This window comes from Amycolatopsis eburnea (assembly GCF_003937945.1).
GTDB classification, from domain to species: Bacteria; Actinomycetota; Actinomycetes; order Mycobacteriales; family Pseudonocardiaceae; genus Amycolatopsis; species Amycolatopsis eburnea.
The window spans coordinates 1-56471 of record NZ_RSEC01000048.1 but is presented as its reverse complement, the minus strand read 5'-3'; the positions used below and the strand labels follow the sequence as shown (position 1 = coordinate 56471).

53 protein-coding genes and 1 tRNA gene (1 of these 54 running past the window's edge) are annotated in these 56471 nt (G+C 71.3%); 33 read left to right on the top strand and 21 right to left on the bottom strand.

Features of this window, described 5'->3' with window-relative positions; translation table 11 throughout:
- From EIY87_RS21760 to EIY87_RS21750, 3 genes are all read right to left on the bottom strand, one after another.
- Positions 1-767: the 5' portion of a tyrosine-type recombinase/integrase gene (locus EIY87_RS21760; protein WP_125311116.1), read on the bottom strand. 430 nt of this gene lie to the left of the window's left edge; 767 of the gene's 1197 nt are visible here — the first part of the coding sequence; it begins with the start codon at positions 765-767; its stop codon lies off the left edge, out of view.
- A gap of 119 nt (positions 768-886) precedes the next feature.
- Positions 887-1207, bottom strand: a complete 321-nt coding sequence (locus tag EIY87_RS21755) for a helix-turn-helix domain-containing protein (RefSeq protein ID WP_125311114.1) — start codon at positions 1205-1207, stop codon at positions 887-889.
- Positions 1208-1566: 359 nt separating this feature from the next.
- Positions 1567-1639 (bottom strand) — tRNA-Ala (locus EIY87_RS21750).
- Positions 1640-1914: 275 nt separating this feature from the next.
- Here EIY87_RS21750 and EIY87_RS21745 point away from each other — a divergent pair.
- The 4 genes from EIY87_RS21745 to EIY87_RS21730 all read left to right on the top strand — a co-directional run bounded on the left by EIY87_RS21745 (position 1915) and on the right by EIY87_RS21730 (position 7386).
- Positions 1915-4092, top strand: a complete 2178-nt coding sequence (locus EIY87_RS21745) for an RICIN domain-containing protein (protein ID WP_225439971.1) — start codon at positions 1915-1917, stop codon at positions 4090-4092.
- A gap of 135 nt (positions 4093-4227) precedes the next feature.
- Positions 4228-4782, top strand: coding sequence for an HdeD family acid-resistance protein (locus tag EIY87_RS21740; protein WP_125311112.1), 555 nt, complete (start codon positions 4228-4230; stop codon positions 4780-4782).
- 14 nt (positions 4783-4796) lie between these two features.
- A complete protein-coding gene (locus tag EIY87_RS21735; protein ID WP_125311110.1) occupies positions 4797-5723 on the top strand; it encodes a ribonuclease Z in 927 nt (308 codons plus the stop codon).
- Between the two features lie 10 nt (positions 5724-5733).
- Positions 5734-7386, top strand: coding sequence for a response regulator (locus tag EIY87_RS21730; RefSeq protein WP_125311108.1), 1653 nt, complete (start codon positions 5734-5736; stop codon positions 7384-7386).
- Positions 7387-7400: 14 nt separating this feature from the next.
- Here the strand turns inward: EIY87_RS21730 and EIY87_RS21725 are convergent, their stop codons facing one another.
- Entirely contained in the window at positions 7401-8609 is a 1209-nt protein-coding gene (locus EIY87_RS21725) for an RNA-guided endonuclease InsQ/TnpB family protein (protein ID WP_125311106.1), read from the bottom strand.
- Positions 8610-8653: 44 nt separating this feature from the next.
- Here EIY87_RS21725 and EIY87_RS21720 point away from each other — a divergent pair, with 44 nt between their 5' ends.
- From EIY87_RS21720 to EIY87_RS21695, 6 genes are all read left to right on the top strand, one after another.
- The gene (locus EIY87_RS21720) at positions 8654-10072 is read left to right on the top strand and encodes an ATP-binding protein (RefSeq protein WP_125311104.1); all 1419 of its coding nucleotides are present in this window, start codon (positions 8654-8656) and stop codon (positions 10070-10072) included.
- Positions 10072-11565: a carboxylesterase/lipase family protein gene (locus EIY87_RS21715; RefSeq protein ID WP_125311102.1), complete on the top strand. Its 1494-nt coding sequence runs from the start codon at positions 10072-10074 to the stop codon at positions 11563-11565. The genes EIY87_RS21720 and EIY87_RS21715 overlap by 1 nt, the downstream gene beginning before the upstream one ends.
- Positions 11566-11647: 82 nt before the next feature.
- Positions 11648-12721 carry a hypothetical protein gene (locus EIY87_RS21710; protein WP_125311100.1) on the top strand — a complete coding sequence of 358 codons (1074 nt, stop codon included), beginning with the start codon at positions 11648-11650 and terminating at the stop codon, positions 12719-12721.
- Between the two features lies 1 nt (position 12722).
- Positions 12723-13850: a toxic anion resistance protein gene (locus tag EIY87_RS21705; RefSeq protein ID WP_125311098.1), complete on the top strand. Its 1128-nt coding sequence runs from the start codon at positions 12723-12725 to the stop codon at positions 13848-13850.
- Positions 13847-15448 carry a substrate-binding domain-containing protein gene (locus EIY87_RS21700; protein ID WP_125311096.1) on the top strand — a complete coding sequence of 534 codons (1602 nt, stop codon included), beginning with the start codon at positions 13847-13849 and terminating at the stop codon, positions 15446-15448. Before EIY87_RS21705 ends, EIY87_RS21700 begins: the two co-directional genes overlap by 4 nt.
- Complete coding sequence (locus tag EIY87_RS21695; RefSeq protein ID WP_125311094.1) at positions 15445-16011, top strand: hypothetical protein; 567 nt, start codon at positions 15445-15447, stop codon at positions 16009-16011. Before EIY87_RS21700 ends, EIY87_RS21695 begins: the two co-directional genes overlap by 4 nt.
- Before the next feature lie 136 nt (positions 16012-16147).
- Here the strand turns inward: EIY87_RS21695 and EIY87_RS21690 are convergent, their stop codons facing one another.
- From EIY87_RS21690 to EIY87_RS21680, 3 genes are all read right to left on the bottom strand, one after another.
- Positions 16148-16960, bottom strand: coding sequence for an LmeA family phospholipid-binding protein (locus EIY87_RS21690; RefSeq protein WP_125311092.1), 813 nt, complete (start codon positions 16958-16960; stop codon positions 16148-16150).
- Positions 16961-17041: 81 nt separating this feature from the next.
- Entirely contained in the window at positions 17042-17296 is a 255-nt protein-coding gene (locus EIY87_RS21685) for a hypothetical protein (protein WP_086865576.1), read from the bottom strand.
- Between the two features lie 246 nt (positions 17297-17542).
- Positions 17543-18448 carry an ornithine cyclodeaminase family protein gene (locus tag EIY87_RS21680; RefSeq protein ID WP_125311090.1) on the bottom strand — a complete coding sequence of 302 codons (906 nt, stop codon included), beginning with the start codon at positions 18446-18448 and terminating at the stop codon, positions 17543-17545.
- A 17-nt stretch (positions 18449-18465) separates the two neighbouring features.
- Here EIY87_RS21680 and EIY87_RS21675 point away from each other — a divergent pair, with 17 nt between their 5' ends.
- The 3 genes from EIY87_RS21675 to EIY87_RS21665 are packed head-to-tail and all read left to right on the top strand — an operon-like array spanning position 18466 to position 20416.
- Positions 18466-19074 (top strand): pentapeptide repeat-containing protein, encoded by a 609-nt coding sequence (locus EIY87_RS21675; RefSeq protein WP_125311088.1) that lies wholly within the window; start codon positions 18466-18468, stop codon positions 19072-19074.
- Between the two features lie 29 nt (positions 19075-19103).
- Entirely contained in the window at positions 19104-19703 is a 600-nt protein-coding gene (locus EIY87_RS21670; RefSeq protein WP_125311086.1) for a sulfite oxidase-like oxidoreductase, read from the top strand.
- Positions 19673-20416, top strand: coding sequence for a ferredoxin reductase (locus tag EIY87_RS21665; protein ID WP_125311084.1), 744 nt, complete (start codon positions 19673-19675; stop codon positions 20414-20416). The genes EIY87_RS21670 and EIY87_RS21665 overlap by 31 nt, the downstream gene beginning before the upstream one ends.
- Before the next feature lie 86 nt (positions 20417-20502).
- On the opposite strand, the gene EIY87_RS21660 is transcribed toward EIY87_RS21665, so the two are convergent.
- Together EIY87_RS21660 and EIY87_RS21655 are read right to left on the bottom strand one after the other, a co-directional pair.
- On the bottom strand, positions 20503-22908 hold the full coding sequence (locus EIY87_RS21660; RefSeq protein ID WP_125311082.1) for a helix-turn-helix transcriptional regulator: 2406 nt from the start codon (positions 22906-22908) through the stop codon (positions 20503-20505).
- Entirely contained in the window at positions 22905-24047 is a 1143-nt protein-coding gene (locus tag EIY87_RS21655) for an Hsp70 family protein (RefSeq protein WP_125311080.1), read from the bottom strand. The genes EIY87_RS21660 and EIY87_RS21655 overlap by 4 nt, the downstream gene beginning before the upstream one ends.
- 303 nt (positions 24048-24350) lie before the next feature.
- Here EIY87_RS21655 and EIY87_RS21650 point away from each other — a divergent pair, with 303 nt between their 5' ends.
- The 3 genes from EIY87_RS21650 (at position 24351) to EIY87_RS21640 (ending at position 28440) form a co-directional block, all read left to right on the top strand.
- Positions 24351-25361 (top strand): IniB N-terminal domain-containing protein, encoded by a 1011-nt coding sequence (locus EIY87_RS21650; RefSeq protein ID WP_125311078.1) that lies wholly within the window; start codon positions 24351-24353, stop codon positions 25359-25361.
- Positions 25362-25462: 101 nt separating this feature from the next.
- On the top strand, positions 25463-27241 hold the full coding sequence (locus EIY87_RS21645) for a dynamin family protein (protein ID WP_191984211.1): 1779 nt from the start codon (positions 25463-25465) through the stop codon (positions 27239-27241).
- Positions 27238-28440 (top strand): GTPase, encoded by a 1203-nt coding sequence (locus EIY87_RS21640; RefSeq protein ID WP_125311074.1) that lies wholly within the window; start codon positions 27238-27240, stop codon positions 28438-28440. The genes EIY87_RS21645 and EIY87_RS21640 overlap by 4 nt, the downstream gene beginning before the upstream one ends.
- A 206-nt stretch (positions 28441-28646) precedes the next feature.
- Here the strand turns inward: EIY87_RS21640 and EIY87_RS21635 are convergent, their stop codons facing one another.
- Positions 28647-29612 carry a helix-turn-helix transcriptional regulator gene (locus EIY87_RS21635; protein WP_125311072.1) on the bottom strand — a complete coding sequence of 322 codons (966 nt, stop codon included), beginning with the start codon at positions 29610-29612 and terminating at the stop codon, positions 28647-28649.
- Between the two features lie 92 nt (positions 29613-29704).
- On the opposite strand from EIY87_RS21635, the gene EIY87_RS21630 reads away from it, so the two are divergent.
- From EIY87_RS21630 to EIY87_RS21620, 3 genes are all read left to right on the top strand, one after another.
- Complete coding sequence (locus tag EIY87_RS21630; RefSeq protein ID WP_125311733.1) at positions 29705-30100, top strand: RidA family protein; 396 nt, start codon at positions 29705-29707, stop codon at positions 30098-30100.
- Between the two features lie 81 nt (positions 30101-30181).
- Positions 30182-31726, top strand: coding sequence for an acyl-CoA synthetase (locus EIY87_RS21625; protein WP_125311070.1), 1545 nt, complete (start codon positions 30182-30184; stop codon positions 31724-31726).
- Entirely contained in the window at positions 31726-32268 is a 543-nt protein-coding gene (locus tag EIY87_RS21620) for a TetR/AcrR family transcriptional regulator (protein ID WP_125311068.1), read from the top strand. Before EIY87_RS21625 ends, EIY87_RS21620 begins: the two co-directional genes overlap by 1 nt.
- Here EIY87_RS21620 and EIY87_RS21615 read toward each other — a convergent pair.
- Complete coding sequence (locus EIY87_RS21615; protein ID WP_191984210.1) at positions 32265-32660, bottom strand: TIGR03618 family F420-dependent PPOX class oxidoreductase; 396 nt, start codon at positions 32658-32660, stop codon at positions 32265-32267. The genes EIY87_RS21620 and EIY87_RS21615 overlap by 4 nt on opposite strands.
- Before the next feature lie 156 nt (positions 32661-32816).
- On the opposite strand from EIY87_RS21615, the gene EIY87_RS21610 reads away from it, so the two are divergent.
- Positions 32817-34022 carry a glycosyl hydrolase family 8 gene (locus tag EIY87_RS21610; RefSeq protein ID WP_125311064.1) on the top strand — a complete coding sequence of 402 codons (1206 nt, stop codon included), beginning with the start codon at positions 32817-32819 and terminating at the stop codon, positions 34020-34022.
- A 64-nt stretch (positions 34023-34086) separates the two neighbouring features.
- Positions 34087-34668 carry an NADAR family protein gene (locus EIY87_RS21605; RefSeq protein ID WP_125311062.1) on the top strand — a complete coding sequence of 194 codons (582 nt, stop codon included), beginning with the start codon at positions 34087-34089 and terminating at the stop codon, positions 34666-34668.
- On the opposite strand, the gene EIY87_RS21600 is transcribed toward EIY87_RS21605, so the two are convergent.
- Positions 34629-35612, bottom strand: coding sequence for a Gfo/Idh/MocA family protein (locus EIY87_RS21600; protein WP_125311060.1), 984 nt, complete (start codon positions 35610-35612; stop codon positions 34629-34631). The genes EIY87_RS21605 and EIY87_RS21600 overlap by 40 nt on opposite strands.
- Positions 35613-35708: 96 nt before the next feature.
- Between EIY87_RS21600 and EIY87_RS21595 the strand changes: the two genes are divergently transcribed.
- Genes EIY87_RS21595 through EIY87_RS21575 form a run of 5 tightly spaced genes read left to right on the top strand, consistent with a single transcriptional unit; the run spans position 35709 to position 40418 of the window.
- Positions 35709-36656, top strand: a complete 948-nt coding sequence (locus EIY87_RS21595; protein ID WP_125311058.1) for an ABC transporter substrate-binding protein — start codon at positions 35709-35711, stop codon at positions 36654-36656.
- Complete coding sequence (locus tag EIY87_RS21590) at positions 36643-37521, top strand: amino acid ABC transporter permease (RefSeq protein WP_125311056.1); 879 nt, start codon at positions 36643-36645, stop codon at positions 37519-37521. Before EIY87_RS21595 ends, EIY87_RS21590 begins: the two co-directional genes overlap by 14 nt.
- On the top strand, positions 37514-38281 hold the full coding sequence (locus EIY87_RS21585) for an amino acid ABC transporter ATP-binding protein (RefSeq protein ID WP_125311054.1): 768 nt from the start codon (positions 37514-37516) through the stop codon (positions 38279-38281). The genes EIY87_RS21590 and EIY87_RS21585 overlap by 8 nt, the downstream gene beginning before the upstream one ends.
- Entirely contained in the window at positions 38278-39996 is a 1719-nt protein-coding gene (locus tag EIY87_RS21580; RefSeq protein ID WP_125311052.1) for an aminotransferase class V-fold PLP-dependent enzyme, read from the top strand. Before EIY87_RS21585 ends, EIY87_RS21580 begins: the two co-directional genes overlap by 4 nt.
- Positions 39997-40040: 44 nt before the next feature.
- On the top strand, positions 40041-40418 hold the full coding sequence (locus EIY87_RS21575) for an effector-associated constant component EACC1 (RefSeq protein ID WP_125311050.1): 378 nt from the start codon (positions 40041-40043) through the stop codon (positions 40416-40418).
- Here the strand turns inward: EIY87_RS21575 and EIY87_RS21570 are convergent.
- Together EIY87_RS21570 and EIY87_RS21565 are read right to left on the bottom strand one after the other, a co-directional pair.
- On the bottom strand, positions 40415-40900 hold the full coding sequence (locus EIY87_RS21570; protein WP_125311048.1) for a hypothetical protein: 486 nt from the start codon (positions 40898-40900) through the stop codon (positions 40415-40417). The genes EIY87_RS21575 and EIY87_RS21570 overlap by 4 nt on opposite strands.
- 35 nt (positions 40901-40935) lie before the next feature.
- Positions 40936-41535: a hypothetical protein gene (locus EIY87_RS21565; protein ID WP_125311046.1), complete on the bottom strand. Its 600-nt coding sequence runs from the start codon at positions 41533-41535 to the stop codon at positions 40936-40938.
- Positions 41536-41875: 340 nt separating this feature from the next.
- Between EIY87_RS21565 and EIY87_RS21560 the strand changes: the two genes are divergently transcribed.
- The 6 genes from EIY87_RS21560 (at position 41876) to EIY87_RS21535 (ending at position 47617) form a co-directional block, all read left to right on the top strand.
- Positions 41876-43447, top strand: coding sequence for an alpha/beta hydrolase (locus tag EIY87_RS21560; RefSeq protein ID WP_125311044.1), 1572 nt, complete (start codon positions 41876-41878; stop codon positions 43445-43447).
- Positions 43448-43601: 154 nt separating this feature from the next.
- A complete protein-coding gene (locus EIY87_RS21555; RefSeq protein ID WP_125311042.1) occupies positions 43602-44501 on the top strand; it encodes an ABC transporter ATP-binding protein in 900 nt (299 codons plus the stop codon).
- Complete coding sequence (locus tag EIY87_RS21550) at positions 44498-45229, top strand: ABC transporter permease (RefSeq protein ID WP_125311040.1); 732 nt, start codon at positions 44498-44500, stop codon at positions 45227-45229. The genes EIY87_RS21555 and EIY87_RS21550 overlap by 4 nt, the downstream gene beginning before the upstream one ends.
- A gap of 147 nt (positions 45230-45376) precedes the next feature.
- Positions 45377-45997, top strand: coding sequence for a hypothetical protein (locus EIY87_RS21545; protein ID WP_125311038.1), 621 nt, complete (start codon positions 45377-45379; stop codon positions 45995-45997).
- A complete protein-coding gene (locus tag EIY87_RS21540) occupies positions 45994-46305 on the top strand; it encodes a transcriptional regulator (RefSeq protein ID WP_125311036.1) in 312 nt (103 codons plus the stop codon). Before EIY87_RS21545 ends, EIY87_RS21540 begins: the two co-directional genes overlap by 4 nt.
- A 1-nt stretch (position 46306) precedes the next feature.
- Positions 46307-47617 carry a DNA polymerase IV gene (locus tag EIY87_RS21535; RefSeq protein WP_125311034.1) on the top strand — a complete coding sequence of 437 codons (1311 nt, stop codon included), beginning with the start codon at positions 46307-46309 and terminating at the stop codon, positions 47615-47617.
- Between the two features lie 3 nt (positions 47618-47620).
- Here the strand turns inward: EIY87_RS21535 and EIY87_RS21530 are convergent, their stop codons facing one another.
- The 5 genes from EIY87_RS21530 to EIY87_RS21510 form a co-directional block, all read right to left on the bottom strand.
- Positions 47621-48700, bottom strand: coding sequence for a glycoside hydrolase family 88 protein (locus EIY87_RS21530; RefSeq protein ID WP_125311032.1), 1080 nt, complete (start codon positions 48698-48700; stop codon positions 47621-47623).
- Between the two features lie 71 nt (positions 48701-48771).
- Positions 48772-49428 (bottom strand): FadR/GntR family transcriptional regulator, encoded by a 657-nt coding sequence (locus EIY87_RS21525; protein WP_125311030.1) that lies wholly within the window; start codon positions 49426-49428, stop codon positions 48772-48774.
- A complete protein-coding gene (locus EIY87_RS21520; RefSeq protein WP_125311028.1) occupies positions 49425-50450 on the bottom strand; it encodes an ABC transporter permease in 1026 nt (341 codons plus the stop codon). Before EIY87_RS21520 ends, EIY87_RS21525 begins: the two co-directional genes overlap by 4 nt.
- Positions 50447-51985: a sugar ABC transporter ATP-binding protein gene (locus EIY87_RS21515; protein WP_125311026.1), complete on the bottom strand. Its 1539-nt coding sequence runs from the start codon at positions 51983-51985 to the stop codon at positions 50447-50449. Before EIY87_RS21515 ends, EIY87_RS21520 begins: the two co-directional genes overlap by 4 nt.
- Before the next feature lie 69 nt (positions 51986-52054).
- A complete protein-coding gene (locus EIY87_RS21510; RefSeq protein WP_125311024.1) occupies positions 52055-53029 on the bottom strand; it encodes a substrate-binding domain-containing protein in 975 nt (324 codons plus the stop codon).
- A 367-nt stretch (positions 53030-53396) separates the two neighbouring features.
- On the opposite strand from EIY87_RS21510, the gene EIY87_RS21505 reads away from it, so the two are divergent.
- Complete coding sequence (locus EIY87_RS21505; RefSeq protein WP_125311022.1) at positions 53397-54521, top strand: CapA family protein; 1125 nt, start codon at positions 53397-53399, stop codon at positions 54519-54521.
- A 50-nt stretch (positions 54522-54571) separates the two neighbouring features.
- Here the strand turns inward: EIY87_RS21505 and EIY87_RS21500 are convergent, their stop codons facing one another.
- Together EIY87_RS21500 and EIY87_RS21495 are read right to left on the bottom strand one after the other, a co-directional pair.
- Complete coding sequence (locus tag EIY87_RS21500) at positions 54572-55582, bottom strand: family 2 encapsulin nanocompartment cargo protein polyprenyl transferase (protein ID WP_125311020.1); 1011 nt, start codon at positions 55580-55582, stop codon at positions 54572-54574.
- Positions 55579-56471 (bottom strand): family 2B encapsulin nanocompartment shell protein (locus EIY87_RS21495; protein WP_263855619.1); only part of this gene is annotated, 893 nt, incomplete at its 5' end. The genes EIY87_RS21495 and EIY87_RS21500, both read right to left, overlap by 4 nt.

Below are 56471 nucleotides of genomic sequence, written 5' to 3'. Positions count from 1 at the left end.
CTGATGGTGCGTTCGGACTCGTCGGTTTTGAGGTGGCCAAGGTAGAGCGGCCCGCTGCAAGGTTCGTGGAGGGCGCCAATGTCAGGATCGAGGTAGATGGAGCCCGTGTCGTCGTCGTAAAGGTGGACGTTGCTGCGGTCCAGCCCGGTGAGCTCGCCCCAGCGGGCTCCGGTCCACCCGCCGGTGATGACGAGGACCGCTCCGCACGCCCCGTATTTGAGGGCGACCTGGTCGGCGACGTGGAGTACCTCGGCTGGCTCGCCCCAGATCTTGCGCGGGGTGCGCTGAGTGCGACGACGACGTCCGCGGCGGCGAGCGACGAGGGGGTTGGCGGCGACCAGCTTCTCCGGTACGGCGTCGGAGAGCAGGAGCGAGAAGCACTTGATGATGCTGTCGACCGTCGTCTTGGCCAGCCCGGAAGCGCGGAGCTTCTTCTCCCAGGTGCGGATGCCGAGGTTGGTGAGTTCGCCGAAGCCGGCGGTGCCCCAGCGGGGAAGAATATGGACTTTGAGGAAGCTGCGGTAGTTCTCTTCAGTGCGTTGGTCGATGTCGAGGGAGTCGAGCCAGGCAGGAGCGAATTCGGCCACAGTTGTACGGCCGTCTTCCGGGTCGATCCAGGTTCCGGCGCGTTGCTCGTGGAGCATCGTGCTGATGTGGTCCTCGGCGGCGGTGGCGTCGGCGAAGCCGGAGATGGCGCCTTTGGTGCCGTCGGCGCGGCGGTAGCGGACTCGCCAGGTGTCGTCGCCGGCGGGTTCGGTCCAGGGCACGGTGATCTCCTGCGCTGTGGTGAGGGGGTCGCGTGGTGGTGCGTGTCCAGGACCGCTCCATAGGCGACAGAGAGGAAGCGTGTTCGGCGAAGAACCTCGTCGTGGTACCGGAACGGGTGTCAGCGACGGGTGCGACGTCGGCGTCCGGGGCGGCTGGTCTGGTCGCGGTTGCGCGGTCCGCGGTGGCCGGCGGCGACTATGGTGCGGAGGTCGTCTTCGGTGAATCGCAGGTGCTTGCCGACATAGGTGCAGGGAATGAGGCGCTGGCCGGCTTTGCGGCGGAGCCAGGACTCGCCGACAGTCAGCCGCTCGGCCGCGGCTGCCGGCGTGTAGAGAAGTCGGCTCGCTTCGTCGGTGGAGGAGTTGGCGGGCGGGGAGTGGCTCGGTAGCTCGAGCGCTACGGGGTCGGATTGCCGCAGGGCTTCATCGTCGGTCTGCATGGCTGCCTCGCAGTGAGCGACGGGTCGTGGTCGCTGCTAACTCCGTCCAGCCGCATCGGAGGAGACAGGACTGCGGTGATGGGCGGCGAACCGCTTCGTGACGAGACTCGGCGACAGAGCTGAGCTTGCCGCCGGTGGCACGTCGGTGCGCGCAAAGTACCTTTGGCGTCCACCTGTCCGGGGGACGCTGCTGGGGCACTTTTCGTGACCCCATTTCGCCGCCTTCGGGCCGGTGCCCCAGTTTTGCCCCAGCTACTAGCCGGTAGCTGAACTTCTTCTTGACGAAACTCAAGATCCGGTACAACGAAAAAACCGCCCGACCTGGATCTTCTGATCCGGTGGGCGGTGTTTCGTCACTGTGGAGCTAAGGGGACTCGAACCCCTGACCCCCTCACTGCCAGTGAGGTGCGCTACCAGCTGCGCCATAGCCCCGAGGCGAAGGTGAACTCCGCATCTCGTATGTGAGTACCGTACACGACCCCCGACAGGACCCGACCACGGGGGTCCCCACATCCACCCCAGCCCGCTGACCTGCAGTTTCACACCTTATTTTTAGTCGTGTATTGACTCCCGGTGTGGCCGCCGTTACATTTTGCGCGGTTGTGACGCCGAGGTCCCCGCCCGTTACGCCGCGTCTACCCAGACCGGGCACGCCTCTGTCGTTTCCTGCTCGATGGACGCCGCGGACGCGGTGGAGGAGGTTTCGCATGAAGAGGGTGACGACGCTGCTCGGTGCGGCGTTGGTCCTGGTCGGGAGCGCGGTGGTCGCCAGACCGGCCGATGCTGCCATCACCCCCGACGGCTGGTACACCGTGACCGCCGCCAACAGCGGGAAGTGCGTGGACGCGCGGGCCGCCGGTACCGGCAATGGGACCGTCGTCCAGCAGTACTCCTGCAACCAGACCACCTCGCAGCAGTGGCAGTTCCAGTCGACCGGGGACGGCTACTTCCGGGTCAACGCCCGCACCAACCCGGCCGCCGCCTGGGATGTCACGGATGTCTCCACCGCCGATGGGGGGCTCGTCCAGCTGTGGTCCTATTCGAACGGGGCCAACCAGCAGTGGCAGGCCGTCGACGAAGGCAACGGCCGGTACCACTTCGTCAGCCGCAACAGCGGCAAGTGCCTCGACGTCCCCGGTGCTTCGACCGCCGACTCCGTCCAGCTCCAGCAGTACGCCTGCAACGGCACCGCCGCGCAGTCCTTCATGCTGGCCCCCGTGAACACCAGCCAGCCGGGCCAGCCGGACTTCGGGCCGAACGTCGTGATCTTCGACCCGTCGATGCCGGCCTCGACCATCCAGAGCCGGCTGAACAGCATCTTCAGCCAGCAGGAACGCAATCAGTTCGGCAGCCAGCGCTACGCCGTGATGTTCAAGCCGGGCACCTACGCCAACGACGTCAACGTCGGCTTCTACACGCAGGTCCTCGGTCTCGGGCTGAGCCCGGACGCGGTCACCGTCAACGGCGCCGTGCACGTCGAGGCCGACTGGTTCCCGCCGCAGAACGCCACCCAGAACTTCTGGCGGGGCGCGGAAAACCTGTCCGTGACGCCGTCCGGCGGCGCCGACCGGTGGGCGGTCAGCCAGGCCGCGCCGTACCGCCGCATGCACGTCCGCGGTGACCTGCAGCTCGACGACGGCGGCTGGGCCAGCGGCGGCTGGATCTCCGACACCAAGATCGACGGCCAGGTCCGCTCCGGTTCGCAGCAGCAGTGGATCTCCCGCAACTCGCAGTTCGGCAGCTGGAACGGCTCGAACTGGAACATGGTCTTCGCGGGCGTCCAGGGCGCTCCGGCCAACACCTTCCCGACTCCGCCGTACACGACGGTCGCCCAGACGCCCGTCACGCGCGAGAAGCCGTTCCTCTACATCGACGGCGCGGGCAGGTACCAGGTGTTCGTGCCGAGCGTGAAGACGAACGCGTCCGGCACGAGCTGGGCGAACGGCGCCGCGCCGGGCACGTCGATCTCGATCGACCAGTTCTACATCGCCAAGCCCGGCGCCACCGCGGCCGACATGAACGCCGCGCTCGCCGCCGGCAAGAACCTGCTGGTCACGCCCGGGGTCTACCACCTGAACCAGACACTGCGCGTCACCCGGCCGGACACCGTCGTGCTCGGGCTCGGCATCGCCACGCTGGTCCCGGACAACGGCATCACCGCGATGACCGTGGACGACGTCGACGGCGTGAAGCTCGCCGGCCTGCTGATCGACGCCGGGACGACGAACTCGGCCACGCTCATGCAGGTCGGCCCGGCCGGCTCGAGCGCGAACCACGCGGCCGACCCGACGTCGCTGCACGACGTGTTCTTCCGGATCGGCGGCGCCGCCGTCGGCAAGGCGACGAACAGCCTGGTCGTCAACAGCAGCAACGTGATCGGCGACCACATGTGGATCTGGCGCGCCGACCACGCCGACCGCAACGAGTACGTCGGCTGGACCACCAACACCGCCGACACCGGGCTCATCGTCAACGGCGACGACGTGACGATGTACGGCCTGTTCGTCGAGCACTACCAGAAGACGCAGGTCGTCTGGAACGGCAACGGCGGCCGGACGTACTTCTTCCAGAACGAGATGCCCTACGACGTGCCGGACCAGGCGAGCTGGATGAACGGGTCCACGCCGGGCTTCTCCGCCTACAAGGTGAGCCCGGGCGTCACCAGTCACGAAGCGTGGGGCCTGGGCAGCTACTGCTACTTCAGCACCAACCCGTCCGTGGCCAGCGCGCACGCGTACGAGGCGCCGAACACGGCGGGGGTCCGGTTCTTCGACATGGTGACCGTGTCGCTCAACTACCAGGGCACGATCACGCACGTGATCAACAACACCGGTCCGGCGACGCCGTCCGGCACCAAGGCCGTCAACCTGGTGAGTTACCCCTGAGCAACCGGCGTGCGCCGTGGTGGCGGCCGCGGCGCACGCCGGTCCTGGGTGGATCGCCCGAACGGGGTGTTCGAAGAGCCGGACGGGGGTAATCGTCGCGATACTGAGGGTCCCCAACCGATCCGGGAGCGGCAGATGACCTCGTTCGCAGCGTTCTCCGTCGTCGAACCGCGCAAAGCCTGGCCGCTGGTGGCCGTCCGCGGTGCGTTCGCCGTGCTCTTCGGGCTCTTCGCGCTGATCTGGCCGGGCGCCACCGTGCTCGTCCTGGCGATCCTCTACGGCGTGTACGCGATCATCGACGGCGTCGGCGGCCTCATGCAGGCCTTCCGCCCGGGCGACACCGGGCACCGGGTGGCTTACGGCGTCCTCGGCGTGCTCGGCGTCGTCGCCGGGATCCTCGTCCTGGTCTGGCCCGGCATCACCGTTCTCCTGCTCGCCCTGCTGGTCGGGTTCTGGGCGATCATCACCGGCGTCGCCGAGATCGCCGCGGCGATCCGCCTGCGCAAGCAGATCCGGGGCGAGGCCTTCCTCATCCTGGCCGGCGCGATCTCCGTGCTCGCCGGGATCCTCATCGTGATCAACCCGATCGCCGGCGCGTACGGCATCGCGCTCCTCGTCGGCATCTACGCGCTGATCTACGGGATCGTGCTCCTGGTTCTGGCGTTCCGGCTCCGGAAACTCGCCGGCTGAGTAGCGTCGCGGGGGTGTCGACCCGCGAACTGGTGGTGCTGGGCACCGCGAGCCAGGTGCCCACGCGCCTGCGCAACCAGAACGGCTACCTCCTGCGCTGGGACGGCGAGGGCATCCTCTTCGACCCCGGCGAAGGCACCCAGCGCCAGATGCTCCGGGCGGGCGTGGCCGCCACCGACATCACGCGGATCTGCGTCACGCACTTCCACGGCGACCACAGCCTCGGCCTGCCCGGGGTGATCCAGCGGCTGTCCCTCGACAAGGTCCGGCACCCCGTCCACGCCCACTTCCCGGCGTCCGGCGCGCACTACTTCGAACGCCTGCGCCACGCGACGTCGTTCTACGAGCAGGCCGACCTGCGCGAACTCCCGATCGCCGCGGACGGCCCGATCGCCACCGGGAAGTTCACCCTGGAGGCGCGTCGCCTGAGCCACCCCGTCGAAGCGTTCGGCTACCGCCTGACCGAGCCCGACGGCCGCACCATGCTGCCCGGGAAGCTGGCGGAACACGGCATCGCGGGCCCCGACATCGCCCGGCTCCAGCGCGAAGGCCACCTGAACGGCGTGGCGCTGACCGACGTCAGCACGCCCCGGCCCGGCCAGCGGTTCGCGTTCGTGATGGACACCCGGCTCTGCGACGGCGTCTACGCGCTCGCCGAGAACGCCGACACGCTCGTGATCGAGTCGACCTTCCTCGCCGAGGACACCCACCTCGCCCGTGACTTCGGGCACCTGACCGCGCAGCAGGCCGCGCGCGTCGCCGCCGAGTCCGGGGTCCGGCAACTCGTGCTGACCCACTTCTCGCAGCGCTACCCCGAGCCGGAGCGGTTCCTGGCCGAAGCGGAAGCCGAGTTCGACGGCGAGATCGTCGTGGCCGCGGACCTGGAGCGGGTCCAGGTGCCGAAACGGCGGTCCTCCCCAGCCGACCGCGGGGCGCCGTAGGCTGCAAGGCGTGAGCCAGCCGATCCTGATGACCGTCGACGACGATCCCGCCGTGTCCCGCTCGGTCGCCCGTGACCTGCGGCGCCGCTACGGCAAGGACTACCGCGTCATCCGCGCCGACTCCGGCCCGGACGCCCTCGACGCGCTGCGCGAGATCAAGCTGCGCGGCGACGCCGTCGCGGCCATCCTCGCCGACTACCGGATGCCGCAGATGGACGGGATCGCCTTCCTCGAGAAGGCGATGGACCTGTTCCCGCACGCCCGCCGCGCCCTGCTGACCGCCTACGCCGACACCGACGCCGCGATCCAGGCGATCAACGTCGTCGACGTCGACCACTACCTGCTCAAGCCGTGGGACCCGCCGGAGGAGAAGCTCTACCCGGTGATCGACGCGCTGGTCGAGACGTGGCGCGCGGTCGGCGACAAGCCGGTCGAAGAGGTCAAGCTGATCGGCCACCGGTACAGCTCGCCGTCGTTCCACCTGCGGGACTTCCTCGCGCGCAACGCCGTCCCGTACCGCTGGTACTCGGTCGAGGACGACGAAGGCGGCCGGATCCTGCAGGCCGCCGACGCCAGCCGGGACGACATCCCGGTGGTCGTCACGCCGGACGGCACCGTCCTCAAGAACCCGACCGGCGGCGAGATCGCCGACGCGGTCGGCTTGTCGACCCGCCCGGCCCAGGAGTTCTACGACCTCGTCGTGATCGGCGGCGGACCCGCGGGGCTCGGCGCCGCCGTCTACGGGGCGTCCGAGGGCCTGCGGACCGTGCTCGTCGAGAAGAAAGCGACCGGCGGCCAGGCCGGCACCAGCTCGCGCATCGAGAACTACCTCGGCTTCCCCGACGGCGTCTCCGGCGCGCAGCTGACCGACCGGGCGCGGCGCCAGGCGCAGAAGTTCGGCGCCGAGGTGCTGACCGCCCGCGACGTCGTGGGCCTGGAAGCGCGCGGTTCGCAGCGGGTGATCACGTTCGGCGACGGCAGCGAGATCGCCGCGCATTCGGTGATCCTCGCCAGCGGCGTCACCTACCGGGCACTGGAGGCCGACGGCATCGAGGAGCTCACCGGCCGCGGCGTCTACTACGGCTCGGCCGCGACCGAGGCACCCGAGTGCAAGGGCGAGCACGTCTACATCGTCGGCGGCGCCAACTCGGCGGGCCAGGCCGCGGTGTTCTTCTCCCGGCACGCCAGCGACGTCACGATCCTGGTGCGCGGCGCCTCGCTGGAGGCGTCGATGTCGCACTACCTGATCGAGCAGATCGCCGGCATCGAGAACATCCACGTCCGCACGCACACCACGGTCAAGCAGGCCCACGGCGACGGCCACCTGGAGCGACTGACGCTGTGCGAGAACGGCGTCACCGAGGTCGTCGACTCCGGCCACCTGTTCATCTTCATCGGCGCGGCGCCCCGCACCGACTGGCTCGGCGAAGCGATCCACCGCGACGACCACGGCTTCGTCCGCACCGGCCCGGACCTGCTGACCGCCGGCCAGCGCCCACCCGGCTGGCCCCTCGACCGTGATCCGCACTACCTCGAGTCGTCCATCCCCGGCGTGTTCGTGGCCGGCGACGTGCGATCCCAGTCGGTCAAGCGGGTGGCCTCCGCGGTCGGCGAAGGCGCGATGGCCGTGACGCTGGTACACCGGTACCTGGAGGAACATTGACGTCCTCCCCGCAGTCAGCCGACCGGGGGATTCCGGCTGCCGGCCGCGGGGACCGGTCGCCGAGGTTCGCGGTTCACCGGCCGGACCGCTGTCCCGCCTCCCCGCGCAGCCACCGCCCGTCCGGCGGCGATGTTCCGGGCCGCGTTCACGTCGGCGTTGTCGTGGTGCCCGCACGCGACGCACCGGAACACCGCTTGGCTCTCGCGGGATTCCGGCGCCACGTGCCCGCAGGCCGAACAGCGCTGCGACGTGAACGCGGCGGGGACCTTCTCGACCCGGCCAGGCGCCTTGTCCGCCAGGCGCGAGACGAGCAAACCCCATCCTTGGGCCAGGATCGCCCGGTTCAGACCGGATTTCTGGCGCACCCGCCGTCCCGGCGAGCCGACATTGCCCCTCGCCGACCTGGTCATGTCGGTGATGCGCAGGTCTTCGACCCGGATCAGGTCGAATTCGCGGGCGAGCCGCGTCGTCACCTTCTCCACCCAGTCCTTCCGGCGGGCGGACTCACGAGCCGTGAGCCGAGCGACCGCACGCACCAGCCGGGCGCGCCGGTGCGATCCACGGGCGGCCCGGGCGAGCCGCCGCCGCAACCGGCGAGCGCGTGCCCGCTCCACGCGGGACAGGCCGGGGCAGCGCAGGAGCTCGCCGGTCGACAACGCGGCGGACACCGCCACACCGCGGTCGATGCCGATCACCCCGCCATCGCCGGGCGCCGGAATCGCCGCGGGAACGGCGGCGAACGCGATGTGCCATCGGCCGGTGCCGTCGCGGGTGACCCGGTAGGACTTGGCCGCCGCGGGCGGGCGCCGCGACCAGTGGAAGCGGACCCAGCCCACCTTGGGAATCCACGCCGCACCCCGGCGCCGGTTGAGCTTGCGCACGTGTTCGGGCCGGACGGCAACCTGCCGGAAACCCTGGTGGACCGCCGCGCGGCGCCATGTCGGCTTGCCGTGCGTGCCGCCGAAGAAGTTCCGCACGGCTTGGGCGAAGTCGCGCAGCGCTTGCTGCTGCACGGTGACCGAGCCCTCGCGCAACCAAGGGTGTTCGGCGCGGATCTCGGTCAGCTGCCGTGCCTGGTCGACGTAACCTGGAGGGAGCGGCCGTCCGGGCCGCCAGTGGGAGTGCTGCTCCACGGCGAGGTTCCAGACGAACCGAGCGTGGGCGCAGTGGACGAGCAGCCGGGCCTCCTGTTCGGCTGTGGGTGTCAGGCGAAAGCGGGACATGCGGCGAACGTAGCCCCGACCACCGACAAAACAGGGGTGCAGGAATGAGCGCACTGCCGCGGGAAGAGCTTCGCGGGCTCTTCCTGTTCGAACACCTTTCCGAAGAACAGCTCGACTGGGTGGCCGCCAACGCCGTGCTCGAGGAGTACGACGGCGACTCCACCGTCATCAGCGAAGGCGGCGAAGCGACCTGCTTCTACGTCCTCCTGAACGGCGCCATCCGGATGACCCGCCTGGTCAGCGGCACCGAGGTCGAGACCAACCGGTCCGACCAGCGCGGTGCCTACTTCGGCGCGACGCAGTTCTTCGTCCACCAGGAGGCCGAGCACACGTACGGCGCCACCGTGCGCGCGCTGTCCGACGTCACGCTGCTCGCGCTGCCGTCGAAGGAGTTCTCCGTCGAGTTCCGCAAGTGGTTCCCGATGGCGACGCACCTCCTCGAAGGCATGTACCTCGGCTGGCGCAACAGCGACACCGTGATCGGCTCGCGCCGCCGCCTGCTCGCCCTCGGCGAGCTGTCCGCGGGGCTGACGCACGAGCTGAACAACCCCGCGGCCGCGGCCGTCCGAGCCACCGCGTCCCTGCGCGAGCGCGTCGCCGGCATGCGGCACAAGCTGGCCTTCCTGGCGAAGAAGGACATCGACCCGGAGCTGCTCTACCAGCTCATCGACGTCCAGGAACGCCTGGTCAAGCAGGTCGCGCAGGCGCCGAAGCTGACCGCGATGCAGCAGGCCGACCGCGAGGACGAGATCACCGGCTGGTTCGACGACCGCGGCATCGACGGCGGCTGGGACCTCGCCGACATCTACGTCCGCGCCGGGCTTACCACGTCCGACCTGGACCACGTGCTGGAGCAGGTCGGCGACACCTTCATCGACGGCGCCGTCCGCTGGCTCGCCTACGCCCTCGAGACCGAGATGCTGATGGGCGAGATCGAGGACTCGACCACGCGCATCTCGGCGCTGGTCGGCAAGGCCAAGCAGTACTCCCAGATGGACCGGGCGCCGCACCAGTGGGTCGACGTCCACGACGGCCTCGACTCCACGCTGGTCATGCTGTCGGGCAAGATCGGCGGCCTCCGCGTCGTCAAGGAGTACGACCGCAGCCTGCCGAAGATCCCCGCGTACCCGGGCGAGCTGAACCAGGTCTGGACGAACATCATCGACAACGCCATCGGCGCGATGAAGGGCGAGGGCACGCTCATCCTGCGCACCTGGGGCCAGAACGAGCAGATCCGCGTCGAGATCGGCGACACCGGCCCGGGCATCCCCGCCGACATCAAGCCGCGGATCTTCGAGCCGTTCTTCACCACGAAGCCGGTCGGCGAAGGCACCGGGCTCGGCCTGGACATCTCGTGGAAGATCGTCGTCGAACGGCACCAGGGCGACCTGCGCGTCGAGTCGGAGCCCGGGAACACGCGGTTCGAGGTCTGCCTGCCGACGGTCGAGCAGGCTTCGCTCTGATGGCGTCCGTCCCGACGGTCACGACCGAGCTCGGGGCGCTGGTGGGGCTGGCGGGTGACGGCGTCCGCGTCTGGCGCGGGATCCCGTACGCCCGCCCGCCGGTCGGCGAGCTGCGGTGGCGGGCGCCGCGGCCGCCCGCGCTGTCCGGCGGCGTGCACGTCGCGACGGAGTACGGGCCGCACGCGATGCAGGCGCCGGACCCGCTGAACCCGTCGTCGGTGTGCGACGAGGACTGCCTGTACCTCAACGTCTGCACGCCGGAAGGGCCCGCGCCCGACGGCGGCTGGCCCGTTTTGTTCTGGCTGCACGGCGGTGGTTATCGCGTCGGCCACGGCGAGCAGCTGGGCGACGGCGAGGAGTTCGCGCGCGCCGGGATCGTCGTGGTCACGATCAACTACCGGCTCGGCTCGCTCGGCTTCCTGCACCTCGCCGGGATCTTCGGCGAGTCCGAAGCGGACGCCGGCGTGTGCGGCCTGCTCGATCAGATCGAAGCGCTCAAGTGGGTGCGCCGCAACGTTTCCGCGTTCGGCGGCGATCCGGCGCGGATCACCGTCTACGGCGTTTCGGCGGGCGCGAAGAGCCTCGGGAACCTGATGGGCAGCCCGCTGAGCGCGGGGTTGTTCGCCCAGGGCATCAGCAGCAGCGGCGGCGCGGATCACGTGGCGACGCCGGAAGCCGGCACCGCGCTGGCCCGGCGGCTCCTCGACGAGGTCGGCTGCCACGACGTGGACGCGTTGCGCGCGTTGCCCGCCAAGGAGTTCGTCGAGGCGCAGGAACGGATCCTGACCGGGCTGCAGGCCCTCTGGCTCTGGCGCCCGACCCTGCACCCCCGGGTGCTGCCCGAGGTGCCGATCGAGCCGATCCGGCGGGGGAGCGCGGCCGGCGTCCGGCTGCTGATCGGCTGCAACAGCAACGAAGGCAGCACGTACGCCATGATGCTCGGCGACGACGTCGCGACGGCGCCGGCTTCCGGTGTGCTCGAAGGGATCCTTGGCCGGGAAGGCGCTTCGCACCTGCTCGAGACGTACCTCCGCCGCGTCCCCGACCTGAAGGCGGCCAAGATCGCCGCGATGGGCGACGAGCGCTACGGCATCCCTACGCAGCGCCTCGCCGACGCGCAGTCCGTGCACGCGCCCGTTTTCCGCTACCGCATCGACATCGCCGCGCCCGGCGTGCCCGAACAGCTCGACGGCGGCCACGGCACCGAAACGACCATGGCGTGGAAGGTGCCGATGCCGCTGTTCGACCAGGCCATCGCGGTCAACCCGAAGCGCGAGCGCGCCGCGCTGCTCATCCACCGCGCCTGGGTGCGCTTCATCCGGGACGGCGTCGCCGACGCGGACGGCCCCGAATGGCCGTCCTACGGACCCGAGCTGCGCCCGGTGCTCGTTTTCCGGGAAGACACCGATCTGGTGCTCGACCCACGGCCCGACGAGCGAACGGCCTGGGGCGACGCGGAATGGGCGTCCGGGACCTGGTTCCCGGTGACCTGAGACCGTTCCTTCACGCGCTGTTCACTTCGAACCGGCCCGCTCCCGCGTCCAATGAGCGAAGGCCCATCGAGGGGAGTGGCTCGTGAAACGCCGGGTGTCGATCGGACTGGCCGTGGTGCTCGTGCTGGCCGTCGTCGGGGTGATCGTCTGGGGGCGCGACGACGGCACGGCGTCCGGTGCCGTGACCGTGCGCGGGGTGATCGGTTCGGAGAAGCAGGCCTTCTTCGGTGACCAGCGCGTCGTCGACGCCTTCGCGCGGCACGGGCTGAAGGTCGAAGTGGACACCGCGGGTTCGCGGCAGCTCGCGACGACCGTGGACCTCGGGAAGTACGCCTTCGCGTTCCCGTCGTCGTCGCCCGCGGCGCAGAAGATCCAGCGCGACCGCAAGGTGACGACGGTGTACACGCCGTTCCAGTCGCCGATGGCGGTCGCCAGCTTCGAGCCGGTCGTGGCGCTGCTGCGCGCGAACGGCGTGGTGCACAAGGGCGCGGGCGACTACGACGTCCTCGACATCGCGAAGTACCTGGACCTGGCGAAGGCCGGGACGCGCTGGGACCAGCTGCCCGGCAACACCGCCTACCCGGCCCGCAAGAACGTCCTCGTCACGACGACCGACCCGCGCGAGTCGAACTCCGCGGCGATGTACCTGGCGATCGTTTCCTTCGTGGCCAACGGGAACGCCGTCGTCAGCACGCCCGCGCAGGAGGCGGCGGTGCTGCCGTCGGTGGCGAAGCTGTTCCTGGACCAGGGGTACACGCAGAACAGCACCGAAGGGCCGTTCGAGGACTACCTGTCGGCGGGCATGGGGAAGACGCCGCTGGCGCTGATCTACGAGTCGCAGTTCGTCGACCGCGTGCTGCGCGGCGACGGCTCGATCCGGCCGGACATGCGGCTGCTCTACACCGCACCGACCGTGTACTCGAAGCACACGCTGGTGCCGCTGACCCCGGACGGCGACAAGGTCGGGCAGCTCCTGGCCACCGACCCCGAGCTGGGCAGGCTCGCCGCGACCTTCGGCTTCCGCACGACCGACCCGAAGCTGTTCGCCGAGGTCGCCGCGCCGGCGCACGCGCCCGCCGACCTCGTGGACGCCGTCGAACCGCCGTCGTTCGAAACGCTCGAGCGGCTGCTCGACGCCGTCGGCAAGCAGTACTGACATGGACTTCGCGCTCACCCCGCCCGAACCGGTCGCCGCGATCCCCGCCGAGCGCGCCGCCGGGCTCATCACGCTCAGCGAAGACACCCGCGCCGACGTCGCCGCGCGCGCCGACGGGTTCGCGACGCGGCTGGCAGCTCTGGACGTCCGGTCGCCGGAGTTCACCGACCTGCTGGACGAGCTGCTGGCCGTCGGCGAGGCCGACATGCGGGCCGCGGCGGGCGTCGCCGGGACGATGCTGGACCGGTCCCTGCGCAGTGTCGCGTCCCCGCAGGACGGGGTCACGACGAGCCTGACGAGCTTGCGCCGCACGGTCGCCGAGCTGGACCCCGCGAAACTGCCGCTGACCGGCCGGAAGCTGCTGGGGATGTTCCCGGTCGCCGCCGGCGCGAAGCGCGCTCTCGACCGCTATCGCGCGGCGAACGAGCCGGTCAACGCGCTCGTCGTCGACCTGCGCGGCCGCCAGGACGTCCTGCGCCGCGACAACGCCGCGATCAAGGGCGAGCGCGAACGGCTGTGGCAGGTCATGGGGAAGCTCGCCGAGGCGGCCGCCTTCGCCGAAGCCGTCGACGGTGCCGTCGAGCGGCAGGCTTCCGTCTTCGACCTGACGGACCCGCTGCGCGCGCAGGCGTTGCGCGGGGACGTGCTGTACCCGATCCGGCAGCGGCACCAGGACCTGCTCACCCAGCTCGCGGTCGGCGCGCAGGGCTACCTCGCGCTGGACCTGGTGCGCAAGAACAACGACGAGCTGATCCGCGGCGTCGAGCGGGCGGTGTCGACGACCGTGTCGGCGCTGCGGGTCGCGTTGCTGGTCAGCGGCGCGCTGGCGAGCCAGCGGGACGTCCTCGACGAGGTCGCCGCGCTGCGGGCCACCACCGACGGGCTGATCCGCGCCAACACCGAGCTGCTGGACCTGCAGTCCGCGGAGATCCGGAAGGCGGGCAGCGACCCGGCCGTCGCGACCGAGACGATCCGGCAGTCGTTCGACCGGATCTACGCCTCGATCGACGCGATCGACGGGTTCCGCGCCGACGCCGTCCGGTCGATGGCGGCGACCGTCGAGTCGTTGTCCGGGGAGATCCGCCGGGCCGAAGACCACCTGCGCCGTTCGCACGAGGGGGAAGCATGAGGAAGGTACTGGCGCTCGCGGTGAGCGCCTTGGTGCTGGCCGGGTGTTCCGATTCCTCGTCGGCGCCGCTGGGGGAGCCCGAGCCGGGAACCTTGCGGATCCTCGCGGGCAGCGAACTGGCGGACATGCAGCCGGTGCTCGACGAAGCCGCGCAGGCCACCGGGGTGAAGGTCAAGTTCACGTTCACCGGCACTCTCGAAGGAGCCGAGGCGCTGGCGAACGGCGGCGTCGACGGCAAGTACGACGCCGTGTGGTTCTCCTCGAACCGTTACCTGGCAGGCATTCCCGAAGCGGCGAAGCGGCTCGGCAACCAGGTCAAGATCATGAGCTCCCCGGTGGTGCTGGGGCTGGCCGCGCCGGTCGCGCAGCGGCTCGGCTGGACGGGAAAGCCGGTCAGCTGGGGCGAGATCGCCGCGCAGGCCGGGAAGAAGGCGTTCAGCTACGGCATGACGGACCCGTCGGCGTCGAACTCCGGGTTCTCGGCGCTGGTCGGCGTCGCCTCGGCGCTGGCAGGAGCGGGCAACGCGATCGACGCTCGGCAGATCGCCTCGGTGACCCCGCAGCTGACGCAGTTCTTCAGCGCCCAGGCGCTTTCGGCGGGTTCGTCGGGGTGGCTGTCGGACGCCTACATCCGGCGCGCGACCGGCCCGGACCCGGTCGACGGGCTGATCAACTACGAGTCGGTGCTGCTGTCGGCGAACGCGTCCGGGAAGCTGCCCGCGCCGCTGACGCTGGTCTACCCGAGCGACGGCGTCGTCACGGCGGACTACCCGCTTTCCCTGCTGGCTTCCGCCGGTGACGACGCGCGGTCGGCGCACCAGCGGCTGTCGGACTACTTGCGGACGCCCGAGGTCCAGAAGCGGATCATGGAGACCACCCAGCGGCGGCCGGTCGTGCCGGGTGTCGCGCTGGGGTCGCAGTTCGCGGCGCACGATCTCGTCGAGCTGCCGTTCCCGGTGACCCAGCAGGCCGTGGACGCGCTGCTCCAGGCGTACTTCGACAAGATCCGCCGCCCGTCGCGGACGCTGTACGTGCTCGACACCTCGGGGTCGATGAAGGGGGAGCGGATCGAGTCGCTGCGGTCCGCGCTGGCCGGGCTGACCGGGGCGGACAACTCGCTGACCGGGCGCTACCGGCGCTTCCGGAGCCGCGAGGAGGTGGTGATGCTGCCGTTCAACACGCGGCCGTCGGGGGCCACGACGTTCACCGTGCCGGAGCAGGACCCGGCGGCCGAACTGGCGCGCATCAAGACGTTCGCCGACGGCCTGTCGGCGGGTGGCGGGACGGCGATCTACGACAGCCTGTCGGCGGCCTACCGGGAGCTGGAACCGGTGCAGGCGCGCGATCCCGACCGGTTCACCTCCATCGTCCTGATGACCGACGGCGAGAACGCGAACGGCTCGTCACTGGCGGACTTCAAGCTCGCGTTCGGGACGATCCCGCCGCCGGTCAAGCAGGTCCCGGTGTTCACGGTGCTGTTCGGCGAGGGCAGCGGCGACGAGCTGGCCGACGTCGCGGCGATGACCGGCGGGAAGGTGTTCGACGCGCGCGAGACCCAGCTGTCCGACGTGTTCAAGGAGATCCGCGGGTACCAATGATGCTGCGCTACCTGGGCTCGACCAAAAACCTCGCCGGCTGCGTCGGCGGCTTGACCGGCGTCGTGCTGTACCTGACCGGGGTGGTCGGGTGGGTGTGGCCGTTGGTCGTGGTGGCGTTGTACCTGGCGGGGGCGTTGCTCGCGCCGGGGGAGAAGGTGCGGCTGGTCCCGGACACTTCCGCGTCGCTGCGGGCTTCCCTGGAGACGATGGTCGCTTCGGTGACCGCGCAGTCTTCGCGGCTGCCGTCGTCCTCTGTGGACACCGTGCGGCGGATCGCGGAGGTGCTTTCCGACCTGCTGTCCCGTCCGGACCGGCTCGCGGCCGACCCCGATCTGCGGCACGCGGTGGAGCGGCTGGCGGGGACGGACCTGCCGGTGTCGGTGCAGACGTACTTGAACCTCCCGTGGTGGTTCGCGGCCCGGCGGGCGAGCGCGGGGGAGGAACTGGTCGCACAGCTGGGTTTGCTGGAGGCCGAGGCGCACCGGGTGGCCGAGCGGTTCTACGCGGCGGAGATCGACCGGCAGGCGGACCACACCCGGTACCTCCGCGACCGGGACGCCTGATCGGGGTCTCCCGACCGGATTTCCGTTGCCGCGCAACGCATTCCCAGCTCTACCCGTGTGAGTGATGTGTTCGAACGGGCGTTCGAGTACGTTGGCTGCTGTGAGCCACTACCGGCTTACCGCACGCGAGGGAGAGTCATGAACGAGCGCCGAGTTTGGGCAGCGTCAACGTCACGGCGGCCGTGGTCAGCCAGCTCAGCAGGTCGGGCAGCGGGATGCGCGAAAGGCGTTCCGGCCATTCCTCCGCCACGGTGTGCAGCACCAGTTCGTCGTGCCGAGGCTCCACCTTCGTCAGCCTTATGCCCGGCGGGAGTTCCGGCAGGGGAAGCACGATGGGGCGAAAGCGGCGTGGCGGCCGTAGTCGCCGTTGTCCGATGTGGAGGGTCTGCGGCACGAGCACGACGGCGTCGTCGCCCACCTCGGGGCGCAGGGTCAAGTGGCCCCAGAGCGGGCGCTTCGCCCAGTGGATCCGCAGCAGCCCGTTCGCGGCCGGCGCCGCGACGATCCCGGGGCGGGCTTTCGCCACCCGTTCCCGCAGCACGTCGGCGGAAACTGCGATCCGCAGCTCGACGCGGGCGGGCTTGGCGGCGGGCGTGGGCAGTGAACGGAGGCGGACGTCTTCGGCGAGCACGGTGACCCGGCGCAGCGGGATGCTGCCGCCTTCGGGTTCGGGCCAGTCGACGTCTTCGGCGACGATCCGGACGTCGCCGACCCGTCCGGTGGCCAGCCGGAGGCTGCCGGCCGGGTAGTCGAGTTCGGTGAGCGTCAGGCCGACCTCGCGGTCATCGACCTTCGCGGTCAGCCGCCGTCCGACGAGCTGCTCGGTGACGGTCCGCACCAGCGCGGCCGGGGTGACCGGGACGTTCGGCAGCAGCGAACGCCCGGCCGCGGCCAGCCCGGCCAGCTCGGGCCAGGGCGACCAGCCGTCGAACCACCTGCCGTCGCTCATCTCCCCAGTGTCGCCGAAGGACGCTGCGGATGCCGAGGGCGGGTGGCCCGACGGTGGCGCGAAGCGGCGGTCCGCCGCCGGTCACCGGCCGGCGAAGCGGGCGATGATGCCGGTCACGACCAGCCAGAACACCGCGGCCAGGCCGAAGTCGAGGATGACGGCCAGGCTGGGGTTGCTCACCGGGAACAGCCCCGGGAAGAACAAGGCGAGAGGAACCGCCAGTGACTTGATGAAGACGAAGAACGCGTTGCCGGCGTTGGCGCCGGCCAGCACCATGATCATGTAGAGAACTTCGATCCCCGCGAAGATCGCGCCGATCGCCGTGATGACCCGCACGGCCGTGTTCCGTCTGGTGGTGGTTCGCCAAGGAGACATGCCCCGAAAATTCCCGGATCGGGTGACTGATCAAACGCTGCACGGCGCAGATTGCGCCGTTTGGCCGCTCCCGGTTGCTCTCCGCCTCACCCCGGATACGGGTGGTGAGCTAGACGAGCAATGCGGAAGTCGGGTGGCCTGCTGATCATCGTCGGCCCCATCGAGGGCGTCGACGTCCGCGTCGCCCAACGCCTCCTGGCAACACAGCTAGGTCCGGCCGAGCGCGTCGCCGAGAAGCCGGGCCACGGCCCAGTCCTGCACGGCGAGACCAACGGACTTGAACACCGTCCGCCCGCGCACCACCGGGGGCTCGCGCAGCGCGTGCCCCAGTTCGAGCAGCTCCTCACGGTGAAGCAGCCCGGCATCCACCGCGTGGATCACCTCACCGGCTTCTTCGAGAGCGGCCTCGACCTGATCCACCACCACGCACCCCGCCGTGGCGAGCAATTCCGCGGGAAGTTCCCGCATGGACGGAAGATACGACCCGATCGCGTTGACGTGAACCCGTTCGGGCAAGGCGTCGGCAGCGAAGAGAGGAGTACTCGACGAAGTAGCACAGCAAACGATCTCCGCATCGGAAACCGCGTCTTCCGCGCTCGCGGCGACCCGCGTGGTCACCTCCGGGAGCTCGGCGCCCAGCCGTGCTGCGAAGGCCGACGCGCGCGAGCGGTCGCGGCCGTACACGGCCAAGTGCCGCACCGGGCGCACCGCCGCCACCGCACGCACCTGGTCGGCGGCCTGCGCGCCGGTGCCCAGCAGGGCGAGCTTGCTCGCGCCGGCCGGGGCCAGCAGGTCCGTGGCGACACCGGAAACGGCGCCGGTGCGCAGCGCGGTGATCTCGACCGCGTCCGCGACCACCTGGCCTTCGGCGGTGTTCCAGACCAGCGTGCCGAGGAGCATCGGGGTGCGCCCGGCGGCCAGGTTGAGCGTCTTGACGACCGTGGTCGACGACGGGGTGTGGCAGGCGCTCATGACGAGCGTCGTGCCGCCGCCGAACGACAACCGTTGCGGCACCGCGAAACGGCCGGCGGCGAGGTCGAGGAACGCCTCCCGCACCGCGTCGACGGCGGCCGGCATCGGCACGGCGTTCCGGACCTCGTCGGCGTCGAGCATGCCGCTAGCCTGGCGGGGTGCCCGAGGCCACGCAAGATCCCGTCGAAGAGCAGCGGTTCTCCCGCGACGACTGGTACGGAGAGGAGATCACCGGACGCCACTACGCGCGGTGCGAGTTCCTGGAGGTCGACTTCTCGGAGGCCGTCGTCCAGAACTCGGTCTTCACCGACTGCGTGTTCGGCAACGTGCGCTTCAACGCGTCGCGGCACGTGGACTCGTCGTTCGCCGGCTGCGCCTTCAAGCGGTGCAACTTCTTCGACGCCGAGTTCACCGGCTGCAAGCTCGTCGGCGCCACGTTCACCGAATGCGAGCTGCGGCCGCTGCGGGTCGTCGGCGGCGACTGGTCGTTCGCCGGGCTGGCGGGTGCCGACCTGCGGTCGGTCAGCTTCCAGGGCGTCCGCATGCGGGAGGCCGACCTCACCGGGGCCAACTGCGGTGGTGCCGTGTTCGCCGACGTCGACCTGTCCGCGGCGATGCTGCACGCGGTCAAGCTGCCGCGCGCCGAGCTGCGGGGCAGCGACCTGTCGGCGCTCGACCCGCTGAACGCCGACCTCGCGGGCGCGATCGTGTCACCCGAACAGGCTGCGGTGCTCGTCACGTCGCTCGGGCTGCGGGTCCGGGCGTAGGCTCGGCGGGACCGCGAAGGGAGTGCCGCATGGGTGTCGTGACGCCGGGTTTCCAGGGCCGGGCCCGCAGCGGCAACCCGCGGCTGCCACCCGGTCAGTACCTGGCCGAGGACTTCCCGGTGCTGTCCGCGGGGCCGACGCCGCGCGTGCGCACCGAGACGTGGGAGTTCACGGTCACCACCGAAAAGGGTGACAAGCACACGTGGAGCTGGGCCGAGCTGATGGCCCTGCCGAGCGAGAAGCCCACGGTGGACATCCACTGCGTCACCCAGTGGTCCAAACTGGACACGCGGTGGCGCGGCGTCGCGGTCGACACGCTGGTCGGCGGGCTCGACACCGAGGCCGACTACGTCATGGTCCACTCCTACGGCGGGTACACGACGAACCTGCCGCTGGCCGACCTGCTCGACGGCCAGGCCTGGATCGCCTACGAGTACGGCGGCCGGCCGCTCACGCCCGAGCACGGCGGCCCGGCGCGGCTGCTGGTGCCGCACCTGTACTTCTGGAAGTCCGCGAAGTGGGTGCGCGGGCTGGAGCTGAAGACCCGGGACGAGCCGGGCTTCTGGGAGCACGCCGGCTACCACGACTACGGGGATCCATGGCGCGAACAGCGGTATCAGGGCGACTAGCCTGGCGGGTCGCCCGCCTGGCCGGCTTCCGCGACGAGACCCCGACGGCCCGCACGCTCGTCTTCGACCTGCCCGGCTGGCCGGGACACCTGGCGGGCCAGCACGTCGACGTCCGCCTGACGGCCGCGGACGGCTACCGCGCCCAGCGCAGCTACTCCCTGGCCGCCCCCGCGGACGGCGACCGGGTGGAGCTGACGGTCCAGCGCGTCGCCGACGGCGAGGTCTCCGAGCACCTGACGGGCCCGTACGCGGTCGGTGACCCGGTCGAAATCCGCGGCCCGATCGGCGGCTGGTTCGCCTGGCGCCCCACGAACCCGGAGCCGGTCCTCCTCATCGCGGGCGGCTCGGGCATCGTCCCCCTGATGGCCATGATCCGCGCCCGCCGTGCGGCGGGTGTCCGCACCCCGTTCAAGCTGATCTACTCGCTGCGCAGCCCGGCCGAGCAGTACTACGCCGACGAGCTCCGCACCCCGGTGGCGGGCCTGGACATCACGTACGTCTACACCCGCGAACTCCCCGAAGGCCGCCCCGGCATCCCCAAGCGCATCGACGTCGCCACCCTCAACACCGCGGCCTGGCCCGCCGAGTTCGGCGCGACCTCGTTCATCTGCGGCCCGACAGCCTTCGTCGAAACAGCGGCGGACATCCTGCTGGCCCTGGGCCATGACCCGCACCGCATCCGCACCGAACGGTTCGGCCCCAGCCGCGACTGACCCCACCGCCCGCCCACCATCCCCCGGCGCCGCCGGGTGGCCTCGTGTCAGCTCCCCTCCAACAGCCCGGAGAAGCCCCACGTACGTCAGGGGGCGTCCGGCCGCGAAAGCAGTTCCCGCAGCGTGGCCAGCAGCTCCCGCCGGTCCGCCGCCCCGAGCTTTCCCCGGATCCGGGCCATGTGGTGCTCCACCGTCTTCCCGGAAATGAACAACTTCGACCCGGCCTGCTTGTACGTCAGCCCCTCCACCACCAACCGGGCCACCTCCAGCTCGCGCTCGCTCAACGCCGCCAGACCCGTTCCCGCCGCCGGTTCCGCCGTTCCCTGGTCGCGGCGGGCCGCCGTGCCCTGGAACTGGCGGGCCGCTTCCAGCAGCTGGACCATCGCCTTGCGGTCGGACGTGCGGATCGCCGCCTGGCCGGCCAGGCGGGCCGCGTCCCAGCGGAGGTCGAGGTCGTGGAGTTCGGCCGCGGCCGCCGCGATCGGATCCGGGGCGAAGGTTCCGCTGAGGACCGCCAGCCAGCACTGGGCGGCCGTCGCCAGGGCGCGGGGGTGGCGGCCGCAGTGGGCGTGCGTGGTCAACGTGGCCAGGTGTGCCTTCGCGGCCTCCGCGTCCTCCAGCGTGATCGCCGCGTGCAGCTCGTGCCAGACCAGCGATACCGTCCACAGTGGAGGCTCGCCGAGGCGGGACAGGAGGCCGTGAGCACGTTCCAGCTGGGGAGCCAGCTTCGCGAACGCGCCCGTGCGGGCCGCCGCGATCGCCAGTTCGCCCAGGGGCAGCAGGGAGAACAGGTCCGTCTGGTACCGCATCGACGCCTGGTACGCGCGGTTCCACGACCGCTGCAGCCCGACCAGGTCGCTCGCCCGGCGGGCCAGGCCGAGGTCCAGGGTCGCGAAGAACAGCTCGTCGCGCGCCTCCAACGGCCGCCCCGCGACGGCGTCGCGGTGTTCGGCCGCGGTGGCCAGGTCGCCGGCCGTCATGGCCACCCAGCCCAGCAGCAGGCGGTGGCGCGTCGCCAGGAGGTCGCCGCCGGTCCGGCCTTCCAGCGCCCTGGTCAGCACCGACTCCGCCAGCGCCAGCTCGCCGGTGTGCAACGCGGCCAGCGCGGCGAGCGCGGCCGGGCTGTCCGGCAGCAGCGTGCCGCCCAGTGCCGGCTCCAGCATCGCCGCCGCGCCCAGCAGCGTGGACAACGTCTCCGTCGCGCAGCCGGACACCGAATCCGCGATGCCGCCTGCCATCCGGGTGGCCGCGCCCGCGAACAACGTCGGGGCGACGCCGGGCGAGGGGGTCTCGAGCAACTGGCGGGCGCCGGGGAGGTCGCCGGTGCCGACCAGCGCGATGGCCGCGAACGCGTCGGCGCCCGCCCAGCTCGTCGCCGGGAGGTCGGCCGTGCGGGACGCCCAGTGGTACAGCTCCGCGCTGCGGGCCAGCTCGCCGCGGTGGGCCAGCACCGTCGCGGCGATCGCGGCGCCCGCCGCCCTGGTCTCCGCGTCCTCTGCGCCGAGCATGCTGTCGCCGAGCCGCAGGGCCGTGTCGAGGTCGCCGGACAGCGCCGCCGCGCGTGCCCAGCCCGCCGTCGCCGATGGCGAGCGGTCGCCCGCTTCGGCGGCGGCTTCGAACAGGCGGGCCGCCAGGCGCGCGTCGGACGACAGCGCCTCGCCGGCCGCCGCCGCGAAGGCCGCCGCCGCGGACGCGCCGGAGCTGCCCGTGCCGAGCAGGGACCGCGCCAGGTCGAGCACCGGCAGGCCGTTCGCCAGCTGCAGCTCGACCAGCCGCTGCACCGTCGTCAGCCGGCGGGCGGGCGGGCCGAAGTCGCGGACGGCGGCCGCGGCCAGGGGCAGCAGCGTGTCGTCCGGGGCGAGCAGGCCGGTCGCGCGGGCGCCGTCGACGACGGCGGGCAGCTGGTCGGGGCCGCGGTCGAGCAACGCGGACAACAGGTCGAGGTTGCGGCCCGCGCCGGCTTCGGCCGCGATCAGGTAGCGCAGCACGGCGTCGTCGAGCTCGTCGAGCTCCGGCCGGAACTCCTCGAGCCGCCCGCGCAGCGCGCGCTCGGCCAGCCTCGGCACGCCGCCGCTGCGCGCGTGCAGGTCGGCCGCGGCCTCCGCGTCGGCGGGCGAGCCCGTCACCGCCGCCATCAGCCGGGCGATGTCCTCGACGCCGAGCGGGCCGAGCTGCAGCAGCGTCCAGCCGGGCGCCACCGGGGCCGGCCGGTGCGCGACGACGATCGGGCCCTCCGCGCCGGCGAGCAGCTCCTCGAGCTGGTCGGGGCCGAGCCGGTCGGCGTCGTCGACGAGCACGGCGTCGACGCCCGCTTCCCGGTAGCAGCGGTCGAGCGCGGCGAGCAGCACGCTCTTGCCGTACCCGCCGGGGGCGACGACGGCGAGCCGCAGCGGTTCGGCGGGTGCGGCCGCGACCCGGTCGAGGAGCTGCCGGGCCGCGGGATGGACGGGGACGTCGTGAAGCGGGGGAACCTGCGTGAGCAGAGTGTTCAACAGTGACCTTCACCGGAGGGGGCGCCGGGGCGGGCGCAGTGGCTCGGGGCGGGGGAGGGAGCGGGGGTGGTGCCGGGGCCCGCGTTGGCTTCGCGGGCGGTGAGGGTGATCGCCCCGGCGGAGACGGCCGCGGCGAGCACCAGGATCGCGGCGGCGAGGGGGCGCCGCCGCCGGAACAGGTTCATCGGGGTGACGCGCTCGGGCAGTTCGAACGGCGTGATCTCGACGGGCGGGCGGGGTGGCCGCTCCCCGAGTTCACCGAGCGTGTCCACCTGGGGGAGCAGGGTGGTCTCGACGGCCGGGGGTTCCTGGAGGCCGCCCCGGCCCTCGGCGCGCAGGGCCCCGAGCGCGGCGGCGCCGAGCGCGGCGGTCGCCGGCGGAACCGGTCCCGCGAACATCGGGCACGGCGGCCGGGCGGGCAGCGCGTGCGGGGGCACGTCGCCGCAGAACACCACGCCGGCGAGATTCGCGGGCGACGTCGTCGCCGCGCCGGCCAGCGCGAACAGCGTGCTCAGCGCGGCCGCCGGGGCGACGCCCTCGGCGCTCGTGCCGAGCTGCCAGCCGCTGGCGGCGGTCGCCGTCGCAAGCGTGACGCTCACGCCGTCGGCGCCGAACTCGCACACCCCGGCCGCGGTCGCGCCGGGGCCGGGCCCGGCCAGGTGCGCGCCGAGCGCCGCGATCGCGCCGGGGACCAGCGTGACGGCGGGGAACCCGGCGTCGGCCAGCGCGCGCCGCAGTACGTCGCGGCGGTAGCCGCCCCAGTCGCCGGGGTGGGTCACGACCAGGTGCTCCGGGGGCCCGCCGAGGACGTTCGCGGCGTGCTCGGCGATGCCCTCGACGAGCACGGTGGTCAGCGTCTCGGGCGGGAACGCCTCGCCTTCGACGAGCATCGGGACGTCGTCGCCGATCCGCCGGTGGAAGCCGGTGAGCAGCCGGGACGGGACCCGGGCGCCCGCCTGCGCGGCCGCGTCGCCGGTGAGCAGGTAACCCTCGTCGTCGAGGAACAGCGCGGACGCGGCGGCCGGGGACCGTTCGCCCAGCCAGAGGGGTTCGGGCTCGCCCCAGCCGGCGCCGTGCCGCCGGCAGGTCGCGGCGTGGGTCCGCCCGGGTGCCACATCGATCCCGAGGACGTAGGGCAACGGCGGTTCCTCCTCACCTCGCAGGGCCGAACAGGGGTACGGAATCCCCCTAGGGCTCGGGGCATCCTCACCCAAACGGGTTAGTCAATCAAGGGGCTGGAGGGATTTAACCCAACTGAGCGCGTCTCGGATGAGCCCCTAACTCCCTAACGATGACATATCGATCCCCTATCGGCTGACTGGAGTGCGACTCGGAGTGATCCCCGATGTGCGCTGGGGGGTCGTCTCCCTAACTTGATCACGGAGCACCGGTCCCTGCGGCCGATGCTGTCCCCCAGAACCACCGGACCAGGAGAAACCCCCATGGACTCCGTGCAGACCTTGCACGACTTCGCCCTGAACCTGCTCAACGACCCGACCGCGCTCGCGGCCTTCGGGACGGACCCGCAGGGCGCCCTCGCCGCCGCCGGTCTCGGTGACGTCAGCGCTGCCGACGTGCACGAGGTCATCCCGCTGGTGCTCGACTTCGTGCCGGTCGACAGCCTCCCCGCCGTGGACAGCCTCCCGGCCGTCGGCGGCCTGTCCTCGGTCGGCACCGACGCCCCGGGCATCCAGGGCGCGATCGACCAGCTCACCGCCCTCACCGCGGGCCTCGGCCTGCCGGCCACCTCGGCGCTGCCGGGTGTCGGCGACCTCGGCTCCGAGCTGCCCGCCGTCGGCGACCTGGGCCTGCCCGCCGTCCCGGGCGTCGGCGCCCTCCCCGGCGTGAACGACCTCACCACCACGGCCGCCGGCGTCACCGCGCTGGCCGGCGACCCGACCGGCGCCTTCGGCACCGCGGGCGACCTCGGCTCCAGCCTCGACGCGGTCCAGGTCGCGGGCAACCTCGTGTACTCGGTCACCGACGTCGACCACAGCTCGGTCGTCGGCGCCACCAGCGAGGTCTCGCACCTCGGCGGCGACGTCGTGGGCAACGTCTCCAACAACGTGACCGCCCCGGTCTACGAAGGCGCGTCGCAGGTCGGCGACGTCAGCGGCGACCTGACCCACACGGTCAACGGCCTCGTCGGCCAGGTCGGCGACTTCACCGGTGTCCTCCAGGGCGCCGGCGACCTCGCCTCGGCCCGCTCCGAGGGTGGCGAGCACCACGGCGGCGGCCACGGCCCGCTGGGCGAGGTCACCTCCGTCGTGACGAACGCCACCGGCATCAGCGCCGACCACAACGCGCTCGGCCAGGTCGGCGAGCTGGCCAGCGGCAACGGCTCGGCCGTCCACGACGTCGTCTCCGACGTCGCCGACGTCAGCCACAACGCGCTGGGCAACCTGCACATCGGCGACATCGCGTCGAACAACGACATCCACATCGGGCACTGAGCCCCGAACCGGTCACCGGTGCCCGTCCCGCGGTCTGGGTGCGACCGCGGGACGGGCACCCGGTGTGCGCACGGGGAGTAAACCGGGGACACTCCTTCGCTGTGACCGCCCCCGCTTGGCTCGAAGTGCTCAACGAGACGATGGACGCGTGCCGCACGCACGGCCGCGCCGATCTCGCCGAGCGCCTGCGCAGACGCCGTGATGCCCCGCCGGGGCAGATCCGGCTCGGCGTGCTCGGCTTTCCCAAACAGGGCAAGGGATACCTGCTCAACGCGGTGCTGAACGCGCCGGTCTGCGCGGTCGGCGACGCCCCGACCCCCGCCGTTCCCACCGAAATCGCCTACTCCGCCGAACCCGCCGCGACCCTGGTCGGCCGGTCCCGCGAACGGATCCCCGTCGCGGTCGAACGGCTCACCGGCGAACTCGGCGCCCGCCCCGCCGGCACGCTCAGCCGCGTGGAAGTCGGTGTGCCGCGCGAACTCCTGTCGGCCGGCCTCGTCCTCGTCGACACCCCGCCGGTCGGTGACCCGCGGTCACCGCGGACGGCGGCCGCCCTCGACCTGCTCGCCGAAGCGGACGCGGTGATCCTCGTCTCCGACGCGACCGCGCCGCTGAGCCCCGCCGAGCTCGCGCTCGCCCGGCACGTGCGCACCTGGTGCCCGCACGTCCTGGTCGCGCTGACCAAGATCGACGCCTCCCCGGGCTGGCGCGCGGTGGCCGAGCGCAACCGCGCGCTGCTCGCCGAAGCGGGGATCGACGCGCCCGTCCAGCCGGTTTCCGCCGTGGTGCGCCAAGCCGCCGCGAAGGCCGGTGACGCGGATCTCAACGCCCGCTCCGGTTTTCCCGAGCTGCTGAGCTGGATCGCCGAGCAGGCCGCGCGCCCGCCCGAGCAGTCCCGCGCGCTGCTCGCCGCGGTGGGCGTGCGCGCTGCCGCGGCCGAACTCGTGGAGTCGTTGCGCGACCGCGCCGAGGCGGCCGGGCAGGACGCGGGGCTCGGGCAGGCCGCGCTGCTGCAGCGCGCGCAGCGCCGCGCCGACGACCTGCGGCGGCAGAACACCAAGTGGCAGAACCTGCTTTCGGACGAGATCACCGATCTGCTGTCCGACGCCGAGTACGACCTGCGCGAGCGGACCCGCAAGATCGTCAACACGATCGACCGCACCTTCGACGAGGGCGACCCGGCCAAGGTGTGGGACGAATTCGCGCCGTGGCTGGACAACGCGCTGGCCGAAGCCGTCGACGTCAACTACACCTGGCTCGCCGACCGCGCGGAGTGGATCGCGCAGGCCGTCGCCCAGTGCTTCGGCGCCCAGTACGACCGCGCGCTGCCGGACCTGCGGCTCGACGGCTCCGGCGTGGAGGGGCTCGACGACGTCCGGCGCCCGAAGATCGAGAAGTTCAAGGTGGGGCAGCAGGCTTTCACAGGTCTGCGCGGGTCGTACGGCGGCGTGCTGATGTTCGGCCTGGTCACCAGCCTCGCCGGGCTGCCGCTGATCAACCCGGTCTCGATCGGCGCCGGTGCGGCGTTCGCCGCGAAGACGATCAAGGACGAAGGCGGGATGCGGCTGCAGCGCCGCCAGGCCGTCGCCAAGCAGGCGGCGCAGCGGCACGTCGACGACGTGTTCCTGCGTTTCAGCAAGGAATGCCGCGACTCGATCCGCGTCGTCCAGCGCCGGCTGCGCGACCACTTCACCGGGCTGGCCGAGGAACTCGCCGACGAGCTCACGCGCGAACGCGAGACGATCATGGCGGGCACCGCCGAGCGCGAGCGCCGGACCGTCCACATCAGACGCGAGATCGACCGGCTGGCCGGGCTGCACCAGCGCGCGGGCGAGCTGGGCACGATCGCCGGGCGGCAGCGGCGGGAGCTTTCGGCGTGACCAGGGACGTGCGCGACCTCCTGGCCGCCGCGGCCGGGCTCTACCGGGACGACCCGCGGGCTTCGGCGCTCCTGCACGACTGCCTGGACCGGCTGGACCAGCCGCTGCGCGTCGCGTTCACCGGCGCGCCCTCGTCGGGCAAGTCGACGCTCGCCGCGGCGCTCGGCGAATGGCCGACGCGCGCGCTGCGCGACCTCGTGCTCCTCGACGACCCCGGCCCGGCCGACGAAGTCCCGGACGCGACGGTCCGGCTGGTCCGCCACCTGGAGCCGGACGAGCTGGCGGCGGCGCACCCGCCGGGCGGCTCGCCGTTCGCGCGGCAGAGCGCGGTCAACTCGGTGCTGGTGCTGTCCCGGGCCGACGAGGTCGGCGCGGGCCGGATCGACGCGTTGCTGACCGCGAAGCAGCTCGCGCGCCGGGCGTGGCGCGAAGACCCGCTGTGCACGGGGTTCCTGGGCGTGATCGCGGTGGCCGGCCAGTTGGCGTACGGCGGCCGGTCGTTGCGCGACGACGAATTCGACCTGCTGGCCGCGTTCGCCGCCGTGCCGCGCGAGGAGCTGGAACGCCACGTGCTGTCGGTGGATTCGTTCACCGACCCGGCGTTCCCCGGCCCGATCCCGGTCGAGACGCGGCGGTCGCTGGTGGTGCGCTTCGGGATGTTCGGCGTCCGCCTGGCGCTGACGCTGATCCGCACCGGCTGCGACGACCGGCTCAAGCTCTCGGCGGAACTGGTGCGCCGCAGCGGGCTCGGCGAACTGCGCGACACCCTCGCGGGCTGCTTCGTGGCGCGGGCGGAGGCGTTGAAGGCCCGCACGGCGGTGATCCGCCTCGAAGGACTGCTGGCGGCCCAGCCCCGCCCGGGCGGCGACCGCCTGGTGTCCCGCGTGGAGCGCTTCGCGGCGGCCGCCCACGACTTCCGCGAGCTGCGCCTGATCGCCGACATCCGCGGCGGCCGCACCGCGCTGTCGGGCGACCCGGCGGAGGAGGCGGTCCGCCTCCTGGGCGCCCAGGGCACGGCCCCGGCCGACCGCCTGGGCCTGGAGGCGGACGCGGACCCGGGCGAGATCTACGACGCGGGCCTCGACGCATTGCGGCGTTGGCGCCACGAGGCGGAGCGCCCGGATCGTCCCCACGCGGAACGGACGGCGGCGCACGTGGTGGTGCGGTCGACCGAGGGCCTGCTGTCACTGTTCGCGTAGTCCGCTGGGCTCGGCCACGGCCGCCCGACTCGGCTGAGCGGCCCGGCAATGCGCCCCAAGGCCGCCTTGGTTGCGTCAGACGCTCCGAAGGCCACATTGGGTGCTCCATCCATGCCCCCGCCACCGCCCTCAAGGGAGGCGCTTCGCGCCGCAGTGCTGATTCAACGCACCGAAGGCCACATTGGGGCGCTTGCGCCGGTGTGCTCCTAGTCCGGGTAGCGGGCGGCGATCGCGGCCGCCCGGTCGCGCAACGTCGTGCGCAGCCATTGCGGCGTAAGGACTTCCGCGGCCACACCGAGCTGCCACAGCGCCCACTCCGCGTGCCGGGCGTCCTGGAACGTCATCGACAGCCGCGGCCAGCCCTCCCCATCGGCGGACTCCACGGCGGTCAGCGCGGTCGCGAGCAGCTCCGCTCGCCGCGCGGGGTCGACCCGGGCCAGCACCGTGACCTGGTCGCCGCCGGTGCGGAAGCGTGTGCTGCGTTCCTGCCACGCCCGCTCCAGGTCGACGTGGTCCGCACGCCGCGCGGGCTCGGCGAGGGCCTCGGCGGCCAGGACCCGGGACAGCCGGTACGTGCGGTCGGCGCCCGACCTCGTCGCCAGCAGGTAGCCCTGGCCGCGGACCATCACCAGGCCGATCGGGTCCACCGTGCGCCACTCCGGGGAGCGGTCCGCGGCCGCGTAGTGCAGGCGCAGCCGGTGCCCGGTCAGCACCGCGCGGCGGATCTCGGCCGCGATCTCGCCCGGGACGTCGTCGGCGGGTACGCGGCGGGCGAGGAGGTCGGTCTCCGGGTCGACGAGCAGGCGTTCGGCCACGCCGGCCGCGGCCGCGCGCTGGCTTTCCGGCAGGGCGTCGACCACCTTGAGCATCGCCGAAGCGAGTGCCGGGCCGAGGCCGAACGCCTGCGCGCCCGGGCGGGAACCGGCGATCAGCAGGGCGAGGGCCTCGTCGTGGTTGAGGCCGGTGAGTTCCGTGTGGAACCCGGGCAGCAGCTCGAAGCCGCCGTGGCGGCCGCGTTCGGCGTAGACCGGGACGCCCGCCGCCGACAGCGCCTCGATGTCGCGCAGCACCGTGCGGGTCGAGACCTCCAGCTCGCGCGCGAGGGTCGCCGCGGACAACCGGCCGCGCCGGCGCAGCAGCAGCACCAGCGAGACCAGCCGGTCGGCGCGCACGCCGAAACCGTAGCCGAATACACGACAAAAGGTGTCGTGATTCGTTGCGAGGCTCTTCCCACTGTCGAGCAACGGATGGAGCTGAAGTGGCTGTGCGGCGAACCGCGGTCAACCCGTGGAACTGGTCGGTGCAACTGGGATACCACCAGGGGGAACTCGTCTCCGGGGCGACCCGGACCCTGTACTGCGCGGGCCAGACCGCGATGAACGCCGACGGCGAGCCCCAGCACGCCGGTGACCTGGCCGCGCAGCTGGCGCTCAGCCTCGACAACCTCGAGGCCGTCCTCGGCGAGGCCGGGATGTCGCTGGCCGGCCTCGTCCGGCTGACCGTCTACACGACCGACGTCGACCTGCTCTTCCAGCACTACGGCGTGCTCGCGGGCCGGCTGGCCGCGGCCGGGGTCGCGCCGGCCACGACGGTGCTCGGCGTCACGCGGTTGGCGATTCCCCCGCTGCTGGTCGAGCTGGAAGGGACTGCCGTCGCCTGAACAGCCCGGTGTTGACGGGCGGGGGATCGCGGCGCACCATAGACCGGTCTATGGTCCAGCGCCGGCCGGAGGGAACCCGCCATGCCCCACGACGTCCGCCCCCGCGTCCGGCTGTTCGGCGAGCTCTTGGCGCACTGGGCGCGGGAACGCCCGGCCGATATCGCGCTGCGCTTCGGTGACCGGTCGTGGACGTGGGCGGAGTTCGACGAGCGCGTCCGGCGGCTGTCGGGCGCGCTCGCGGCCGCCGGTGTGGGCCGGGGCGACCGCGTCGCGTTCGTCGACAAGAACCACCCCGCCTGCCTGGAGACGACGTTCGCCGCGGCCGGGCTCGGCGCCGCGAACGCCGTGGTCAACTGGCGGCTCTCCGGGGACGAACTCGCTTACGTGCTCGCGGATTCCGGTGCGAAGGTGGTCTTCGTCGGCGCCGAGCTGCGGCCGGCGCTCGACGCGGTCCGCGACCGGTTGCCCGCGCTCGAGCGCGTGGTCGTCGTGGGCGGGGAGGACGACGAATACGAAGCCTTCCTGGCCGCCGCCGAGCCGCGCGCCGCGTCCGATGTGGACGAAGACGACGGCGTGCTGATCATGTACACCAGCGGTACCACGGGTTTCCCGAAGGGCGCCGTGCTGACCCACCGCGGCGTCCTCGCCCACGGCCTCGCCGCCGGCACCGCGTTCCCGATCAGCCCCGGTGACGTCAACCTCGTCGCGATGCCGCTGTTCCACGTCGGCGGCAGCTGCTACGCGGTTTCCGGGTTCCTCTACGGCGAACCTTCCTACCTCACCCGGGAACCGGACGCGGCGTCGCTGTTCGCCGCGCTGAAGGCCGGGATCACGCACGCCTTCCTGGTGCCCGCCGTCGTGGCCGGGATCGCGCAGGCCGGGGAAGACGCGCTCAAGGCGTTCTCCCGCTTGAAGTACCTCTGCTACGGCGCGTCGCCGATGCCGCTCCCGTTGCTGCGCACTGTGCTCGCCGCCTGGCCCGACGTCAAGTTCGCGCAGGTGTACGGCATGACCGAGCTGTCCGGCGCGGTCACCGCGCTGGACGCGGAGGCGCACCGCGACGCGTCCCGCCCCGAACGCCTCGCCTCCGCGGGCACCGCGCTGTCCGGAGTGGACATCCGGATCGTCGACCCGGTGACCGCCGAGGACACCGCGGTCGGGGAGGTCTGGGTCCGCACCGACCAGCGGATGGCAGGCTACCTCGGCAAGCCCGAGGCCACCGCCGAGACCATCGTGGACGGCTGGGTGCGCACCGGGGACGTCGGGCGCCTCGACGACGGCGGGTTCCTGTTCCTCGAGGACCGCGTCAAGGACATGATCATCACCGGCGGCGAGAACGTCTACTCGCCCGAGGTCGAGCGCGTGGTGGCGGAGTTCCCCGGCGTCGCCGAGGTGGCCGTGATCGGCATCCCGGACGAGCGCTGGGGCGAGCAGGTCAAGGCCGTCGTCGCCGGCGACCAGCTCGACGCCGACAAGCTCATGGAGTTCTGCCGCGAGCGCCTGGCCCACTACAAGTGCCCGCGCAGCGTCGACGTCGTGGATGCCTTGCCGCGCAACGCGACCGGCAAGATCCTCAAGCGCTCGTTGCGCGAGCCGTACTGGCGGGACCGGGACCGGAACGTCTGATGCCGTCGGTGACGCGGGACGCGTACTTCGCGGCCGCGCTGGACGTGCTGGCCGAGCACGGGTTCACCGAGCTGAACGTCGGCAGGCTGTGCCGCGGTCTCGGTGTCACGAGCGGGTCGTTCTACCACCACTTCGGCGGCTGGCCGGGGTTCGTGGAGCAGCTGCTCGACCACTGGGAACAGCGGCAGGTGCGCATCCTGCGCGAACGCGACTTCGGCCAAGGCGGCCCGGCGGCGGACTTCGCCGCCCTGATGGACCTGACGCTCGGGCTGCCGCACGAGGCCGAGGCCGCCATCCGGGCGTGGGCGGCGAACGACGAAACCGTGCGGGCGGCGCAGAAGCGCGTCGACTCCGCGCGGGTGCGGACGGTCGGCAAGGCGGTCAAGGGCATCGTCGGCGACGGCACCCTCGCGCGGACGCTGACCTCGCTGGGCATGGCGATGCTGGTGGGCCACCAGCAACTGGCCGCGGCGGGGGAGCACAGCGAACTGGCCACCCTGCTGGCGGAGTACACACGGCTGGTGCACTCACGACGGGCCTAGGCGTTGCCGAGCACCCGGGTCACGGTGATCTCCAGGACGGCCCGCTGCGGGTTCGGCTTGGGCTGGCGGTACCGGGCGGCGTAGCGGTTTTCGGCGTCGCGCACCGACTCCGGGTCGTCGCGCAGTACCGCGCGTCCCTCCAAAGTGGACCACTTCGGCCCTTCCAGCTGGCAGACCGCGACCGGGACGCCCTCGGTGCCCGCGGCCCGGATGAGCCGCGCCTTGACCGAGCCGGCGAACGTGATCACGCGGGCGAGGCCGGCCTCGAAGTCCACCGTGACGCCGACCGCGACGACGTGCGGCGTGCCGTCGGGCCGGACCGTGGTGAGGGTGGCCAGCCGGCGCTCGGTCCAGAAGGCCCGGAAGCCGGGGCCGCGGTCGTCGATCTTCATGGGATCCACGTTAGTCCGTCCGGGTGGCGCGGGTCGCGGTGAGACCACTCACGGTCATAGTAAGGAAAGTTTCCTAACAGTCTTGACCGGATCTTGAACCTTCTGTCACGCTCACATCGCCGTCGCCGCAGCCAATGATGCCTTTACGGAGGAGCGATGAAGAGAATCGTCCGGGCGGTGGTGGCTTCGGCCGCGCTGGCCGCCGGGCTGCTGAGCGTGCCGACGACCGCGTCCGCCGCGGGCACCCCGTACGTGCCCGGCACGCTGCGGCCGTCCGTCTCGCAGGCCACGCAGGACGCCGCGCTGCAGAAGTACTACGCCTTCTGGAAGCAGAACTTCCTGACGACCAAGTGCGGCAGCGGCACCTACGCCGTGCTGTCGAAGGACGCCGACCACTCGTTCGTCGCCGAGGGCGAGGGCTACGGCCTGACCATCTCGGCGATGATGGCGGGCAAGGACTCGCAGGCGCGCTCGATCGTCGACGGGATCCTGAAGTTCGTCAAGGCGCACCCGTCGGTCAACAACAAGGACCTGCACGCGGCCGAGCAGGACGCGAACTGCAAGAGCGTCAACGGCAGCGACTCCGCGACCGACGGCGACCTCGAAATCGCCTACGGCCTGCTGATCGCGGACCAGAAGTGGGGCAGCGCGGGCTCGGTCAACTACAAGGCCGAGGCTGTCCGGATCATCAACGCGATCAAGAAGAGCGAGGTCAACGGGACCACGAAGTTCACGCTGCTCGGCGACTGGGGCAACGACGCGGAGTACAAGAACAGCTCGCGCTCGTCGGACTGGATGCCCGGCCACCTGCGCGCCTTCGCGAAGGCGACCGGCGACAGCTTCTGGGACCAGGTCCGGACCCGCTCCGAGACGGCGGTGAGCCAGCTGCAGTCGCAGTACGCGCCGAACACGGGCCTGCTGCCGGACTTCGTGGTCAGCACGAACACGACCCCGAAGCCGGCGCCGGCGGACTTCCTGGAAGGCCCGTACGACGGCAAGTACAGCTGGAACGCCTGCCGTGACCCGTGGCGCCTCGGCGTGGACGCGATCACCGCCCCGAACAGCGCGGCGGCCGCGCAGGTCCGCAAGATGACGACGTGGATCAAGTCCGCCACGGGCGGTGACCCGGCGAAGATCCAGAGCGGCTACTCGCTGTCGGGTTCGAAGACCGAAAGCGGCCAGCACCCGTGCTTCACCGCCCCGTTCGCGGTGGCGGCGATGGCGGACCCGGGCAGCCAGGCCTGGCTGGACAAGCTGTGGACGGCGGTCTCGTCGTGGTCCCCGGACTCGACGGACTACTACGGGACGGGCATCACGATCCAGGTCCTGCTGATCCTGAGTGGCAACTACGTGGCCGCGTAGCGCGGTTCGTCCCGCACCCGGAATCCGGGTGCGGGACGGCACCGTCGTGGGTGAGACTGGCGGCATGACCGGTCACCCGCGCGACGTCGAGGAGCTGACCCGCACGCTCGACGCGGGGAAGCGGTTCAAGTACGTGTGCTTCTGGGGTCACCGGCCACCCCGTGGTGGCGGGGTCGGCTCGGGCTGCTTCAGCCAGTGGTGGCCGTCGCCGTTCGTCCTCGACGGCGTCCGGTTCGCCACCGCCGAGCACTACATGATGTGGCGCAAGGCGCTGCTGTTCGGTGACGAAGAAGTGGCGGCGCAGGTGCTGACCGCGGTGCACCCGAAGCAGGCCAAGGACTTCGGCCGCCGGGTGCGCGGGTTCGACGAAGCGGTTTGGGTCGCCCACCGCCGCGAGATCGTGGTCGACGGCAACGCCGCGAAGTTCGCGCAGCACCCCGCGCTCGGCGACTACCTGGCCGGGACCGGTGAGCGGGTGCTCGTCGAAGCGAGCCCGGTCGACCGGGTCTGGGGCATCGGCCTCGCCGCCGACGACCCGCGTGCCGGGAAACCTCGCGCGTGGCGGGGTCTCAACCTCCTCGGCTTCGCCCTCGCGGACGTCCGGGCTCAGCTCGGTTCGCGGACCGGGAGGCCGGCGGCGCGGTAGATCTCGTCGATCACCGTCATCGTCTCCACCGCGTCCGCCGCCGACGTCTTCACCGGGGCGCCGTCCAGCGCTGCCGCCGCGAACGCGTCCAGCTGGTAGGCGTACGTCGCCCGGCGGGGGAACTTCTCGGTGCGGCGGACGCCGTCCACCTGGATCGACAGCCGGTGGTACGCCTGGGGCATCAGCGGGTTGAGCACGCTGATGCAGCCGCGCGACCCCGTCACCTTCGCGCTGATGTTCAGCAGGGACGACGACCACATCGAGCACGTCACCCGGCCCGTGTGCCCGGACGGGTAGCGCACCTCCGCGGTCATCGCGCGGTCGACCCGCGGTGATCGCAGGCGAGCCTTGGCCGAGACCACCGAAGGGGTTTCGCCGCCGAACACGCGTGCCATGTGGACCGCGTAGCAGCCGGCGTCCATCGTGGCGCCGCCCGCCAGCCCGTAGTCGTAGCGGATGTCCGAGAACTTGGGCAGCGGGAAGCACACCGCCGTCTCGACGTGCTCCAGCGTGCCCAGTTCGCCCGCCGAAACGATCTCCTCAACTCGAAGCGCCAGCGGGTGGTAGCGGTAGTGGAACGCCTCCATCACGACGCGGTTCGACGCGGAAGCCAGCGACGCGATCTCGCGAGCCTCCGCCGCGTTCGCCGTGAACGGCTTCTCGCACAGCACGTGCTTGCCCGCCTTCAGCGCCGCCCGCGTCCACTTCCCGTGGAGGCCGTTCGGCAGCGGGTTGTACACGGCGTCGATGTCCGGATCGGCCAGCAACTCCTCGTAGGACCCGTACGCGGCCGAGATCCGATGCCGCGTAGCAAACGTTTGCGCGCGCTCGAGGGAGCGTGCCGCGACGGCGGCGAGCGAGACCGAGGAGTGCGAAGAAGCGGGCTTGACCAGGGCGGTGGGAGCGATTCGGGCCGCACCCAGGATGCCGATCCGCAGGCTCATCCGCGCAAGTTAGCACCGAAGCAAATTTCAACAGACAGTTGACCTCTTCAACAACGGGTTGTACCGTTCCGGCCAGCCGAACAGTGGAGGTCCGTTATGTCCCGTTCCCGCGCCGCACAGGCGGTGTTGCTCGCGAGCCTGGCCGTCCTGGTGACCGCCTGCGGTGGGGGCCCGGACGGCGCGGGCGGGACGTCGCAGGCCGCCGGCGCGCCCGCGTCCGGCATCCCGGACACCGCCGCGATCGTCCAGGGCGTGCAGAAGGACGCCCAGCTCAACGCGGCCCTGCCGGCCACCGTCAAGTCCGCGGGCCTACACCTGGCGTCGAACCTGCAGTCCGCGCCCAACAACTTCTACGCCGCCGACGGCAAGACCCCGATCGGCTACGAGGTCGACCTCGCCAAGGCCATCGCCGCCAAGCTCGGCGTCACCGTCGCCCACCAGGACATGGCGTTCGGCTCGCTGATCACCAGCCTCCAGTCCGGCCGCATCGACCTGACCATGGCCGGCATGAACGACACCAAGGCCCGCCAGGCGCAGATCGACTTCGTCGACTACTTCACCTCGGGCATCACGATCATGATCCGCAAGGGCAACCCGGACGGCATCACCGGCCCGGACACGCTCTGCGGCAAGAACGTCGCCGTCGTGCAGGGCACCAGCCACCAGAAGTTCGCCGAAGCGCAGAGCACCAAGTGCACGCAGGCGGGCAAGCCCGCGCTCACCGTCACCGCGACCGACAGCGACAACCAGAACCAGAACCAGCTGCGCACCGGCCGCGTCGCCGCGATCCTCAACGACCTGCCCAGCGCCGTCTACATCTCGCGGACCGCGGGCGACGGCAAGTTCTTCGAGGTCGTCCCGGGCGAGCCGATCGAGGGCGGGCCGTACGGCATCGGCGTCAACAAGGCGAACACGGCGCTGCGCGACGCCGTGCAGAAGGCGCTGCAGGCCCTGATCGCCGACGGCACCTACGGCAAGATCCTGCAGGCCTGGGGTGTCGAGCAGGGCGCGATCAAGGAGGCCGCGGTCAATGGCGGGTCCTGAACCGCTCCCGATCGTCCGGCTCCGGCACTGGGGCCGCTGGGTCGCCGCCGCGATCATCCTCGCGCTGCTCGTGCTGCTGGGCGTCGCGCTCGGCAACGCGCAGATCGAGTGGAACCAGGTCCCGGACTTCGTGTTCTACAAGGTGATGGCGACCGGCCTGCTCAACACCGTCGTCCTCGCCGTGCTGTCCCAGGCCGTCGCGATCGTGCTCGGCATCGTCATCGCCCTGCTGCGCCGCAGCGCCAACCCGGTCGCGCGGTGGTTCGCCGCCGGTTACATCTGGATCTTCCGCGGGCTTCCGGTGCTGCTGCAGATCCTCCTCTGGTACAACCTGGCGCTCGTTTTCCCGGTCATCGACATCCCGTTCCTCGTCCACGAGCAGACGAACGTGCTGATCAGCGCGTTCACCGCCGCGTTCCTCGGCCTGGCGCTCAATGAAAGCGCGTACATGGCCGAGATCGTCCGGGCGGGACTCAACAGCGTCGACAGCGGGCAGACCGAGGCGGCGAAGTCGATCGGTATGACGCCGGCCGCGACGCTGCGCCGGGTCGTGCTGCCGCAGGCCATGCGGGTGATCATCCCGCCGACCGGCAACGACTTCATCAACATGCTCAAGGGCACGTCGATGGCGTCGGTGATCGGCGTGACCGAGCTGATCCACGCGGCCAACAACATCTCGTCCAACAACCTGCTGGTGATGGAGACGCTGCTCGCCGCGGCCGTCTGGTACATGGTGGTGGTGACCGTCGCCGGCGTCGGCCAGCACTACCTGGAACGCTCGTTCGGGCAGGCCGACCGCGGACCTCTTGCCCGCGCGGGCAAGGCGCTGCGCGGCGTGCCGCTGGTGAGGAGTGCCCGTGTCTGAGCCACTGCTGCGCGCCGTCGGCGTCCGGAAGTCCTACGGCCACACGGAAGTCCTCGGCGGCATCGACCTCGAAGTCCGCAAGGGGCAGGTCGTCTGCCTGCTCGGCCCGTCGGGCGCCGGGAAGAGCACGTTCCTGCGCTGCATCAACCACCTGGAGACGATCGACGCCGGCCAGATCTGGGTCGACGGCGAGCCGATCGGGTTCCGGCAGCGCGGCGGCAAGCTCTACGAACTGCGCGAACGCGACGTCGCCCGCCAGCGCCGGGACATCGGCATGGTGTTCCAGCGGTTCAACCTCTTCGCGCACCGGACGGCGCTGGAGAACGTCGTCGAGGGCCCGATCCGGGTGCTCGGCCTGAAGCCCGAAGACGCGCGGAAGCAGGGGCTCGAGCTGCTCGATCGCGTTGGCCTCGCGCACCGCGCCGACGCGTACCCGGCGCAGCTGTCCGGCGGGCAGCAGCAGCGCGTAGCGATCGCGCGGTCGCTGGCGATGAAGCCGAAGCTGATGTTGTTCGACGAGCCGACGTCCGCGCTCGACCCGGAGCTGGTCGGCGAAGTGCTGGAAGCGATGAGTACGTTGGCGGGGGAGGGGATGACGATGGTCGTCGTGACGCACGAGATGAGCTTCGCCGCGGAGGCCGCCGACGAGGTGGTGTTCCTGGCCGACGGCGCCGTCGTCGAGACCGGGCCGCCGGCTGACGTGTTGCGCGCGCCGAAGCACGAGCGGACCCGGCAGTTCCTGGCGAGGATCCTCGCGTGACGCGGATTTCGCCCCGGTACCTGCTCCAGTTCGACGAGCCCGCCGGGTACCTCGACTTCGCCCGGTTCGGCCCGCCGTCGCACGCGGTGCTCGACACCACCGCCGCCCTGCTGCACCAGGCCACCACGGCCGGTCCGTCCACTGTGGACGAGCTGATGCGGCAGGAGGTCCGCGCCAAGGCGGCCGCGGCGCGGCTGTCCGGTTCGGACACCGACCACACCGTGCTGCTCCCGCACACCAGCCTCGGGCTGTTCCAGGCCGCGTTCCACAGCTCGGGCGAAGTGCTGGTGTCGGCGTCGGAGTTCCCGGCCAACACCTACCCCTGGGCGCGCGCCGAGCAGGCCGGACGGCTGCGGGTTCGACGGCTGACCAGCGGTTATGTGACGCCGGAGCGGGTCGCCGAGGCGTTGACGCCGGAAATCACGACGGTGAGCGTCAGCGCGGTCGACTTCCGCACCGGCTTCCGCGCCGACCTGGCCGCGCTGCGCGACGTCGTCGGCGACCGGCTGCTCGTCGTCGACGGCATCCAGGGCTTCGGCGTGGTCGAGGCGCCGTGGGAGGTCGCCGACGTGCTGGTCGTCGGCGGGCAGAAGTGGCTGCGTGCGGGCTGGGGCACCGGCTTCGCGGTGCTGTCCGACAACGCGCTCGAGCGGATGGACCCGGTGCTGTCGGGCTGGACCGGCGCGCGCGACCCCGGCCTGTTCGACGACGAGATCCACGCGCCCGACGCCACCGCGCAGGCGTGGTCGATCTCCAACCTCAGCCCGATCACGTCCGGCGCGTTCGCCGAGGCGCTCGAGCTGGTCGAGGACGCCGGGGTGCCCGCCATCGCGGCGCGGATCGCCGAGCGGATCGCCTCGTTCGAGGAGGTGCTGGCCTCGTGCGGCGCCGAGGTGGTGTCCGCGGTGGACCGGCGGGCGGGGATCCTGGCGTTCACGCTGCCCGGGCACCCCGCCGAGCAGGTCGGCGCGGCGCTGGCCAACGCCGGGATCGCGGCGACCGTGCGGCCCGAGCACGTCCGCCTGTCGCCGCACGCCTCGACGCCCGCGGCCGCCGCGGACCTGCTGCGTTCCGCGTTGGAGACGTTGACCAAGCCGCGGGAACCGCTGGTCGTCCCGGCCGCGGGCGCGACCACGCACGAGGTGCTCACCGCGCTGGTGCCGGCGATCCCGGGGCTGGCGGCGATGCTGGGGCCGGGCAACGAAGTGCTGCTGCACGACCTGAGCCGGCTGCCGGACTCGATCGTCGCCATCGCCGGCGACCTGACCGGCCGCAGCGTCGGCGGGCCGATGACCGACCTGCTGCTCGGCCTGGTCCGCCGCGGCACCACGCAGGACCTGACGAACTACCGCACGCACGGCCCGGACGGCCGCCCGATCCGCTCGTCGACGCTGTTCCTGCGTGACGCCGATGGTGTGGCGGTCGGCTGTCTCTGCGTCAACAGCGTGGACGCATCGGCTTCGGCCGGCGGCAACGGCGAGCCGGAGACTTTCCCCCCGGACGTCGACAGCCTGCAGCGGTTCCTCGTCGACCGGGCGGTCACCAAGGCCGGGATCCCGGTGGACCTGATGAAGAAGCGGCACAAGGCCGCGGTGGTCCGGGAACTCGACGAAGCCGGTTATTTCCTGATCAAGGACGCGGTCGACCACCTGGCCGGCCGGCTCGACGTCACGCGCTACACGATCTACAACTACCTCAACGAAATCCGTGCCTGATCGGGGCCTTGCCCACGCCCGTTCCGGGGCGCACCATGGCGCGCATGACCGAACCGGACACGCGCGCCCTGCTGCGCCTCGAACCGGAGGGCGGCGCCGACGAGGAGGAACTCGACCGCCTCGCCCGCCGGCTGCGCGCCGAGCTGCGTGAGCTGGACGTCGACCTGCTGTCCGCACCCGGCGAGCTCCCACCGGGCGCGAAGGCCGCGGACCCGGTGACGATCGGCTCGCTGGTGGTGGCGTTCAGCGCGGCGGGCGGCGTGTTCCCGGGGCTGGTGGAGACGCTGAAGGAGTGGCTCGGCCGCCAGGCGGGCAAGCACAAGATCAAGGTGACGATCGACGGCGACACGGTCGAGCTGGAGCGGGCGACGTCGGCGGAGCGGGAACAGCTGATCGACGCCTTCGTCCGGCGGCACGCCTAGTGGTTCCTCGCCGATCCGCGAGCCGGCTCTTCGGGATAGTCGCCGATCCGGCACCTCCAGCCGGTTTCCGCGTCGACCCATACCGCTGTGTCCGCGGTGAGCCTCGCAGTGGCAGGCCGGGCGGCGCCCGGCACGGGTGGCAGGCCTACCCGGAGGTTGTCGGCGACGAAGTCCTGCAGCCGGTCGGCGATGTCGCACACCGTGGCCTCCGGCGGCTCGCGCCGAGCAGCGAAGCCGAAGGCGGTTCCGTCGGAAGCCGTGACGAGGATTTGGAACGCGGTCTCATCCACGATGTTCACCGCCCAGGTCACCGCTTCGATCCAGGCGCCATCATCCGGTGCGCCGGCGACGAAATCCCGCACCACGCGCGCTATGTCAGGTGCTTCCGCTGCGGAGGCGCCGACGTCGGATGACATGTCCGGGGTTTCCGAGACGATGTTTTCCGTAGTGAGTGAACTCTCGAAAGCTTCCCGCTCGGGCATGATGAATCCTACCACTGGAGCAAAATGCGGCAACTTCACACCAATGTTATCACGAACGAGAACCGTCCGGTGACCGTGGCTTGGGCGCCGTTTGCCGTGAGAAAATTCTCTTCGATCAAGAGTTCGTAGTTTCCCGCTGTGGTGAGGCCGCTGACGGAGGAGTGGACCAGGTAGTTCGACGGGATACCGGAGTGGTGGTCGTGGTAGCTCGTGATCCGGCTGCCGTGGTCGAAGATGTCGGCGTTCTCGACCATCGGTCCGGCAGCAAGTGCTGCCGTGGGTCCGTTGAGCTGGAACGACCACTGCAGCGTGAAAGGATTTTGGCCGTCGTACTTGATCTGCCCGGTGAACCGGCCTTGAGCGGTGCTCGTCTCGCAGACCGGGCTCTGTGGTGTGAACTGCTTCGGCAGCCTTCCGCAATCGGGAAGTCCGGGCACGTGGGGGGTGGGAGGAGTCGGCCCCGTGAGACCAGGCGAGGGTTGATCGTCGACCTCCATCAATGTGCTGAAGGCGGTGCTGTGATCGAACTCGGTCGACTTGGGCGGTGCTGGAAAGCCTGCGAATGCGGTGCCTTGAAAGGTCGCAAACAGCAGAATGGTACAGGTGATACCTGAGACAAGCTTTCTGATCGACACCGCATCCCTCTGCGTAAATGTCTCTGCCACAGCTTTTGCCGCCACCTGGAGGGTCGCCCGGGTGGCTACGTCCGCACTTCCATTCAAGATCAACTGTGGCAACACTCACACGAGTGATCGCGGGCCGCGGTCGAGCGCTGAAACCTTTTCGCGTCTTTGGGGGCCGGCGTGAATGCCGCCAGGCGCGCCAGCCGGTGACCGCGGAGAGCCGGTGGAGGGTGAACGTCCGGTGCATCCGATTTCCGCCTTTAGTAGGGCGCTGCCCCTTCGTACCTGCCCGAAAAGGGCGTCCGGGACTAGGGTTCACCCGCCCGAAGTCGCAGGGGAAAGGGAGAAAACAGTGAGACGTAGCGTTTTCGCCGCGGTCGCCGCCGCCGCGGTGGCGGCCACGCTCGTGGCCGCGCCGGCCGCGAGCGCCGCGCCCGCGAAGGACGCGTCGATCGCCTGGGGTGCGTGCACCGATCCGACGCTCGTCGCCGCCGGTGCCGAGTGCGGGTTCCTGGGGGTGCCGCTCGACTACCGCAAGCCGCACGGGGAGCAGATCCAGCTCGCCGTCAGCCGGGTCAAGCACAAGGTTCCCGACGCGCAGTACCAGGGCGTCATGCTGACCAACCCGGGCGGGCCCGGCGGGTCCGGCCTGCTGCTGGCCACCCGCGGGCCGCGCGTGCCCAACCACGCCGGGGACGCCTACGACTGGGTCGGCTTCGACCCGCGCGGCGTCGGGTCCAGCAAGCCCGCGCTGAGCTGCGACCCGAACTACATGGACTACAACCGCCCCCAGTACGTGCCGTTCACCCCGCAGCTGGAGAAGACCTGGCTGGACCGCTCCAAGGGGTACGCCGAGGCCTGCGCGAAGAACAACTCCGCGGCCCTGCTGGAGAACATGAAGACGACCGACACGGTCCAGGACATGGACTCCATCCGCCGGGCGCTCGGCCAGAAGCAGCTCAACTTCTACGGCTACTCCTACGGCACCTACCTCGGCCAGGTTTACGGCACGCTCTACCCGCGGAACGTGCGCCGGATGGTGCTCGACTCGACGGTCGACCCGCGCGGCGTCTGGTACGGCGACAACCTCAACCAGGACGTCGCCTTCGACCAGAACATCCTCATCTGGTTCGGCTGGCTGGCCCAGCACGACGACGTCTACCACCTCGGCAAGACGCAGGCCGCGGTGCGGCACGTGGTCGACGAGCAGCTGCTCAAGGCGCAGTTCAACCCGGCGGGCGGGGTGATCGGCCCGGACGAGATCCTCGACGTCATCCAGCAGGCCAGCTACTACCAGCTGCGGTGGACGCTGCTGGGCGACGCGCTGTCCCGGTTCGTGAACAAGGGTGACTGGCAGAACTGGAAGACGCTGTTCGAGGCCTTCGGCGGCCGCGGCGACGACAACGGCTACGCGGTCTACCTCGCCGTCCAGTGCACCGACGTCCAGTGGCCGCAGAGCTGGAACACCTGGAAGCGCGACAACTGGAAGACGTTCGCGAAGGCGCCGTACTTCACCTGGCAGAACGCCTGGTTCAACGCGCCCTGCCTGTACTGGCCCGCGAAGGCCGGGAAGCCGACCAAGATCGACGGCCGCGGCGTGCAGAGCGTGCTGATGATCGACGAGACGCTCGACGCGGCGACGCCGTACGAGGGCAGCCTCGAGGTCCGCAGCCGGTTCCCGGGTGCGTCGCTGATCGCGGAGCCGGGCGGCACCAGCCACGCGATCACCCCGCGCGGCAACGCGTGCGTCGACACCAAGATCGCCGACTACCTGGCGACGGGCGCGCTGCCGGCCCGCAAGCCGGGCCGCACGGCCGACGTCGAGTGCGCGCCGCTGCCGCAGCCGACGCCGCCGGCGCCGACCGCCGCGAAGGCCGACGTCGCCGCGACGCAGGGCCTGGTCGCCGGGCGGTTCGCCGGCTGACCTGCGGCAACCCCTCGGAAACGGGGTGCTGGGCACACTGCCCGGCACCCCGTTTTTCGCGCTTTCCGACGCCGGGGGCTTTGAAGGTGCGGGGACTTTGTGTTACAAAGTGCGAGTCGAGTTTGAAACGCAAAGTCCACGAAAGGGGGACGCCATGACTGGGGGACCGGCGTTCGCACTCCACGGCCTGACCAAGCGGTTCGGCCGGGTCACGGCGGTCGGCGGCGTGTCCGTCGAGGTCGCGCGCGGCGAGGTCGTCGCGCTGCTCGGGCCGAACGGCGCCGGCAAGTCGACCACCGTCGACATGCTGCTCGGGCTGACCGAGCCGGACGCGGGGGAGGTGACCGTCGCCGGAGGCAGCCCGCGCGAGGCGGTCGACCGCGGGCTGGTCGGCGCGATGATGCAGAACGGCGCGCTGCTGCCGGACGCCACGGTCGGCGAGCTCGTCGGCCTGGTCGTCTCGACGCACGCGAAGCCGCTGCCCGCGGCCGAGGTGCTCGCCCGCACCGGGCTGACGAACCTCGTCAAACGCCGCTGCGGCAAGCTTTCCGGCGGCGAGCGGCAGCGCGTCCGGTTCGCGCTCGCGCTGGCCGGCGACCCGCAGCTGCTCGTGCTCGACGAGCCCACCGCCGCGATGGACGTCGATGGCAGGCGGGCCTTCTGGGCGGCCATCCGCGAGTTCGCCGCCACCGGCCGGACCGTCCTGTTCGCGACGCACTACCTCGCCGAGGCCGAGGACTACGCCGACCGCGTGGTGCTGATGCGCCACGGCGCCGTCGTCGCCGACGGGCCGGTCGCCGAGGTCCGGGCCGCGGTGTCCGGCCGCGTGCTCAAGGCCGTCGTACCCGGCGCGACCGAAGCGGAGCTGGCCGCGCTGCCCGGCGTCACGAGCGTGCAGTTGCGCGCCGGCCGCGCCGAGCTGGCCTGCGCCGACTCCGACACCGCCCTCCGCGCCCTGCTCGCCGCGCACCCGGCGGCGTCCGACATCGAGATCACCGCGCTGGGCCTCGAAGAGGCGTTCCTGGCGCTCACCGCCGAGGAGGCCGCCGCGTGAACACCACCTACCTGGCGCTGGAGATCAAGCGGATCGTCCGCAGCCCGCAGTTCACGATCTTCACCATCGGCATGCCGGTGGTGATGTACCTGCTCTTCGGCGCCATCTTCGGCGACTACGTCCTGGACAACGGGCTGCACTCGAGCACGCAGACGATGATCGGCATGGCCGCGTACGGCGCCAGCGGCGGCGCCCTGTTCACCGGCACCCGGGTGGCGCAGGAACGCACGGACGGCTGGCAGCGCCAGCTCCGCCTCACGCCGATGCGCGGCCCGGGTTACCTCGCCGTCAAGGTCGCGTCGGCGATGGCCGTCGCCCTGCCCGTGCTGCTCGCGATCTTCTTCGTCGGCTTCCTGCGCGGGGAACCGCTCACCGCGGCCGAATGGGGGCGGCAGCTGGTGTTCCTGTGGGCGGCCACCCTCCCGTTCGCCGTGCTCGGCCTGGCCATCGGCCTGTTCGGCAAGGGCGACACGGTCGGCGCGGTCACCGGCGCCCTGATGATGCCGCTCGGCATGCTCGGCGGCCTGTGGATCCCGCTGGAGATCCTGCCCGGCTGGATGGCGACGGTGGCGCACTTCGTGCCGACGTACTGGCTGCGCCGGGTCGGCCTCGACCCCCTGACGCACACGTCCGGGACGTGGGTCGCGGTGCTCGTGCTGGCGGGCTGGCTCGTCATCCCGGCACTGGTGGTCATGCGCCGGTTCCGGCTGGACACGGCCAGGCTCTGAGTGCCCATTGCCGATCCGGCCAAAAGTAGGCCCCCCTCGGAGCGCGACGTGACCGTTGGTACGCGCCGTTGGGGCCGTGGCTGTGGCCGGATCGGCGACGAATGGCACAGTAGCTTCCGTGGAGGTGCACGGAGGAGGGCGGACCGGGTGGAAGACGAGCCGATGTCGGCCGAGGAGTCGCTGAACCTCATCGCTCAGCAGTCCCGGCGGAACCAGCGCGAATTCGGCGGGGGCCCGGCGCGGATGCTCGCGGCCTGGGCCTTCGCCTGGATCGTCGGCTGGGGCTTCACCTACCTCACCACGCGGTCCTGGGTGGCGGTGCCCGGCTGGGTGGCCGGCGGGATCGTCGTGCCGGTGCTGTTCCTCGGCGCGATGGCCTACACGACGTACGCCAGCATCCGCACCGGCCGCGGCATCCGCGGGCCGTCCCGCACGGTCGGCGCGATGTACGGCTACGGCTGGGCGCTCGCCGCGCTCGGGCTGCTGGTGGTCGACATCCGGATCACGCAGTTCCAGGTGCTTTCCCCGGATCAGGTGTCGCTGCTGTGGTCGGGCACCTGGCTGCTGATCACCGGCGTGCTGTACCTGGCGGGCGGCATGGTCTGGCAGGACAAGCTGATGTACGGCCTCGGCGCTTGGATGATCGTGTCCGCGGCGGCGAGCGTGCTCGTGGGCTACCCGCACAACTTCCTCGTGCTCACGGTGTGCGGCGGGGGCGGGTTCCTGCTCGCCTCGATCGTGTACTTCGCCCGCGAGAAGCGCCGATGAGCGACCTGCCGCAGCTCGACCCCGTCATCCACGCCCAGGCCCGGCTGCGGGTCACCGTCGCCCTCGCCGGGCTGCGCACCGGCGACCAGATCACCTTCCCGCGGCTGCAGCAGCTCCTGGACATGACGGCGGGCAACCTCTCGACGCACCTGCGCAAGCTCGAGGACGCCGAGTACGTCGAGATCACCAAGGCCTACGAGCACCGCACGCCGGTCACGCTGGTCCGGCTCACCGCGGCCGGGCGCGCGGCGTTCGAGAACTACACGAAGGCGCTCCACCAGCTGCTGGACGCCACCGGCGGGGACTGACGTGGCCCGCTGGGTGATCCACCTCGACCTGGACGCCTTCTACGCCTCGGCCGAGCAGCTCACCCGCCCGACGCTGGCCGGGCGCCCGGTGCTCGTCGGTGGTCTCGGCCCACGCGGGGTCGTCGCCGGCGCCAGCTACGAATCGCGGGCGTTCGGCATCAAGTCGGCGATGCCGATGGCGCAGGCACGGCGGCTGCTGCCGGCGAACGGCGTCATCGTGCCGCCGCGGTTCCGCGTCTACGAGCGGCTGAGCCAGGAGGTCTTCGCCGTCGTCTCCGCGGTGGCGCCGGTGCTGGAGAAGATCTCCCTCGACGAGGCTTTCGCCGAACCGCCGTCGCTCGTCGGTGCGTCGTTCGACGCGGTCACGGAGTTCTGCGCGTCGCTGCGGGCGCGGATCCGCGCGGAAACCGGTCTGGTGGCGTCGATCGGCGCGGGGAACGGCAAGCAGATCGCGAAGATCGCGTCCGACGAGGCCAAACCGGACGGGCTGCTGGTCGTGCCGCAGGGCACCGAGCGGGAGTTCCTGGCGCCGCTGCCGGTGCGGGCGCTGTGGGGGATCGGCCCGGTCGCCGAAGGCAAGCTGCGGTTCATCGGCGTCCAGACGCTGGCGCAGCTGGCGGCACTGTCCGAACAGGACGCTGTCGCCACGCTCGGCGGCGTGATCGGCCGCGACCTGCGCCGCCTCGCGACCGGCGCCGACGACCGCCCGGTGGCCGGGCGCGCCGAGACCAAGCAGGTCAGCGCCGAGACGACGTTCGACACCGACATCAAGGACCTGCCGACGTTGCGGGCGGAGGTCCGGCGCATCGCCGCGGGTGCGCACCAGCGGCTGCTCAAGGCCGAGCGCGTGGCCCGGACCGTGGTGATCAAGCTGCGGCACACGGACATGCACACGGTGACCCGCTCGGAAACGATTTCCGCCCCGACCGACGACCTGGCCGAGCTGGCCGCGACCGCCGAGCGGCTGCTGCTGGACCCGGCGGAGTTCGGCGGCATCCGCCTGGCGGGCGTGGCCTACAGCGGGCTTTCGGTGCCGCACCAGGACGCCCTGTTCACCCTGGCGGCCCCGGCGGCCCCCGCGACGTCGACGGTGGTCACGGCGGCGACCCCGGCGCCCAGCGCGCCTTCGGAGTGGCGCCAGGGCGACGACGTGGTCCACGAGGAGTTCGGCACGGGCTGGGTCCAGGGCGCGGGCCACGGCCGGGTGACGGTCCGATTCGAGCACCGCTCGTCCGGCCCGGGCGCGGCCCGCACCTTCCCCCAGACCGACCCCGCCCTGACCCGCGGCGACCCCGGCGACTGCCTGAAGTAGCCCCTACTCCGCCGAGTAGCCCTGCAGTTTAGCGACTTCCTGGCCCGCCAGCAGGAACGCGCCGACGCCGTACGCCGCGGTGTCGTTCAGGTGAGCCGTTGCCGGGCGGTCGCCGACCGGCTGGACGTAGCCGACCAGGCCGCTGGGCTGCAGGGCCTTCGTCGACAACGCCGTCCACGCCTTGTCGACCACCGGGCGGAACCGCGATGCGTCGAGGATGCCCGCCGTGATGCCCCAGCCGATGCCGTAGGTGAAGAACGCCGTGCCGCTCGTCTCCGGGCCGCCGTGGTTCCGCGGGTTCAGCAGGTCCGCGTTCCAGAAGCCGTCGCGGCGCTGCAGCAACGACAACGAGAACGCCATCTTCTTGAACACCCGCAGGTACTCCGGCCGCCGCGGATCGTCGGCCGGCAGCACCTGCAGCACCTTCGTCAGTGCCGCCAGCGCCCAGCCGTTGCCGCGTGACCAGAACACGCCCGAGCCCTTGAACCGCTCGTCGCGGTACCACAATCCCGTGAACTCGTTGTACAGCTTGTGTTCCGACGACCGGAACAGCTGGTCCATCGCGTCCAAATAGGACGGTTCGTGGTCGATCAGGCTCATCCGGGCGAACGACGGCATCGCCATGTTCAGCGCGTCGACGTAGTTCCAGTAGTCGCGGTGCCCGGCCCGCACGGACGCCACCTCGTCCTGGATCCGGGTGCGGATCGAGTCGAGCGGGATCTCCGGGTGGAAGTACGTGTACAGGTCCAGGTACGCCTCGCCGGCGGCCTGGTTGTCCGGGAAGAACGGGCGGCTCGGGTCGGACGGCAGCCGGTAGCCGTTCGCCTGCGCCCACGGGTACGTCTTGTGGTTGGACTGGCCGGTGGTCCGGACCAGCGCCAGGTTGCCGACGTGGAACGTCGCGTTCTGCCAGTCGGCGGGCCCGGGGTTCGTCCCGTTGGCGGCCCAGTAGTTCCCCGCGGCGACCATTTCGTCCGCGACGGCGCAGGAAACGGCCGCGGATGCGACCGGTGCCGTCAAAAGACTGCCCGCCACGGCCGCCGCCGCGAGCACGCCAAAGCCACGAATACCCGGGAAACGCATGGAAGCGTCCTCCTCAGCACCTCATGGCGGCGGGTCGGTCGCAGCGAGTGAAGCGCTTCCCGGTGGACGTGTCAAGGTGCCGGTGAGCGGTACGGCGCAACGGTTTCCAGCAATCTCCGCGACGCCGCTTCGGCCCCGTCGGCGTTCTTCGCCAGCACCAGCGTCAGCACGCGGGAATGCGCGACGAGCTCCATCGGCTCGCCGTGCGCCCGCAGCGCCGCCACGACCGGCACCCGCAGCTGCGCGATGAGCGCGTTGCCCGAGGCGCGGATCAGCGCCGCGTGGAACCGCGAGTCGGCTTCCCGGAACGCCGCCGCGTCGGACCGCTCGACCGCGTCCGCCATCAGCTCGTACGCCGCGGCCATCGCCGACAGCTCGTCGGGCCGCCGGTGCCGCGCGGCCAGCCGCGCCGCCTGCGGTTCGAGCATCAGCCGCAGTTCCAGCAATTCCCGCAGGTGCTCGCGGCGGCCGGGTCCGTTGACGCGCCAGGCGATGACGTCCGGGTCGATCGCGTCCCACGCCTCGGGCGGCAGCGTCCACGTGCCGACCCGTGGGCGCGCGGTGACCATGCCCTTGGACTCCAGCACGCGCAGCGCCTCGCGCACCACCGTGCGGGACGCCGAGAAGCGCCGCCCGAGTTCCTCGGGGACGAGCGGCTGCCCGTCCCCGAGGACGCCTTCGACGATCAGCCTGCCCAGCTCGTCGACGATCCGGGCGTGGAGGTTCACTCCGGCAGGCCGACGCGGCGCTCCCCGCTGCGCAGCTGCTGCAGCACGACCGCGATCACGAGCAGCGCGCCGTGGGCGACGTTCTGCCAGAACGGGTTGATGCCCAGCCCGGACATGCCGTTGTCGAGCACGCCCAGGATGATCACCGCGAGCACGGTGGAGATGATCGAGCCGCGGCCGCCCTTGAGCATCGTCCCGCCGAGCGCGGCGCCGGTGACGGCCTGCAGCTCCAGGCCTTCCGAGCCGGACGTCGGCTGGCCGGAACCGGTGCGCGCGGTGATCAGCACGCCCGCGATCGCCGCGACCACGCCGACGAGGGCGTACACACCGATGATGTACCGGTTGATGTTGATGCCGGCCAGCCGCGCCGCGGTGTCGTTGCCGCCGATGGCGTAGACGTTGCGGCCGATGTCGGTGTACTTGAGCAGGAAGTGCAGCAGCGCCGCGACGATCAGGAACACCCACACCAGTGACGGCAGCCCGAGCACGGACCCCTTGGCCAGGAAGATGAACAGGTCGTCGCCGCCGGTGTAGCCCTGCGCCTTGCCGTCGGAGATCACCTGCGCGATGCCCTTGTAGGTGGCCAGCATCGCCAGCGTCGCGACCACCGGGTTGACCCGGCCGAAGATGATGATCATGCCGTTGACCAGGCCGCACAGGATGCCGACGCCGACCGCGGCGAGGATGCCGACCTCGGAGTTGCCGGTCGAGGTGAACACCATCGCCGAGACGACCGAGGCGAGCCCGGCCATCGAGCCGACCGAGATGTCCAGCGCGCCCAGGATGATCACCAGCGTCTGCACCAGGGCCAGCAGCCCCATGATGGTGATCGCGCTGCCGATCAGCAGCAGGTTGTTGGTGCGGAAGAAGTTCTCGTTCAGCACGCTCAGCAGGATCACCAGCGCGATGAGCGTGATGATCAGGCTGGAGTTCTGCACGCCGATGCCGGTCAGCACGCGACGCGCGGCGCTAGTTTGCGCCGGTGCGGCGGGAGCCGAAGTTTCCTTGGTGGGGGTGCTCATGCGCCGATCTCCTGGGCTTCTTCCACGGCTGGTTCGGTTTCGGGGATGGCGAGGGTCAGCACGGCTTCCTCGGTCGCTTCTTCGCGTCCGATCTCGCCGGCCAGGCGCCCGGCGCGCATCACGAGGATGCGGTCGGCCAGCGTCAGCACCTCGGGCAGGTCGGAGGAGATGACCAGCAGCGCGATGCCTTCCGCGGCGAGGCCGTCGATGATCCGGTAGATCTCGGCCTTCGCGCCGACGTCGACCCCGCGCGTCGGCTCGTCGAGGATCAGCAGCTTCGGCCGCCGCGCGAGCCAGCGCGCGAGGACGGCCTTCTGCTGGTTGCCGCCGGAGAGCTTGCGGACTTCCTGCTCCATCGACGGCGTCCGCACGCGAAGCTCGCGTACGTACTCCTCGACGAGCGCGCGTTCCTTCTCCCGCTTCACCACGCGGAAGCGGCGAAGGCGATCGAGGACCGCGATGGAGACGTTGTCGCGTACGGACCGCTGCATCAGCAACGCGTCCGTCTTGCGCTCTTCGGGCGCGAAGCCGATGCCCGCCTTCACGGCGTCACCGGGGTTGCTCGCCCGCAAGCGCTTGCCGTCGAGGGTCACGGTGCCCGAGCGGATCGGCAGGTCCCCGACGATCGCGCGGGCCAGCTCGGAACGTCCCGCGCCGACCAGCCCGGCCAGGCAGACGACCTCGCCCGCGCGCACCTGCAGCGAGATGCCGGTGACGTCGTCGGTGGTGACGTCGTCGAGCTTCAGCACGACGTCGCCGGTGTCCTGGGTGACGCGGCGCTCGAGCGCCGAGAGGTCGCGGCCGATCATCATCCGGACCAGGCTGGGCTCGTCGGTCTCGGCGGCCTGCTGGACGCCGACGAGCTTCCCGTCGCGCAGCACGGCGACGCGGTCGGCCAGCTGGAAGATCTCCTTCATCCGGTGCGAGACGTAGACGACCGCGACGCCGCTGTCGCGCAGCCGCCCGATCAGCCGGAACAACGCCTCGACCTCGTGCTCCGACAGCGACGACGTCGGCTCGTCGAAGGCGATCACCTTCGGCGGCGTGGCGGCGGTGAGCACGCGCAGGATCTCGACGAGCTGGCGCTGCGCGGGGGAGAGGGCGACGCCGAGCGTGGCCGGGTTGAGGACGCCCTCGAAGCCGTACTCGACGAGGGCGTCGTGCGTGGCCTTCGCGAGCGTGCGGCGGTTGAAGACCCGCGCCTTGGCGGGGAGTTCGCCGACGAAGACGTTCTCCGCCACCGAAACGTGCGGGATGATCTCGGGTTCCTGGTAGATCACGCGGACGCCGGCGGCCATCGCCGCGCGCGGGGTGTCGAACGCGACCTCGGTGCCGTCGAGGAGGAGCCGGCCGTCGTCGGGGCCCTGGTCGCCGGAGAGGACGCGCAGCAGCGTCGACTTCCCGGCGCCGTTCTCGCCCATCAGCGCGAGGACCTCACCGGCCCGGAACTCCAGCGAGACGTCGTCGAGGGCGGTGACCCCGGAGAAGCGCTTGCCGATGCCCTCGACGGCGAGCGCGGGTGAGGAGGAGGACATGGTCGCCTTCCGTACGGCGGAGCCCGGGGCCCGCACTTTCACGTGAAAGTGCGGGCCCCGGGAGTGCGGTCAGGTGCAGTTGACGCCGGCCTGCTTGTAGTTGTCCTTGTTGACGATCGTGGTCTTCGCGATCGTCTCCGCGGGCAGTTCCTTGCCGTTCTTCACCTTGTCCGCCAGCACCTGGATCGCCGAGCGGCCGACCTCGGCGCCGGAGATGTAGAGCGCGGACTTGTTGCCGGTGTCCTTGCCCGCGGCCCAGTCCTTGCAGGTGAGGTACGCGCCGAGCCCGACGCCGATGATGTTGCTTGCCTGCACGCCGGAGTTGGCGAGCGCGGTCACGACGCCGGTCTCGTTCTCGTCGTTGCAGCCCCAGACGACCCAGTGCTTGACGCCCGGGTTGGAGCCGATCACCGCGCCGGAGCGGTTCTGCGCGTCGACGGGGGAGTTGTCGGTGCCGACGTCGATCACCTGGACGTCCGCGCCGGCCGACTTGCCGAATGCGGCCTTGGCGGCGTTGACGCGGTCGGTGCAGACGGTGAGGTCCTGCTTGTAGGCGCTGATGATCTTCGTGTCGGCGGCGGTCCAGCCGGCGGCCTTGAACAGCTTCCCGGCCTCGGTGCCGACCGAGTCGCCCATCTGGCTGCCGTTGAAGCCGACGAACGGGGCCTTCGCGCCGGTGCCGTCCTTGATGACGTCGTCGGAGGCGATGAGCGGGATGCCCGCGCTCTTCGCCTTGTCGATCACCTGCGGGCCGATGGCCTGGTCCGGGACGACGATGGCGACGCCGTTGGCGCCCTGCGCGACCGCGGCGTCGAGTTCGGTGATCGCCTTGTTGGCGTCCTGGCCGAGGTTGACGACCTTGAGCTCGACGCCGAGTTCCTTCGCCTTCTCCTGCGCGCCCTGCGCCTGCTCGACGAAGTACTGCTGGTCACCCTGCTTCTGCAGGTAGTACAGCGTGATCTTGCCGTTGGCCGGTGCCTGCTGCTGCGGTGCTGCGGTGTCTTTGCCGGAGGAGCAGGAGGCCAGCAGAGCGCCGGAAATCAAACAACAACCAACAGCGCTCCAGGCACGCAGCCTGTGCGAGTGTGGGGACATCGTTGCTCCCAAGGAGGCCGGGGTCGAGTGGCGCGCGCGGGCGCCGCTGAGTGACTGGTATTACAAAACACCCGTTCGTGCAGCGTCAAGGCGCAGTTAGCGGAGCGAGACCTACTCTCCGTAGTTGCATCGTGGCACACGTGGCTCTCATTTATCGTATTTTTTCCCCGCTGGGCTGCGCGTTGTCCGGTTTTGTCCTGTGCGAATGTTCTGATCGGTGTTGTCGACTGTGGTGGGAGTTGTCGATGACCGGGATGCCGTCTCTGCCGGGTTCGCCCGGCTGGCAGGATGGCCGGACGACAGCAGGAGGGGACCGATGACGAAGCACCGCGTCGCCGCGCTCGCCGGGGTCGCCGTCCTGGTGGCCGGCTGCAGCAGCCCGCCGCAGTCCGGCCCGGCCCCCACGCCGTTCCCGGAGACCGGGTCGTCGACGGCGGCCGCCCCGGACGGCTCGTTCAGCGTCGTCGCGACCGGCGACGTCCTGATCCACCCCGCGCTGACCGAGCAGGCCGAGGCCGACGGCGGCGGCAAGATCGACTACCGGCCACTGCTGGCCGGGATCAAGCCGCTGATCTCCGGCGCGGATCTCGGGATCTGCCACCTCGAGACGCCGCTGGCGCCGGAAGGCGGGCCGTACAGCGGGTACCCGTCGTTCAGCGCGCCGCCGGAGATCGCGGACGCGCTCAAGGACACCGGTTACGACACGTGCTCGACGTCGTCGAACCACACGATCGACCAGGGCGCGGCCGGCGTCTCGCGCACGCTGGACAAGCTCGACGCGATCGGCGTCAAGCACACCGGATCGGCCCGCTCGGCTTCGGAAGCGGCGAAACCGCTGGTCATGGACGTCCAGGGTGTCAAGGTCGCGCAGGTGTCGTACGCCTTCGGGTTCAACGGCATCGAGGTCCCGGCGGGCAAACCGTGGCTGGCCAACCGGATCGACGTCGACGACGTCCTGTCGGCGGCGCGCAAGGCGCGCGAGGCGGGGGCGCAGGTCGTGATCGCGAGCCTGCACTGGGGGGTCGAGTACCAGCACGAGCCGACGGCGGAGCAGCGGTCGCAGGCGAAGAAGATCCTGGCGTCGGACGACGTCGACCTGATCATCGGCCACCACGCCCACGTGGTCCAGCCGTTCGAGAAGATCGGCGAAAAGTGGGTGGCCTACGGGCTGGGCAACAGCATCGCCCGCCACTCGGAACCCCGCGGCGACACCGAAGAAGGCGCGGCGGCCCGGTTCCGGTTCGTGCGCGACGGCGACCGCTGGAAGGTCGACAAGGCGGAGTACGTCCCGACGCTGATCAAGCTGGACGACCCGATCCGGCTGATCAACTTGTCGACTTCGCCGGCGTCGGCGCAGGTCACCAAGGCCCTGTCGGACACGGACAAGAACATCTTGAGCTTGGGGGCGGACAAGGACGGCTTGACCCGCCCGGGCAAGTGAACTGAGGCTCGCACGTGCGGCCGCGCCGGCCGCACGTGCGAGCCCGGGCCTCAGTGTGTCCGGGTCGTGATCAGCCGCGCCAAAGCCGCCAGCTCCGCCGCCGGCCGCGGGACCGGGTTGGCCGATGCCAGTTCCCGCAGTCCTTTCGCGACCAGCGCCGCCGCCTGGGCCTGGCTCCACTGGCGGCCGCCCGCCGACTCCACCAGGGAGGCCGCGCGGGTCAGTTGCGCGTCGTCCAAGGGGTCCGTGCCAGCGTAGAGCGATGCCAGTTCCGCGCCCGCCTCGGTGCCCGACGACAAGGCCGTCACCACGGGGAGGGACTTCTTGCGGTTCTGCAGGTCCGAGTACACCGGTTTGCCCGTCTCCGCGGGATCGCCCCAGATCCCGAGCAGGTCGTCGACGTGCTGGAACGCCAGCCCGACCGCGCGGCCGAACGCGCCGAACCGGGCCGGCGGCCGGGTGCCGTGCAGGGCGCCGAGTTCGCAGGCCGCGCCGATCAGGGCCGCCGTCTTGCCGGTGGCCATCCGGACGCACTCCGGGGGCGTCACGTCGTCGCGCTGCTCGAAGTCGAGGTCGGCGGCCTGGCCTTCCAGCAGCGCGAGCACGCCCTGGGACAGCAGTTTCGCGCCCTCGCGGGTCAGTTCCTCGAACGCCAGGCTCAGCAACGCGTCCCCGGCGAGCACCGCGGGTCCGGTGCCGAACACCGTCCACGCCGTCGCGCGGTGCCGGCGGGTCGTGTCGCCGTCCATGATGTCGTCGTGCAGCAGCGAAAAGTTGTGCACCAGTTCCACCGCGACGGCCGCGGGCACGGCGTCCGCCGGATCGCCGCCCGCCGCCTCCGCGCACAGCAGGACCAGCGCGGGCCGCAGTGCTTTGCCACCGTCCGCCGCCGACGGCGTGCCCTGCGCGTCCCACCAGCCGAAGTGGTAGCCGGCCACCCGCCGCATCACTTCCGGCAGCCGGTCCGCGGTGGCGCGCAGCGCCGGGTCGACCAGCCCCTTGCTCCACGCGAGGACATCGGTGAGCGGACGGGCCGCGGTGCGTGCGTCCATGGTCGTCATGCGAGCCCGACCTCCACGTCGTCGAGGACGCCGAGTGCGTCGGGGACGAGCACCGCGGCGGAGTGGTAGGCGCTGACGAGGTAGGAAGTGACGGCCCGGTCCCCAGTGCCCATCAGCCGGACGTTGACCCCGGGCTGGTATTCGTCCGGGAGTTCCTTGGGCCGCAACCCGATCACCCCGGCGTCGTCTTCGCCGGTGCGCATCGCCAGGATCGACGTGGTCCCGGCCTCGGTCACCGGGATCTTGTCGCACGGGAGGATCGGGACGCCGCGCCAGGCGTTCACTCGTTTCCCGTCTAGCACGATGGTGTCGGGGTAGACCCGGTGGGCGGTGCAGGCCCGCCCGAACGCGGCGATCGCCCGCGGATGGGCGAGGAAGAACTTGGTTTTGCGGCGGCGGCAGAGCAGATCGTCCATGTCCAACGGCGTCGGTGGCCCGCTGCGGGTGGTGAGCCGGTGTTTGAGCCCGGCGTTGTGCAGGAGCCCGAAGTCGGTGTTGTTGATCAGGTCGTGTTCCTGCCGTTCCCGCAACGCCTCCACCGTCAACCGTAGCTGTTGGTCGAGCTGGTTGTGGGGGGTGTTGTAGAGGTCGGTGATGCGGTTGTGGGTGTGCAGCACGGTCTGGGCGACGGCGAGTTCGTATTCCCGCGGTGCGGGGTCGTAGTCGACATAGGTCCCGGCCAGCAACGGTTCGCCGTCGTGCCCGGCGGAGAGGTCGATGCTGGCTTCGCCTTTGCTGTTCTGTGGTTTCCGCGGGCGGGCGGCGGCTTCGGCCACATGGGTGCGTAGGGAGTCGAGGCGTCCGTTGAGGCGGGTGTAGGTCGCGGCGGGCAGGACGAGGGCGGTGACGCGGGTGGCGGCGCGGGCGGTGTGGTCCCAGGTGGCGTCGG

What these genes read in the sequence shown, in the direction of transcription:
- EIY87_RS21570 (WP_125311048.1), bottom strand. Translation starts at nt 40,900, where the DNA reads ATGCCCGAGCGGGAAGCTTTCGAGAGTTCACTCACTACGGAAAACATC.
- EIY87_RS21505 (WP_125311022.1), top strand. Translation starts at nt 53,397, where the DNA reads ATGACGAAGCACCGCGTCGCCGCGCTCGCCGGGGTCGCCGTCCTGGTG.
- EIY87_RS21745 (WP_225439971.1), top strand. Translation starts at nt 1,915, where the DNA reads ATGAAGAGGGTGACGACGCTGCTCGGTGCGGCGTTGGTCCTGGTCGGG.
- EIY87_RS21670 (WP_125311086.1), top strand. Translation starts at nt 19,104, where the DNA reads ATGGGTGTCGTGACGCCGGGTTTCCAGGGCCGGGCCCGCAGCGGCAAC.
- EIY87_RS21700 (WP_125311096.1), top strand. Translation starts at nt 13,847, where the DNA reads ATGAGGAAGGTACTGGCGCTCGCGGTGAGCGCCTTGGTGCTGGCCGGG.
- EIY87_RS21695 (WP_125311094.1), top strand. Translation starts at nt 15,445, where the DNA reads ATGATGCTGCGCTACCTGGGCTCGACCAAAAACCTCGCCGGCTGCGTC.
- EIY87_RS21605 (WP_125311062.1), top strand. Translation starts at nt 34,087, where the DNA reads ATGACCGGTCACCCGCGCGACGTCGAGGAGCTGACCCGCACGCTCGAC.
- EIY87_RS21620 (WP_125311068.1), top strand. Translation starts at nt 31,726, where the DNA reads ATGCCGTCGGTGACGCGGGACGCGTACTTCGCGGCCGCGCTGGACGTG.
- EIY87_RS21680 (WP_125311090.1), bottom strand. Translation starts at nt 18,448, where the DNA reads ATGCTCGACGCCGACGAGGTCCGGAACGCCGTGCCGATGCCGGCCGCC.
- EIY87_RS21555 (WP_125311042.1), top strand. Translation starts at nt 43,602, where the DNA reads ATGACTGGGGGACCGGCGTTCGCACTCCACGGCCTGACCAAGCGGTTC.
- EIY87_RS21600 (WP_125311060.1), bottom strand. Translation starts at nt 35,612, where the DNA reads ATGAGCCTGCGGATCGGCATCCTGGGTGCGGCCCGAATCGCTCCCACC.
- EIY87_RS21690 (WP_125311092.1), bottom strand. Translation starts at nt 16,960, where the DNA reads ATGAGCGACGGCAGGTGGTTCGACGGCTGGTCGCCCTGGCCCGAGCTG.
- EIY87_RS21530 (WP_125311032.1), bottom strand. Translation starts at nt 48,700, where the DNA reads ATGCGTTTCCCGGGTATTCGTGGCTTTGGCGTGCTCGCGGCGGCGGCC.
- EIY87_RS21725 (WP_125311106.1), bottom strand. Translation starts at nt 8,609, where the DNA reads ATGTCCCGCTTTCGCCTGACACCCACAGCCGAACAGGAGGCCCGGCTG.
- EIY87_RS21665 (WP_125311084.1), top strand. Translation starts at nt 19,673, where the DNA reads ATGGCGCGAACAGCGGTATCAGGGCGACTAGCCTGGCGGGTCGCCCGC.
- EIY87_RS21650 (WP_125311078.1), top strand. Translation starts at nt 24,351, where the DNA reads ATGGACTCCGTGCAGACCTTGCACGACTTCGCCCTGAACCTGCTCAAC.
- EIY87_RS21500 (WP_125311020.1), bottom strand. Translation starts at nt 55,582, where the DNA reads ATGACGACCATGGACGCACGCACCGCGGCCCGTCCGCTCACCGATGTC.
- EIY87_RS21625 (WP_125311070.1), top strand. Translation starts at nt 30,182, where the DNA reads ATGCCCCACGACGTCCGCCCCCGCGTCCGGCTGTTCGGCGAGCTCTTG.
- EIY87_RS21705 (WP_125311098.1), top strand. Translation starts at nt 12,723, where the DNA reads ATGGACTTCGCGCTCACCCCGCCCGAACCGGTCGCCGCGATCCCCGCC.
- EIY87_RS21740 (WP_125311112.1), top strand. Translation starts at nt 4,228, where the DNA reads ATGACCTCGTTCGCAGCGTTCTCCGTCGTCGAACCGCGCAAAGCCTGG.
- EIY87_RS21755 (WP_125311114.1), bottom strand. Translation starts at nt 1,207, where the DNA reads ATGCAGACCGACGATGAAGCCCTGCGGCAATCCGACCCCGTAGCGCTC.
- EIY87_RS21575 (WP_125311050.1), top strand. Translation starts at nt 40,041, where the DNA reads ATGACCGAACCGGACACGCGCGCCCTGCTGCGCCTCGAACCGGAGGGC.
- EIY87_RS21615 (WP_191984210.1), bottom strand. Translation starts at nt 32,660, where the DNA reads ATGAAGATCGACGACCGCGGCCCCGGCTTCCGGGCCTTCTGGACCGAG.
- EIY87_RS21715 (WP_125311102.1), top strand. Translation starts at nt 10,072, where the DNA reads ATGGCGTCCGTCCCGACGGTCACGACCGAGCTCGGGGCGCTGGTGGGG.
- EIY87_RS21590 (WP_125311056.1), top strand. Translation starts at nt 36,643, where the DNA reads ATGGCGGGTCCTGAACCGCTCCCGATCGTCCGGCTCCGGCACTGGGGC.
- EIY87_RS21520 (WP_125311028.1), bottom strand. Translation starts at nt 50,450, where the DNA reads ATGAGCACCCCCACCAAGGAAACTTCGGCTCCCGCCGCACCGGCGCAA.
- EIY87_RS21540 (WP_125311036.1), top strand. Translation starts at nt 45,994, where the DNA reads ATGAGCGACCTGCCGCAGCTCGACCCCGTCATCCACGCCCAGGCCCGG.
- EIY87_RS21610 (WP_125311064.1), top strand. Translation starts at nt 32,817, where the DNA reads ATGAAGAGAATCGTCCGGGCGGTGGTGGCTTCGGCCGCGCTGGCCGCC.
- EIY87_RS21720 (WP_125311104.1), top strand. Translation starts at nt 8,654, where the DNA reads ATGAGCGCACTGCCGCGGGAAGAGCTTCGCGGGCTCTTCCTGTTCGAA.
- EIY87_RS21595 (WP_125311058.1), top strand. Translation starts at nt 35,709, where the DNA reads ATGTCCCGTTCCCGCGCCGCACAGGCGGTGTTGCTCGCGAGCCTGGCC.
- EIY87_RS21515 (WP_125311026.1), bottom strand. Translation starts at nt 51,985, where the DNA reads ATGTCCTCCTCCTCACCCGCGCTCGCCGTCGAGGGCATCGGCAAGCGC.